The sequence below is a fragment of the Roseateles depolymerans genome (genome assembly GCF_003387155.1).
Classification (GTDB): Bacteria; Pseudomonadota; Gammaproteobacteria; order Burkholderiales; family Burkholderiaceae_C; genus Roseateles; species Roseateles depolymerans.
Genome location: NZ_QUMT01000006.1, coordinates 1 through 56,831, shown reverse-complemented (window position 1 = coordinate 56,831; position 56,831 = coordinate 1). Strand labels below are relative to the sequence as shown.

Sequence of the window (56,831 nt, the reverse complement as noted above, 5' to 3'; positions counted from 1 at the left end):
CCGGCGTCAGCCGGCCCGAGAGGTGATCCTCCAGCTTGCCCAGGTCTACACGGCTCTCTTCCGGACTGTGGAAGTCCGAGCCGCGTGACGCGAGCAGGTCAAATTCCAGCGCCGTCTCCGTGTACTGCAAGACATCCGCCGCCGTGTGGCTGCCCGTCACCACTTCGATGCCACGCCCGCCATGGCCGATGAATTCGGTGATGAGCGCATATTCCTCGGTCGGGGTGAAGCCATACCGGCCCGGATGGGCAATGACGGCCAGCCCGCCCGCCTCGCGGATCCAGCGCACCGTGTCCCCCAGCGTCGCCCACTTGTGAGGCACGAAGCCAGGTTTGCCTTCGGTGAGGTAGCGGCGGAAGACATCCGGCACATCGGTGCAATGCCCCGACTCGACCAGGAAGCGCGCAAAGTGGGTGCGGGAGATCAGCTCCGGATTGCCGGCGTACCTCAGCGCGCCTTCATAGGCACCCTTGATGCCGGCGCGGGCCAGGTCGTCGGACATGTCCTGCGCCCGAGCCCCCCGGCCGCCGCGCGTGGCACGCAGGCCGTTTTGCAGCTGTTCATTGGTGTGATCAAACCCCAGGCCCACGATGTGCACCACCTTGCCGGCGAAGGTCACCGAGACCTCCACACCGGTGATGTAGGGCAAGCCCTGCGCCCGGGCTGCCTCGATGGCGCGCTGCTGGCCGCCGATCTCGTCGTGGTCGGTCAGGGCCCAGAGTTCCACGCCGTTCGCCTGGGCACGGGCCGCCAGCAGTTCCGGCGTCAGCGTGCCGTCCGACACCACGGAGTGGCAATGCAGATCGGCGTTGGACAGGGCATGCAGAGGTGTGTTCACCCCACCGATTCTAGGAGCCCCATGAGGCTGGAGCGTCCCGCATCTCCGATACCCCGCCTGCGGTCCACGAAATAGCGGCTGGGACCGGTGCCACACTTGGCCACATGCTTGGGCTCGGCCAGTGCGGCCGAGAGGGCGCGTACGCCGTCGAACATGCCCGGCTGCACCTGGATCACGCCCGCGCTGAGGGTGGGCAGCGGGTTGAAGGACTCCTGGTTCTGGCGGTTGAGGGTGATGTAGCCCCCCAGGGCCAGATGCTCGGCAGAGAAGAAGGGCCGCACCTGACGGTCGAACTCGCGGCAGACCTGCTGCAGGCGGGCCTGCCAGTCGGCAGAACTCAGCACCATGACGAAGTCGTCGCCGCCGATGTGGCCGATGAAGTCCAGCTCCGGGTCGCCCGCGCTGACCAGGATCTGGGCGCAGAGCTTGATGATGTCGTCGCCCGCGGCATAGCCGTAGACGTCGTTGAAGGGCTTGAAGTGGTCGATGTCCCAGGCCACGGCCACGAAGTCGCCCCCTTCGTGGAGCAGGGCGTCGAGGTGCTGGTCGGTGGGCACGTTGCCGGGCAGCAAGGTGAGCGGATTGGCGTAACGGGCGCTGTGGACCTGCAGGTCGGAGACGGCCTTGAGGAGGTCGGTGCTGCGGCCGGTGCCGAAATACTCCCCGTCGCGGGTGACGATGAAGCCGTCCACCATGAGGCGGTCGTCCAGGCTGGCGATGGCTTCGCTCATGTCCCGCAGGGAGGTGCCGGCATCGAAGATGAGCGGTTGGGCATCCATCAGCGCGGTGCAGCTGCGTTTTTCATGGATGTCCATGAAGTAGCGCTCCGCGCTGCGTTTGAGGACCTGCAGCGATCGCAGCAGGCCGATGGGCCGGTTGGCGGCGTCCAGCACCGGCATGGAGAAGAGCTGTTCGTCGCGCTGGAACATGTCGACGACGGCCTGGCACGACAGCTTGGGCGTGACGGTGTGGCTGCGGCGCGCTAGCTGGGCGGCGGAGGTGATGGCGTCGGGCGGAAGCCGGCGCCAGTCGGTGCTGCGGCGGCGGTGTTCCGGGGTGAGCAGGGCGTCGACGTCGGTGTGCAGGACCGACCGTGGGTCGGCGCAGGGGCGGGCGAGCAGGTAGCCCTGGCAGACGGGAACGCCCAGGCGGCGCAGCACGGTCAGGTCGCCCAGTTGCTCCAGGCCTTCGGCAACGACGGTGCAGCCGCTGGTGGCCGCCATTTCCAAAATGGAGCGCACAAACTGCTGCTTGAGGGGGTCCAGGGCGATGCCGTCGATGAAGTGGCGGTCGATCTTGACGAAGTCGGGACGGATGTCCATCCAGCGTTTGAGGCTGGCAAAGCCCTCACCCAGGTCATCCAGGGCGACGACAAAGCCGAGCTCGCGCAGGCTGCGCATGCTGTCCTGCAGGCGTTCGGGCTCCAGGATGGGTCGGGTTTCGGTGAGTTCGATGACGACGCGGGAGGCGGGCAGGTCGAGCTGCGCGAATTCGCGGGCGATGAGGGTGCCTTGCTCGCCGGTGGCCAGCAGGGTGTCCGCGGTAAGGTTGAGGAAGAGCTGGCCGGGGAGGTTGAGTTCCTTGAACCGGCGGATGGCGCGGCGCACGACGAGGCGCTCGAGTTCGACGAGGCGGCCGAGGCGGGCAGCGGTTTCGAAGAGCGCCAGTGGGGCGTGGAGCGGGGTGCCGGCTGGGCCGCGGGTGAGGGCTTCGAAGCCGAGAATTCGGGCGCGGTCGACTTCAATCAGCGGTTGGAAGTGGATGTCGAGACGGGCGTCCCGGATGACGGCGGACAGGACCACGGCCAGAGGATCGGGCGGGAGAAGATGGGTGGGGGGCATGACGGTGGGGGCGAGGGGCTGTCCCCATTTTTGGGGCCTCCTGTGTCATGCTGTTGACAAGTTGTTACGCCAGGGGGTGGAGTGACATCGTCGTGTCGTTTTAAGGGGCCAACGCCTCCAGGGCGTTGGCCGCTCAGACCTCACGCCTTGCGTTGGCTGAAGTCGCGCTCCGGGAACAGGCGGGTGGTCAGCGCGCCCAGGCTTTCGTGGACGACGTCCACGTTGGTCTCGTCAATCACCAGCTTGCTGACGTTCGCACTCAGCGATTTGCGCAGCAAGCCCAGGAATCGGGGCGCCGCCACAATCCGCAGCTGGGTGAAGTCGCCGTTGTTGTAGCCATCATCCAGGGTGCGGGCGACACGGGTGGAGAAGTCCATCGCTTCCTTGTGAAGCTCATCCACGCCCGCCGACGAAGTGGTGCTGTTGCCACGACGGCCCTCAGCATCGCGGCGAAGGTCCGCCTTGTCGGCATGAGCGGCCGCATCGGTCAGGGTGGTGACGTCCTCCAGATCGCCACCTTCTTCCGGCAGTCTCAGCAGGCGTGCGACACCTTCGTCAGCAACCAGGACCCAGAGTTTTCCGTCGTCTTTGTAGTTCGGCATGGGGATGTCCTTTCAGGAGTGGAGGGGCGACTTGAGCGCGATCGCTTTGAAGCGAGACACACTCAAAAGCGCTGTTGAGTGCTTCGGCGGCAAGTTGCATTCCTGTCTGGGGGCGCGTTCTTTGCGGGCGCGCCGGAAACCGCCGACCCGGCACCCTTTTCCTCCATGTCATTCCTGTCCCGCTTCGCGGGCCATTCCCTTCTTAACTTCCGGAAAAGGGCACCGGGTCGGCGGTTTCCTCGAACCGAAGACTGTGTGGGAGGGGACGTGATCGGCGCCACCCCCTTCAGGACGCTTCCAAACGGGGGAGTCCAACCGGCAAAGTTTTGGGCATGATGCAGGGCATCTGATTTGCCGCAGGTGAGCATCCGCCTGACCCGCGCAAGGACTTCAACATGGACACCTCCACCCAAGCGCTCAGCCTTCACATCGTCTGCCCATCCTGCGGTGCCAAGAACCGCGTCCCTCGCGAACGGCTGGCCGATGCGCCAGACTGCGGCAAGTGCGGCACGCCTTTGATGGCCGCGCGTCCCGTGGATGTGTCCGCCGAAGTGTTTGACCGGTACGTGGCCGGCACAGAGCTGCCGGTCGTCGTGGATTGCTGGGCCGCGTGGTGCGGGCCCTGCCGCAGCATGGCGCCCCATTTCGAGAAGGCCGCAGAGATGCTGCCGGAGCTGCGCTTCATCAAGCTCGATACCGACCGCGCCCCTCAGCAAAGCGCGCAGTACGGCATTCGCAGCATTCCCACGCTGCTGCTGTTTCTTGATGGCAAGGAAGTGGCGCGTCAGGCCGGCGCCATGCCGGCCCAGGCCATCGTGGAGTGGGTGAGGCGCTCGCTGGGCGCGTGATGGTTCAGTCGGCCATCGCCTCCACCACCATCTGGACGTTCTGTTGGCCCTGGTATTCGTTCAGCGTGAGCCGGTAGGCCAGCGTGACCTGCTCCGGCAGCGACTCCGTGCGGCCAAACCAGATGGCATCACGCAGCAACGCACCCTGGCGCAGGCGAAGTTTGAGGTGGCGCTCGCCCACAATCCGTTGGTGGACGACCTGAACACTGTCGCAGAACAGGGGCGCTTCAAAGGCCTGGCCCCAGACTTGCGCTTCGAGTTCCTGCACCGTCTCGACGCAGAAGGCCTCCGCTGGCAGAGGGCCGTCGGTACGCAAGGTGCGGGTGAGGGCCGCTTCGTCCAGCCACTCACGCGCGACCTGCTCGAAGGCAGCGCCGAAGGCCTCGACGCCGCCAGGCGCCAGGGTGCAGCCCGCCGCCATGGCATGACCGCCGAATTTGCGCAGGAGGTCCGGGTGGCGTTTGGAGACGAGGTCCAGCGCGTCGCGCAAGTGAAAGCCCGGGATGGATCGGCCCGAGCCCTTGAGCTGGCCATCCGCGCCGCGTGCGAAGACGAAGACGGGTCGGTGCAGGCGGTCCTTGATGCGGGAGGCCACGATGCCCACCACGCCTTCGTGGAAGTCCTCATCAAAGAGCGCAAGTGCGGGCGGCGGCGCGCCGTTCAGGCGCGGGTCGTCCATGAGACGGTCCAGCAGCGCCAGCGCCTGTTCCTGCATGCCGGCTTCAATGTCCCGGCGCTCGCGGTTGATGCGGTCCAGCTCCTTGGCCAGTTCCAGAGCCTGCCCACTGTCATCCGTGGTGAGGCAGGTGATGCCCATCGTCATGTCGGCCAGGCGGCCCGCCGCATTGATGCGAGGCCCCAGCGCAAAACCCAGGTCGAAACTGTTGGCCCGCAAAGGGTCACGCGCCGCCGCCGTGAACAAGGCCGCCACACCCGGCTGCATGCGGCCGGCCCGCATGCGTCGCAGGCCCTGCGCCACCAGGCGCCGGTTGTTGGCATCGAGCTTGACGACGTCCGCCACCGTGCCCAGGGCGACGAGGTCCAGCAGGCCGTCCAGACGCGGTTGTGCACCATCGGCGTAAGCGCCGCGCCGGCGCATTTCGCCGCGCAGCGCCAGCAGAACATAGAAGGCCACACCGACACCCGCCATGTTCTTGCTGGGGAAGGTGCAGCCCGGCTGGTTCGGGTTGACCAGGGCATCCGCCTCCGGCACGGTGGCCACACCGTCCGCATCCACGGCCGGCAGGTGATGGTCCGTGACCAGCACCTTCAGGCCCAGCGCCCGCGCATGAGCCACACCCGCATGGCTGGCAATGCCGTTGTCCACAGTCACCAGCAGCTGCGGCTGGTGCTGCAGGGCCAGCTCGACAATCGTCGGCGTGAGGCCGTAGCCATGCACCGCGCGGTCCGGCACCACATAGCAGACGCTGCCCGGCCGCGCCCCCAGCATCGTCAGGCCGCGCAGCATGACCGCACAGGCCGTCGCACCGTCGCAGTCGTAGTCGGCAACGATGCAGATGCGGTCGCTCTGAGTCAGCGCGTCGGCCAGCAGCGTCGCCGCAGCCTGGATGCCCAGCAGACCGTCCGGTGGCAGCAAATGCTTGAGATCAGCGTCCAGTTCTTCGGCGGAGACCACCCCGCGCGCCGCCAGCAGTCGCGCCAGCAACGGCGACAGGCCGGCCTGCTGCAGCGCAAAGACCTGGTCCGGCGGCACGTCTCGCGTCAGGATGCGAGGGCCGCGAGGGCTCGAGGAGGTCGGGTTCGCGGCGGTCATGCTCACAGCCCCTCCATCGCATCGGCCACGCTCACCCGCGCCGGCGTGAAGCGCTCTTTCAGGCGCTGCCATCCACCCGCAGCCCGGCGCTCCCAGCGCCGGGCCGACCGTTCGCCGCACAGCGTGAGCTGCAAGGCGCCGCCGCCCTTCACATGCCGCAAGGCCTCCGACAGCAGGCCCGCATCCAGCGCCTTCCAGGCTTCGCCCCAGGCCTGCAGGTCGCCACTCATCATCGGGCCCCGCAGGCTGTGGTCCACCAGCAGATCCTCGGGCAGCGCCTGCCCACGGTCTCGGCCGCAGCCGCTGATCCAGGCCGCGTTCAGCGGACGCAGGCCTCTTGCATCGCGTTCCTCATTCAGCTTCAGGCCGTGCAGGACCATTTGCAGTTCATTCATCAAGGTGCGCAAGCGGCGCCCGCGCGGCATCCAGGTCTCCACCGCACGGTTGAGGATGCGGTCCGGGCTGGCCGCCTCCTGTCCCTCCAGCGAGGGGTGCGACACCGCCCAGGCATCCGCCGCCAGCCAGAACGTGCCCCATCCCTCATGGGCCGGGAACACCTGCGGCGTGAGCGCGTCGAGGTAAGCGCGGGACTCTTCGTCCGTCAGGCCCAGGGTGGCAGCGCCCAGTGCCGTCACCTGGTCGGTGCCGACCGCCAGATGCAGCGGCGTGACCAGCGCCCACACCGCCTCGCCCGGCGCCACACCGGCATCGCGCAGGCGCCAGGCCGCCGTCGGCGGCAGGTCGTCCGTCACCCCTCGCAGGCGCGCCAGGGCACGCTCGTGCGGGGGCAGGGGGGCATGGTCGTCATCGCCCAGCGTCTCGCTGGCCGTCAGCAGACCCAGCAAGGCGCTCAGGGCCGGCAGTTCCAGCTCCCGCAGGGCCGCCTCGACGTGCGGTTCCTGGGCGCTGGCATGGGGAATCAACAAGTGCATGGACGTGATTATCGGTCTCTGACGGTCATCAAGGTTTCACGCGACGTCCGCAAGCTATGGGGCCATGCTGACCGACACGCTCATGGCCGCCGCAGCGGCCACCGAACCGCCCTCCACCGAGGCGGAAGATGGCGGTTCCATCCGCGTGCGCACCGTCTGGATTTCCGACCTGCATCTGGGCACCCCCGGCTGCCAGGCCCGCGCGCTGCTGGATTTTCTCCGGGAGGTGGACTGCGAGCAGCTGTTCCTGGTCGGCGACATCGTGGACGGCTGGCAGCTGCGCCGCAGCTGGTATTGGCCGCAGGCCCACAACGACGTGGTGCAGAAACTGCTGCGCAAGGCCCGCAAAGGCTGCCGCGTGATCTACGTGCCGGGCAATCACGACGAGTTTGCCCGCAAGTACCTGAATCACAGCTTCGGCGGCATTGAAGTGGCCCATGAATGGATCCACGAAACCGCCGACGGCCGCAAGCTCTGGGTCACCCACGGCGATCTGTTTGATGGCGTGATCCAGTGTGCCAAATGGCTGGCCCATGTGGGGGATTCGGCCTATGAGTTCACCCTCAAGCTCAACCGCCACCTGAATTCGCTCCGGGCCCGCATGGGGCTGCCGTACTGGAGCCTGAGCAAGTATCTGAAGCTCAAGGTCAAGCGGGCGGTGTCCTACCTCAACGACTTCGAAGAGGCCCTGGCCAAGGAGGCGCGCAAGCGCGGCGTGCAGGGCGTCGTGTGCGGACACATCCACCATGCCGAGCTGCGGGACATCGACGGCATCCTCTACGCCAACGACGGCGACTGGGTGGAGAGCCTGACCGCACTCGTCGAGCATGCGGACGGTCATCTGGAAATCCTGGACTGGAGCGAGCGGCAGCGGGAGCGTGCCGAATCCGCAGTCAAGGTGGTCGAGGCACTGCGCACACCCGCTTGACTGAAGTCCCATGCGGGCCACCGCAGCGTACGCCTGCCGCCGCGCGTCACAGACAGGGGGCTCTTTCAGGTCATGGGTCTGTCACGATAGCTTCATAGAATCACTTCATGACCTCGTCTGCCGTTTCCCTGCTCAATCGCGAACAAGCCATCCTCGAGTTCAATCGTCGCGTCCTGGCCCAGGCCCAGCGCAGCGACGTCCCGCTGCTGGAGCGGCTGCGCTACATCTGCATCGTGTCGTCCAACCTCGACGAGTTCTTCGAGGTTCGTTTTGCCGACATGCTGGACGCGCAGCGCGACGGCAGCGGCTTGGTCACCTCCCGGGATGTGGAGCGCGTGGCCCGCGCCGCCCATGAACTGATCGACCAGCAATACGGCATCTTCAACGACCAGGTCATGCCCGCCCTGCGCGAGCACCGCATCCAGATCCTCAACCACGCCGACCGCACGCCCGAGCAGCGCGCCTGGGTGGCCCGCTTCTTCGAGCGGGAAGTGCGGCCGCTGCTGGTGCCCGTGGGCCTGGACCCGGCGCATCCCTTTCCGCAGGTGGCCAACAAGTCGCTGCATTTCGTGGCCCGCCTGTCCGGCAAGGATGCCCTGGGCCGCGACACCCGCATCGCCATCGTCAAGGTGCCTCGGGTCCTGCCGCGGGTGATCAAGCTGCCCCCCGAGGTCAGCAGCGGGGGCCAGAGTTTCGTGCTGCTCACCAGCGTCATCCGGGCCCATCTGGAAGAGCTGTTCCCGGGCCGGCAGGTGGAGGCCTTCTCCCAGTTCCGCGTGACCCGCGACTCCGACCTGGAAGTGGACGAGGAAGAAATCGCCAACCTGCGCCATGCGCTGCGCTCGGGCCTGACCACGCGTCATTTCGGCAAGGCGGTGCGGCTGGAGGTGGTGAACACCTGTCCCGAAGAGCTGTCGCGTTTCCTGCTGGAGCAGTTTGCGCTTCCCGAAGCGGCCCTGTACCGGGTGAACGGCCCGGTGAACCTGGTGCGGCTCAACGAGCTGATCGACCAGACCGACGCCGACGACCTGCGCTTTCAGCCCTATGAGCCGAGCTGGCCCACCCGCCGCCTGCCTCGCGGCAAGTCCATCCTGGACAAGCTGCGCAGCAAGGGGGACATCCTGCTGCACCATCCCTTCGAGAGCTTCGACCCGGTGGTGCAGTTGCTGCGCGAGGCGGTGGAAGACCCCGATGTGCTGGCCATCAAGCAGACCATCTACCGCACCGGCAGCCAGTCGGTGCTGGCCGACCTGCTGATCGAGGCGGCGCGGCGTGGCAAGGAAGTGCTGGCGGTGGTGGAGCTCAAGGCCCGCTTCGATGAAGAGGCCAACATCAATTGGGCGGAGCGGCTGGAAGCGGTTGGCGCGCAGGTGGTGTACGGCATCGTGGGCCTCAAGACCCATGCGAAGCTGATGCTGATCACCCGGCGCGAGGGCAGCCGGCTGCGGCGGTATGGCCACCTGTCCACCGGCAACTACAACCCCAAGACGGCCCGTTTCTACACCGACCTTGGCTACCTCACCGCGGACGCCGACCTGACCTCCGACATGGACCTGGTCTTCCGTCAGCTGGCGTCACTGTCCAAGTTCAAGGCGCCGCGCAAGCTGCTGCTGGCTCCGTTCAACCTGCATCGCACCATGTGCGAGACGCTGGCCCTGGTGGAGGCCGCCGCGCGGCGCGGCGAGCCGGCGCGGGTGGTGCTCAAGATCAATGCGCTGACCGATGCGGAGCTGATCCAGTCGCTGATCAGCGCTGGACAAGCGGGCGCGCGCATCGACCTGATCGTGCGTGGCGCCTGCATGCTGCCTCCCGGACTGCCCGGCATCACCGACAACATCCTGGTGCGGTCGGTCGTGGGCCGCTTCCTGGAGCATTCCCGGATCTTTTATTTCCGCTGGGGCAAGACCGAGGCGGAAGAATCGCTCTACCTGTCCAGCGCCGACTGGATGAGCCGCAACATGCTGCGTCGCATCGAGGTGGCCTGGCCGGTGACCGATCCCAAACTCCGCCAGCGGGTGATCGACGAGGGCCTGGTGCCCTACCTGCACGACACGCGCGACGCGTGGCAGCTGCGCTCCGACGGCACGTCGCAGCGTGTCAATGGCGTGGATGGCATCAGCGCCCAGCAGGCCCTGATGCGGCTGTTCCACGCGGAAGAGGAATAAGCGGAAACAGCGAAAAAAGCGGGCTGAGCGGTCCGATCGGCGGACCAGCCTGTGGGCCGTGGAGGCACAGCCCGTCTCGGATCAACCGATCAGTTCCAGCTGCACCCGGCCCAGCTTGGCCCACGCTTCCTGCTCCTCTCGAAGCAGGTAATGCGCCCGCGGATGCGCATCCGACCAGCCCTTGGCCATGCGGATGGTCACCTGCAGACCCTGTCGGCTCAGGTGCATGGCGGACGCGTCCACCTGCCCGCGCGCGTGGCACTTGATCGCCGCCAGCCGCAGCGCCAGCAACTGCCACGTCAGGCTCTCGTCCCGCAACTGGTCGTCCAGCTTGCGCAGGCCGCCGCGCTGGCCCAGGGCCAGGTCGCCCAGGCGCCGCAACTGGCTCTGCGAGAACCCCGGCGCATCCACATGCGACAGCAGATAGGCGCTGTGCCGGTGGAAGTCGTGGTGCGACACCATCATGCCGATTTCATGCAGCGCCGCGGCCCAGCCCAGCTCGCGACGCTGTTCTTCATCCGCCTTGGGCAGCAACTGCTGGTGCAGCTTCAGGGCGACGCTCTGCACTCGCTGCGCCTGGGCACGGTCCACCGCAAAACGGCGCTGCAGCTCAGCCACCGACTGCTCGCGCATGTCGCGCCCGGTGCCCAGCAGGGCCGGGTCCAGCCGGGCCGCCAGATCGAAGATCACGCCCTGGCGCAGCGCGCCCTTGGCGGGCACCAGGCGGTCAATGTCGAAGTGGGTCAGCAGGGTGTAGAGGATGCAAAGCCCCCCGGCCACCACCGCGCGGCGGTCTTCCTTCAGGCCGGCGAGCTTGAGCTGGTCCACATGGCCGGCTTCCAGGCACTGCTGGATGCACCAGCGCAGGCCGTCCAGCGTGATGGAGCCGTCCGACAGTTGATTGGCGGCCAGGATCTGCGCCACCGCCCCCACCGTGCCGGAAGAGCCCAGCGCCGCGCGCCAGCGGGGCTGGGCGGTGTGGCGGGCGAATTCGGTGAGGGCTTCTTCCAGCTCGGCGCCGGCTGCCACCTGGGCGGCGCGGAAGGCTTCGGCGGTGAAGCGTCCTTCCGGGAAAAAACGCATCGACAGGCTGACGCTGCCGACCTGGAACGACTCCGCCTTGAGCGGCTGCGTGCCCCGGCCCAGGATCATTTCCGTGGAGCGCCCGCCGATGTCGATCACCAGACGCGGATCTTCCGACGCCTGCAGCCGGCACACCCCCGCGTAGATCAGGCGCGCCTCTTCACGGCCGGAGATGACTTCGATGGGATAGCCCAGTACGTCCTGGGCACGCTCCAGGAAGGCATTGCGGTTGCGAGCCTCCCGCAGGGTCTGCGTGGCCACCGCCCGCACCTGGCGCGTCGGCACGCCTTCCAGCCGCGCCGCAAACCGGCGCAGGCAGGCCAATCCGCGTTCGCTGGCTTCGTCGGTGAGCATGCTCTGCGCATCCAGACCCGCGCCCAGGCGCACGGTTTCCTTCAGATAGTCCTGTCGCCGGTACTGGCCATGTTGCAGGTGGGCGATCTCCAGCCGGAAGCTGTTGGATCCCATGTCGATGGCGGCCAGGATGGGGGGGACTTGCGCTTGATTCATGCGGCGCATTGTCGCGGGGAAACTGGGTGTTTTCGTGTCGAGCGCGTTCAGACGCGTCCCCCTAGAATCGCCCGGCCTCTTGTCTTCCATGCTCAACAATGGGCCAGCGACGCCCTGCGCGTGTCGACCTGGCCCTCCACTGGTTCTTGAAGGAGACCTGCATGACGACCGAAGATTTCGACAGCCTGGTGCCCCAACGCTCGTTCAGCCGTCGCGACTTTGTCGGGACCGCGGTGGGCAGCGGCTTTGCCGCCGCCGTCTTGCCGGTGAGCGCCCAGACCATCACCACCGACACTCAGGGCCTGGACGCCGGCCCGGTGACCGTGCCGGTGGGCGACTTCAAGATGCCGGCCTATGCCGCGCGGCCCGCCGGCAAGAAGAATGCGCCGGTGGTGCTGGTCATCAGCGAGATCTTCGGTGTGCATGAGCACATTGCGGATGTCGCACGGCGCTTTGCCAAGCAGGGCTATCTGGCGGTGGCGCCCGACCTCTTCGTGCGCCAGGGGGATGCCAAGTCGGTCTCCGACATTGCCCGCCTGATGTCCGAGATCATCAGCAAGGTGCCCGATGAGCAGGTGCTGCGCGACCTGGACGCCACCGTCGCCTGGGCCAAGGCGCAAGGTGGCAACACCGGGCACCTGGGCATCACCGGCTTTTGCTGGGGCGGCCGCATCACCTGGCTGTACGCCGCCCACAACCCCTCGGTGAAGGCCGGTGTGGCCTGGTACGGGCGACTGCAAGGCAGCTCCACCCCGCTGACGCCCAAGCACCCCATCGACCTGGTGGGCCAGCTCAAGGCGCCGGTGCTGGGCCTGTATGGCGGGCAGGATGGCGGCATTCCCGTCTCCAGCGTGGCGGCCATGCAGGAAGCCCTGCAGCAGGGCAGCGCAGCGGCCAAGGCCAGCGAGTTCGTGGTCTACAAGGACGCCGGCCACGCCTTCCATGCCGACTACCGTCCCAGCTACCGCGCCGAGGCCGCCAAGGACGGCTGGGCCCGGTGCCTGGCCTGGTTCAAGCAGCACGGCGTTTGAGCATGGGCGATGCTCGCCCCTCCGCCACCGGGGAGGGGCTTGACGAGTCTGAGACAATTTTGAGATCCCATACCGGCGCACCCTCCGTGGTGCGCCTTTTTTGTCCATGACCCTGTTCTATATCCTGCTGGTCACGCTGGCCGGCGGCCTGGCGTCCGTCTCGATCGCAGCGATGCTGACGGTCGGGCTGCTGAGCCGCATCGTCAAGCATCTGGTGAGCCTGTCGACCGGGGTGCTGCTGTCCACCGCCCTGCTGCATGTGCTGCCGGAAGCGTTCGAGAGCGGCGCGGACCCCCACACCCTGTTCCTGGTGCTGCTGGGCGGCCTGATGTTCTTCTTCCTGCTGGAGAAGGCCGAGCTCTACCGCCATACCCACCACCATGAGGGGGACGGGCATCACCACCATCATCACTTCGACCGGGAACAGGCCGGGCGGGGCGGGCTGTCGGTGCTGGTGGGCGACAGCATCCACAACTTCTGCGACGGCATCATCATCGCCGCGGCCTTCCTGGCGGACCATCATCTCGGGTGGGTCACCGCCATGGCCATCGTGGCGCATGAAATTCCGCAGGAGGTGGGCGACTACATCGTGCTGCTCAATGCCGGTTTCTCGCGCCGCAAGGCCCTGCTGTTCAATGCGGTGTCCGGGCTGGCGGCCGTGGCGGGCGGGCTGCTGGGGTACTTCGTCGTTGGCCCCTGGCAGTCGATGTTTCCTTACCTGCTGGTGGCGGCGTCCAGCAGCTTCGTTTATGTGTCGGTAGCCGACCTGATTCCGCAGTTGCAGCGACGCCTGCCGGCCAAGGACACCGCCTTGCAACTGCTGTGGCTGGGCGTTGGCATCGTGTTTGTGATCATCGTGGTCGGGGGCAAGCACAGCCACTGAGGTGGCGGGGGAGGGCTGCCAGGGCCAGCCAGGGTGTGCCAGGGTCTGCGCGGTTGACATTCGTCAGCACGGGGGCACCATGACGGCGCCAGACTCCGGCTCGTGTCCACGACCTTTCCTGATCCAGGAGGCCCGCCATGTTCCAACGCATCCTCGTCCCGACCGATGGTTCCGACATCACCGCCAAGGCTGTCGAAACCGCTGTGAAACTGGCCCAGGTGCATGGGGCTCAGTTGTTTGCGGTCAGCGTGAAGGAGCCGTTTCCCTACAGCGCGGTGTCCGAAATGCAGCCCACGCCGCCGCAGGAGTTCTTCGACGCCCAGGAGCGCATCGCGCAGGAGCGGCTGAGCCATGTCGCGGAAGCGGCGAAGGCGGCGGGGCTGGCGGTGCAGACGCAGAGCATGGAGGCGCTGCACGCCTGGGAAGCCATCATCGAATACGCCGGCCAGGTCCAGGCGGACCTGCTGGTGATGGGCTCGCACGGGCGCAAAGGCTTCACCGCGCTGCTGCTGGGCAGTGAAACCCAGAAGGTGCTGAGCCACTGCCAGTTTCCGGTGCTGGTGGTGCGTTAAACGCGTTCACCCACGCGCAAGGGGCATGCGCGGGTCGGCGCTCCATTCGCTCCAGGAGCCGGGATACAAGCGGCTGCCCGGCAGCCCCGCATGGTGCATCGCCAGCAGGTTGTGGCAGGCGGTGACCCCGGACCCGCACTGATGCACCGTGTCGCTGGCGGAGAACTCGCCCAGCAACTGCTCGAATTCCGCTTTCAGCTCGGCGGCGGGACGGAAGCGCCCGTCGGCGCCCAGATTGGTCTTGAAGAAGCGGTGGCTCGCGCCAGGAATGTGGCCCGCCTGGCGGTCCAGCGGTTCCACCTCCCCACGGAAACGCTCGCCCGCACGGGCATCCACCAGCCGCACCCGGCCCAGCTGCGCGAGCAGGTCCTGCTTGGACCAAGGCTGCTCCAGGGCTGAGCCGGCTTCGAAGGTCCCTGGCTGGGGGATCGTCGGGGCCTGCGTGCTGATGGCCCCGCCCGCCGCCTGCCAGGCTGCGAAGCCGCCGTCCAGCACCGCGACCGCGTCATGACCCAGCCAGCGCAGCATCCACCAGAGCCGGGCCGCGTACATGCCGTCCGCAGCGTCGTAGGCCACGACCTGTTGGCCCGGCTGCAGGCCCAGGCGCCGCATCAGCGCGGCAAAGCGGTCCCGGTCCGGCAGCGGATGGCGACCGAAGAATTGATCGCCCTGCTGCCGCGGGCCGCTCAGGTCCCGATCCAGATGAAGGTAGTGCGCCCCGGGAATGTGACCCGCCGCATGCTGGGATTCCCCCAGGTCCGTGTTGGACAGGTCGAACCGGACGTCGATCACCAGCGGTGCCGGCTGAGCCGCCAACAGGGTCCGCAGGGTGGGGGCATCGATCAGGCTGGTCTGGCGGGGGGAAGCGGCGTCGGTCATGGTCGGGACAGTTCAGGCTTCAGGATTCACTCACCGAGTGTTGCTCATCCTGCGGCGTATTGCGAGCCCGCAGCAGGGTTGCCCCCAGGCCGGCCACCACGATCAGGCCGATGCCGACCCAGGCGGTCCAGGGCAGCAGGTCCTGGAAGATCAGCACGCTGTAGAGCGCGGAGAACACGATCCCCAGGTATTGCAGCGATGCATTCACCAGCGGTTTGCCGATGCTGTAGGCGCGGGTCATGAGCAACTGGGCGCCGGTGGCCAGCACCCCGACGGCCAGCAGCAGTGCTGCACCGGTCCAGGTATGGCCATGCCAGCCGCCGGCGGTGGCCAGGCTGACCAGCGCCCCTGCGACCGCACCGCCCATCGAGAAATAGAACACCACCCGGTATTCCGGCTCCCCGACCCGGCCCAGCGCGGTGACCTGCAGGTAGGCCATGGCGGACAACATCCCGGAGGCCAGGCCCGCCAGGCCGTGCCAGAACTGGTCTTCACTCATGCTGGGTCGCAGCACCAGGGCCACACCGACGAAGCCGATCAGCACCGTGGTGATCAGCCGCGGGTCCACCCGCGCCCCGCCCATCATCACCGCCCCGCCAATCAGGAACAGGGCCATCCAGATGGAGGACATGTAGTTGAGCGTCATGGCGGTGGCCAGCGGCAGCTTGCTGATGGCGTAGAACCACAGCGACAGGGCGATCACCCCCGAGAGACTGCGCCAGAAGTGCATGGCCGGCACCTTGGTCTTCAGACTCAGGCCCTGGGACCGGGCCAGGGTGAACAGCGCCAGCGTGCCAACGAGGCCGCGATACATCACGATCTCGCCAGCGGTGTAGCCGAAATGGAGCGAGGCCACTTTGACGCACAGGCCCATGGTGGCGAACAGCAGTGTCGCCAGCACCATCAGAAGAGGAGCAGACATGCCGCTGATTCTCTGCCCAAAAACAAACGCCCCGCGAGGGCGGGGCGTGGTGCGTCTGCCGAAGCGGGGCAGGGCGGGGCGGTCTGCGGATCAGGCGGGTGGGGGCAAGCGCCGGACCGCGGAGCGGGTTCAGCGCTTCATCAAGCCCCGGTACCACTCATGGAAGTGCTTCATGCCGTCTTCCATGGGCGACTGGTAGGGGCCGACCTCGTTGTCCCCACGCTCCATCAGGGCCTTGCGGCCGGCGTCCATGCGCAGCGCGATCTCGTCGTCTTCCACGCAGGTCTCCATGTAGGCCGCCTGCTGGGCGTCGACGAACTCGCGCTCGAACGCGACGATTTCCTCGGGGTAGTAGAACTCGACGATGTTGGTCGTCTTCTGCGGACCGCGCGGGAACAGCGTGGAGATCACCAGCACGTTCGGGTACCACTCCACCATGATGTTGGGGTAGTAGGTCAGCCAGATCGCGCCTTGCGCAGGGGCCTGGCCCTGGTTGAAGCCCAGCACCTGCTGATGCCACTTCTCGTACACGGCGGACCCGGGCTTGGTCAGCGCCTTGTTCACGCCGACCGTCTGGACGGAGTAGTCACGCGCAAATTCCCAGGCCAGGTCTTCACAGGTCACGAAATGCCCGAGGCCCGGGTGGAACGGACCGACGTGATAGTCCTCCAGATAGACCTCGATGAAGGTCTTCCAGTTGTAGTCGCACTCATGCACATGGATGCGGTCCAGCTGGTAGCCGGTGAAGTCCAGGGCGCCCCGCGGGCCCAGGTGGGCAAGGTCCGCGGCAATGTCGCGGCCGTTGTCCTCGAACAGGAGGCCGTTCCATTCCCGCACGCCGTAGCGGTTCAGGTGCAGACAGGGGTCCTGCTTGAAGTGGGGCGCGCCCACCAGCTCGCCCTTGAGGTCGTAGGTCCAGCGGTGCAGCGGGCAGACGATGTTGCTGCGGGTATTGCCGCGGCCTCGCAACATCACCGCCTGACGGTGGCGGCAGATGTTGGAGATGAGCTCCACCCCCTGCGGGCCGTCGGCGCGGCGCACCAGCGCGCGGCCTTCGCCTTCCTGGGGCAGGGCGTAGTAGTCGCCGACCTCGGGCACGGCAAGCGCGTGCCCCAGGTAGCGGGGACCATGCTGGAAGATCAGTTCCTGTTCCCGGCGGAACAGGTCCTCGTCGAAGTAGGAAGTGACTGGCAGCTGGGTGACAGAGGGGGCCGTGCTGCGTTCAAGGGCGCTGAGAGGGATGCTCAGGTCGGACATGATCCAAGAGGGTCTCCAAGAAACCAATGTCAACCGTGACCGGCCACCCCCCAGGATCGGGTAAGCCGGAATGTTGGACGTGAAGGACAAAATGCAGCGTGCCACCCGCCATCCCAAACGACTTGTGGTTCAACGAAAAGTCAAACCAGGGCCAGCCGCGGACCCGCAGGACCGTGGGCGACAAGGGGTGGGCGACAAAGGGGCGATGCGCCGCAAAGGGGAACCGGGAATTGTACCCGCGCCGGCTCGGCCCGTCCCGCGCAGGCGGTACCTGCGATGCGGCCACGCTGCGGGCGCGCTTCTTGCCCCCTTCGCGCCCACCTCGCCCCCACCTTGCCTGCGCCACAATGGGGCGATCCCGGCACGATCCGGGGCGCGGTTCAGGGGCGATGGGCGCCCTTGTCACCACCCCGCCACCGGTCGAAATATCGGCTGTGGTGTCCATGCATATCCCCCAGAGGTCTGACCTGAGACCCCGTGGGTGGGATGCTTACAATCAGTTTTTTCGCGTTTTGAAATGAGCAAGCCTTCCGCAAGCGACCAGACCCGTGCCAGTTCGGCATCGCAGCCTGACGACGGCCTTCCGGTCGGGCCGGAGCCTGCCAGTTATGAACTGGCCGTGGAGGAGCTCGAGCGGCTGATCCAGTCCATGGAGGCCGGCCAACTGCCCCTGGATCAACTGCTGGCCAGTTACCAGCGGGGGGCGGAATTGCTGAAGTTCTGCCGGGCGCGTCTGCAAGTCGTTGAACAACAAGTACAAGCGCTGGACGGTGGCGAAATGCGGCCTTGGGGAGAAGCATAAGTGGATGCAGGTGTGTTCGATCATTGGATGAAGCGAGCGTTGCTCGACGTTGAGACCGCGCTGGAGACCTGGGTGCCCGAGAGCGCCCCGGCGGGGCTCGGTGAGGCCATGCGTTATGCGGTGCTGGGCGCAGGCAAGCGTCTGCGCCCGCTGCTGGTGCTGGCCGCCGCCGAGGCGGTGGGCGGCGAACGCGAGGCCGCCATGCGCGCCGCCTGCGCGGTGGAGCTGATCCATGCCTACTCGCTGGCCCATGACGACATGCCGTGCATGGACAACGACGTGCTGCGCCGGGGCAAGCCCACGCTGCATGTGAAATTCGGCGAGGCGCAGGCCATGCTGGCCGGCGACGCCATGCAGGCGCTGGCCTTCGACGTGCTGACGCCCGACACTGGCGTGGCCCCGGCCCTGCAGGCGCGCCTGTGCCGCCTGCTCGCCCGCGCGAGCGGCTACGACGGCATGGCCGGCGGCCAGGCCATCGACCTGGCCAGTGTTGGCAAGCCGTTGGATGAGGCGCAACTGCGCGACATGCACCGCCGCAAGACCGGCGTGCTGCTGCAGGCCAGCGTGCTGATGGGCGCCGCCTGTGGCGACATCAGCGAGCAGGCCTGGTCCTCCCTCAGCGCTTACGGCGCCGCCATCGGCCTGGCTTTCCAGGTGGTGGACGACATCCTTGACGTCACCCAGGACTCGGAAGTGCTGGGCAAGACCGCCGGCAAGGATCAGGATTGCAACAAACCCACCTATGTGAGTGTGCTCGGCCTGGAGGCCGCCCGCGCTTACGCGCTCCAGCTGCGCGACCAGGCCCACAAGGCCCTGGCCGCAAGCGGACTGGCCGACACCGCCTGGCTCAGCCTGCTGGCTGACAAGGTCGTTGAACGAGACAACTGAAAAGGTCCGGTCATGAGTGACACCCCTGTGAACCCGCTGCCGCTGCTCAGCACGATCGACAGCCCGGCCGACGTGCGCCGTCTCTCCCGCAGCCAGCTGCCGCAACTGGCCGACGAAGTGCGCAGCCATGTGCTGGACAGCGTGTCCAAGACGGGCGGCCATCTGTCGTCGAATCTGGGCACGGTCGAGCTGACGATTGCCCTGCACTACGTCTACGACACCCCGCGAGACCGCCTGGTGTGGGACGTGGGTCACCAGACCTATCCGCACAAGATCCTGACCGGCCGGCGCGACGCGATGTCCACGCTGCGCCAGCAGGGCGGCATCTCGGGCTTCCCGCGTCGCGACGAGAGCGAATACGACACCTTCGGCACTGCCCACTCCAGCACCTCCATCTCCGCCGCCCATGGCATGGCGATGGCGGCCCGGATCAAGGGCGAGAGCCGCCGTGCCGTGGCCATCATCGGCGACGGTGCCATGACCGCCGGCATGGCCTTCGAGGCGCTGAACAACGCCGGTGTGGCCCATGGCGGGCTGCTGGGCGATGTGCTGGTGATCCTGAACGACAACGACATGTCGATCAGCCCGCCCGTGGGCGCGCTGAACAAGTATTTCACCCGCTTGATGAGCGGCAAGTTCTACGCGGCGGCCCGCGAAGGCGCCAAGTCGGTCCTCAAGCACACGCCGCTGTATGAATTCGCGCGGCGCTTCGAGGAGCACACCAAGGGCATGTTCGTGCCCGGCACGATCTTCGAAGAGTTCGGCTTCAACTATGTCGGCCCGATCGACGGGCATGACCTGGACTCGCTGATTCCCACGCTGGAGAACCTGCGTGACAAGAAGGGGCCGCAGTTCCTGCACGTGGTCACCCGCAAGGGCCAGGGCTACAAGCTGGCGGAAGCGGACCCGGTGAAGTATCACGGGCCGACCCCCTTCAACCCGGCCGAGGGCATCAAGCCGGCGACCACCCCGCCCAAAAAGACCTTCACCCAGGTCTTTGGCGACTGGTTGTGCGATATGGCCGAGGCCGATCCGAAGCTGGTGGGCATCACGCCGGCCATGCGGGAAGGCTCGGGCATGGTGGAGTTCCACAAGCGCTTCCCGACCCGCTATTACGATGTGGGCATTGCCGAGCAGCATGCGGTGACCTTCGCCGCCGGCCTGGCCTGCGAGGGGCTCAAGCCTGTGGTGGCGATTTATTCGACCTTCCTGCAGCGCGGCTACGACCAGCTGATCCATGACGTGGCCCTGCAGAACCTGCCGGTGCTGTTCGCCCTGGACCGTGCCGGCCTGGTGGGCGCGGACGGCGCCACCCATGCCGGCAACTACGACATCGCCTTCACCCGCTGCATTCCCAACATGAGCGTGCTGACGCCGTCGGACGAGAATGAATGCCGCCGTGCGCTCTACACCGGGCACCTGCACAACGGACCGGTGACGGTGCGTTATCCGCGTGGAGCCGGGGTGGGCGAGCCGATCGCCAAGGAAATGGTGGCGCTGCCGTGGGGCAAGGGCGAAATGCGCCGCCACTCGGCGCAGCCGCAGACCCATGGCGATGGGGCTCCGCGCATTGCCATCCTGGCCTTTGGCACGCTGCTGTATCCGGCGCTGAAGGCAGCGGAAGCGCTGGACGCCAGCGTGGCCAACATGCGTTTTGCCAAGCCGCTGGACACGGAGCTGGTGGCCGAGCTGGCCCGCACCCACGACGCACTGGTGACGATCGAGGACGGCTGCATCATGGGGGGCGCTGGCAGCGCCGTCATGGAAAGCCTGCAGGCGCAGGGCTTCAGCCTGCCGGTGTTGCAGCTGGGCTTGCCGGACCTTTACGTCGAGCACGGGGAACCCGGCAAGCTGATGTCGCAGATCGGTCTGGATGCTGCGGGCATCGAGCGCTCGGTGCGTCAGCGCTTCCTGAATGTGGCGGAAGTGCGGGCAGTCGCGAACAAGTAAGGGCCTGGTAGTCAAGACTTGGCCGGGCGGTGCTGCTCGGTGCTGCCGGTGGTCCGGGACGGCCGCCGGCTTGCGGCCCTCACGGGTTCCCACGATCAGAACGCTTTCGCGAGGGTCAGGGAGCGGGTGCAGGAGGCTGCGCCACTTCGATGAGCACCTCCCTGACGGCTGCGATGAAGTCCTCCGCCAGCGCCTGCGTCGGGCGGTGCAGCGGACGCAGCACCTGGATGCGAAAGGGCACCGAGACGGAAAACCGCCGCACCACCAGGCCCGCTCCCCCGGTAAGGGCGGCTGCCGGTGTCATGACGGCAGGTGATGCGGAGGCTGCGCCCTTGCCTGGGTCGATCTGCCGCCGCGGCGGTCGCTGCGCAGCCGCGCCCGGCACCTGGGTAGCGCAGGCCCAGGCCGTCAACGGATTGACCAGCGCAATGCCCAGCCCTTGCTGGACCAGCGCGCACACCGCCATGGCACTGTGGGTCTCGATCTGCATGCGCCGCTGCACCTGGGCCGCCTGGAAGATGGCATCGAACTGACGGCGGTAGGGATCGTCAGCGGACAGGCTCACGAAGGGCTGGCCCTCGAAGTCACGAGGCTCCAGCACCGCTTTGGAGGCGAGGGGATGATCCACCGGCAGTACGCACACTTCGTCCAGTTCCGCAAGCGTCTCCACCTGGGTTCCCGGCACGCCGACACCCGCATCGCGTGGGGACCGGACGCCCGCCTGACCGTGCCCTGATCCTTCCCCCAGTCCCAAATCAAACCGCTGCGCACTCATCCATTCTTCCAGCAGCGGGGAGTCCTGCGGCGTCAGCGACAGCGAGGCATGGGGATGCCGCGCCAGCCAGCGGGCACTCGCCGCCGGCAGCAGCGCCTGGGCCAGTGCAGGCAAGGTCAGCACTTCCAGCCGCTCCGTCTCCGCTCGCCCAAGCGCCTGAGCGCGAGCGACCACCTGGTCCAGCCCCTGATAGACCCGCTGCACTTCCTCAAACAGCGCCAGCGCGCGAGCCGTGGGCCGCACGCGCCCGGGACCCCGCTCGAACAGCGGGTAACCCAGCAGGCTTTCCATGCGGGCCAGCTCCCGGCTGATGGTGGGCTGGGAGGTGAACAACAAGGACGCGGCCCCGGTGACGCTGCCTGCGGTCATGACGGCGCGGAAGATTTCGATGTGGCGGTGGGACAGCGGCATCCCGTCAGCATATCAAGCATGAATGATGCGGTGAAGATAAAGCATTTGAATGAATGCCGGCGTTGCGCCATGCTTTGCCAATCGTCCCCCTCTCCATCCCCCGCCTCTCAGCCTCATCGACCATGCCGCAAGCCCTCACTCCCGACCGCGCCCGTTTCCTCCAGGCGCTGACCCAGCGCTTCGGCACCCCGCTGTGGGTCTATGACGCCGAAGTCATCCGCGACCGGGCAGCCGCCCTCCAGCCATTCGACGTGGTGCGCTTCGCCCAGAAAGCCTGCTCCAACACCCACGTGCTGCGCCTGATGCGCAGCCTGGGCGTGAAGGTAGACGCCGTTTCGCGCGGCGAAGTCCTGCGGGCCCTGACGGCGGGCTACACCGTGGGCACGGGCGCGGACGCGGTCCACTCGGACATCGTCTTCACCGCCGACCTGCTGGACCGCGACACCCTGCGCCTGGTGGCCGAGCACCAGGTGCCGGTCAATGCGGGCTCCATCGACATGCTGGGCCAACTGGGCGCGGTCTCCCCCGGTCATCCCGTCTGGCTGCGGCTGAACCCCGGCTTCGGCCACGGCCACAGCAACAAGACCAACACCGGCGGCGAGCACAGCAAGCACGGCATCTGGCACGAGCAGTTGCCGCAGGCGCTGGCGGCCATCCGCACCCATGGGCTGCGCCTCATCGGCCTGCACATGCACATTGGCTCGGGCGTGGACTACGGGCATCTGGCGCAGGTCTGCGGCGCGATGGTGTCGCTGGTCGGGCAGGTGCGGGACGCCGGCATGGACCTCAGCGCCATTTCGGCGGGCGGCGGCCTGTCGATTCCCTACAAGGCGGGCGAGGACCGGATCGACCCGGCCCACTATTTCAGCCTCTGGGACACCGCCCGGCAGCAAGCGCAGGCGGTGATCGGCCACGCGCTGTCGCTGGAAATCGAGCCGGGCCGGTACCTGGTGGCGGAATCCGGCATGCTGCTGGCGGAGGTCCGTGCCGTCAAGCAGCAGGGGACGCAGCATTTCCTGCTGGTGGATGCCGGCTTCAACGAACTGATGCGGCCCGCCATGTATGGCAGCTTCCATGCGATGGACCTGATTCCCGCCGACGGCGCCACTCGCCCGACGCAGCCGACGGTCGTCGCCGGCCCGCTGTGCGAAAGCGGCGACGTGTTCACCCAGGGCGACGGCGGCGTGGTGCTCACGCGCGAACTGCCGCAGGCGCAGGTGGGCGACCTGCTGGTGATCCATGACACGGGCGCCTATGGCGCGTCCATGTCCAGCAACTACAACAGCCGCCCGCTGATCGCCGAGGTGATGGTGGAGGGCGGCGAGGCCCGCCTGATCCGCCGGCGCCAAACGGTGGAGGAGTTGCTGGCGCTGGAAGAGATCTGAGGCTGAGGGGGCGGGCGAGGCTCAGCGGATCAGTAGCGCTGCGCGCCCGCGCGGCGCACGGTACTCGGTGCGCGAACGGCTTGAACTTCCGCCGCTCCTGGCCTATCAATGATGACTATGAGATGACGCAAATCAATGGTCTTCGTCAATAGCCTGGGACAATAGGCCTCATTGGGGAATTCAACTCCGCCAATAGGGATGCGCCCCTATGATCTCTCCATCCCATCAACCCAACAGCGAGACGAGAGATGTCCCTGATCAATACCCAAGTGCAACCCTTCAAGGCACAAGCCTTCCACAACGGCAAGTTCATTGAAGTGACGGAAGAGTCGCTCAAGGGCAAGTGGTCTGTGCTGATCTTCATGCCGGCCGCCTTCACCTTCAACTGCCCGACCGAAGTCGAAGACGCCGCTGACAACTACGCCGAGTTCCAGAAGCTGGGCGCCGAGGTCTACATCGTCACCACCGACACCCACTTCTCGCACAAGGTGTGGCACGAAACCTCGCCGGCCGTCGGCAAGGCCAAGTTCCCCCTGATCGGTGACCCGACCCACGCCCTGACCAACGCCTTCGGCGTGCACATCCCGGAAGAAGGCCTGGCCCTGCGCGGCACGTTCGTGATCAACCCGGAAGGCGTGATCAAGACCGCTGAAGTGCACGACAACGCCATCGCCCGTGACGTCAAGGAAACCCTGCGCAAGGTCAAGGCTGCCAAGTACGTGGCCGAGCACCCGGGCCAGGTCTGCCCCGCCAAGTGGAACGACGGCGAGAAGACCCTGACCCCGTCGCTGGATCTGGTCGGCAAGATCTAACGCCTGCCCCCGCCGGATTCGGTTGAGGATGCTCCTCACCCAATCTTTGCCAATGCAACACTCGCGGGCCCTCGGGGCTTGCGGGTGGGATGCTGGCCGCCCCGTGATCATTCAAAAGGATCGGAATGATCCGGGGAGGCCGGTTCTCAAAGTCGCTTAGCGCTTGAACAAGACAAGCAAGAAAGGAAGTAACGATGTTGGACGACAACCTGAAGGCGCAGCTCAAGGCCTACCTGGAGCGGGTGACGCTTCCGTTCGAGATCGAGGCCTCGCTGAACGACTCTGAGAGCTCGGCGCAGCTCAAGCAGCTGCTGCAGGACATCGACGCGATGTCCGACAAGATCACCCTGAAGCTGGACGGCAACGATGCCCGCCGCCCGTCGTTCAGCCTCAAGCGCACCGGCACCGAGCAAAGCCTGCGCTTTGCCGGCATCCCGCTGGGCCACGAGTTCACCTCCCTGGTGCTGGCCCTGCTGTGGACCGGCGGCCATCCGCCCAAGGTGGAGCAGTCCACCATCGACCAGGTCAAGGGCCTGGACGGCGACTACGCCTTCGAGGTGTACATGTCCCTGTCCTGCCACAACTGCCCGGACGTGGTGCAGGCCCTGTCGCTCATGGCGGTGCTGAACCCCCGCGTCAAGACCGTGATCATCGACGGCGGCCTGTTCCAGGACGAGGTCAATGCCCGCGAAATCATGGCGGTGCCGGCGGTCTACCTGAACGGCTCGCACTTCGGCTCGGGCCGCATGACGGTGGAAGAGATCGTCGCCAAGCTGGACACCAACGCCGGTGCCAAGGACGCAGCCAAGCTGTCGTCCAAGGAAGCCTTTGACGTGCTGGTGGTGGGTGGTGGCCCGGCCGGTGCTGCGGCCGCGGTGTATGCCGCTCGCAAGGGCATCCGCACCGGTGTGGCGGCCGAGCGCTTCGGCGGTCAGGTCAACGACACGCTGGCCATCGAGAACTACATCTCGGTGCTGTCCACCGACGGTCCCAAGTTCGCCATGGCGCTGGAGTCCCATGTGAAGGACTACGGCGTGGACGTGATGAACCTGCAGCGCGCCGACAAGCTGATCCCGTCGGCGACGCCGGGCGGCCTGATCGAGGTGCAACTGGCCAACGGGGCCTCGCTCAAGAGCAAGACCGTGATCCTGTCGACCGGCGCCCGCTGGCGCAATGTGAATGTGCCGGGCGAAGAGGAATACAAGAACAAGGGTGTGGCCTACTGCCCGCACTGCGACGGCCCGCTGTTCAAGGGCAAGCGCGTGGCGGTGATCGGCGGCGGCAACTCCGGCGTGGAAGCCGCCATCGACCTGGCCGGTCTGGTGGCCCATGTGACGCTGCTGGAGTTCGGTGACCAGTTGCGTGCCGATGCGGTGCTGGTGAAGAAGCTGGAGAGCCTGTCCAACGTCACCATCATCAAGCAGGCGCAGACCACCGAGTTCACCGGCGCAGGCGGCAAGCTCAACGGCCTGAACTACACCGACCGCGCGACCGGCGAAGCCCGCCGCATTGAACTGGAAGGCGTGTTTGTGCAGATCGGCCTGGTGCCCAACACCGAGTGGCTGCGCGGTGTGGTGGAACTGTCCAAGCACGGCGAGATCATCGTGGATGCCAAGGGCCAGACTTCGGTGCCCGGTGTGTTCGCCGCCGGGGATGCGACCACCGTGCCCTACAAGCAGATCATCATCGCGGCCGGTGATGGTGCGAAGGCGGCCCTGTCGGCCTTTGATCACCTCATCCGAAACTGATCCGCCACTGATCTGCAACGGATCCGCTGTTGTCCTTTGGGATGACCTTGGCGCCGCCGCCTTCGGGCCGCGGCGCTTTTTTACGTCTGCAGCGAGCCGCCCGGCAGGACGTCGGTCGCGCGCAACGCTGACGCTGGGACATCCCGCGCTGCGCTCAGCATGCTGCGGATATTGCGCTTCCAAAACGCCGCGATCGTGCCCCCAGGCCTTTCCAACGCCCACCCACTCGCCATGATCGAGCCACGCCGATGGTGGCGCAGTGGCGGGAGTCGGGAATGTCGCGCATGAGTGTGGGCGTGCTGCTGGTGCTGGCCGCCGTGTGGTGGCTGTGGGAGGGACGGCTGGAGCAGGTGATGCCGCCGGCCCAGGTGGTGATCCAGGCAGGACCGGTGGGCGGCTCCTTCGACACGCATGCGCGGGCCTACGCCGGCATGATGCAGGCCCGCGGTTTTCGGGTGGAGGTGCGCAACCAGGAGGACAGCCTGCACATCATCGACCGGCTGGAAGCGCCGGACGCGCAGGTGCAGATCGGCTTCACCGCGCAGCGGCTCAGGGCGGCGGATCATCCCGAGGTGTTTTCGGTCGGTGCGGTCGAGATGCAGCCGCTGTTTCTCTTCATGCGGCGCAGCCTGCCGCCGCCGACCTCGCTGGCGCAGCTCGCGGGCCTTCGCCTGGTGCTGCCCCAGCGCAGCAGCGCCACTGCGCAGGCGACGGCCGATGTGCTGCAGCGTTATGGCGTCACACCGGACAACACCAGCTTCACCCACAGCTCGCTGAGGCAGGCCGCCGAGGCCTTGCTCATGGGGCAATACGACGCTGGTTTCTTTATGGTGGCGCCCAACAACCCGCTGGTGGCGCGGCTGGCGGCGCATCCGGACCTGCGCATGGTGAGCTTTGCTGATCACCTGAGCATTGCCCGCAACCTGGACTACCTGAAACCGGCGACCCTGATCCGTGGGGCCCTGGACCTGCGTGCGCCGGTGCCGCCCTCGGATGTGGCGCTGGTGGCCGCCACCGTGAACGTGGTGGTGCGCAAGGACATCCATCCGGCGGTGCTCTATGCCCTGCTGCAGGCCATGGAGGAGATCCACAAGGGCCAGACGCTGGTGTCCGATGCGGGGGACTTTCCGCGACGCAGCGGGACCGACCTGCCGGTGCACACGCTCGCGGTGGAGTGGAGCAAGAGCGGCACGCCCTGGCTCTACGCCCATCTGCCCGCCACGCTGGCCGGCATCGTCGATGCCTATTGGGCGCCGGCGCTGTTCGTGCTGGCCTCCGTCTCGGCGGTCGGCACGCTGCAGTCACTGACCGGCTTCATCGACGGACTGGTGATGGGCCTGGCGCTGCACTGGCTGGGCTGGCTGGAGCTGGGCGTGGCGCGCGGACGCAAGCCCGGCTGGCTGGGGCGGCATCTGTTCCGTCTGGTGGAGTCGGTGTTCAACCGCAAGGGGCGAGACCAGATTGCCCGGGACCGATTGGAGCATCTGAGGCCGCATATGTAGCCTGCACAGGGCAGTGGGGCTTGAGAAGTGCCGCGAGACTCAGGGTCGCGGGCGAGGCGCACGCGCCGGGATCCAGCGGCGCAGCGCGGCCATGCCGGCCTGGACCGCCTGTCGCAGTGCGATGAACACCAGCACCACGCAGGCCATCAGGCCCAGCCGGTCGGCGGTGGTGGGCAACTGCTCGAGCGCACGGAGCGTGACGGCGGTGGCTTCCACCACCCCCACGGCAGCGCCGAAGCCGCTGGACAGCACCATCACGAAGAAACAGCGCACGAGCCCGGTGAGAAAGAGCTGCGCCCCGGCGGTGCCGCCGATGCGCCAGTCCTGGACGGCCGGCTGCAGGGTGTCGGCCACATAAGCGGCCGCATAAAACGCCAGGGCCAGCGCAACGGCCGCCTCGGGACCGATGCCCCATTGGGGCGGCATGGCGTGCAGCAGCACGTACATCACAACAAACGCGGGGGCGGCGCGCAGCAGCGCGGTCAAGACGCGGGCCAAGCCCGCGCCGACCCGCAGCAGCGATGCCGCTACTGCTCCACGCGCCTCATGCGCCTCATGTGTTTCATGCGCCCCATGCGCCGCTTTTGCCCGATGCGCGCCATGCGCCACGCGTGCCACGTGCCCGCCCTGCGCCTGCGCCGTCCCTGCCTTGCTCGCTCCACCCGTCCGTTCATCCAGAGTCGTGCTCATGGATGTTTGCATCGGCAACTGGGCCACGCCCAGGGCCACACCAACGGGGAACCCCACGCTCATCGCATGCGCCGCGACCGTCAGGTTGACCCCCAGAGCCTGCAGGAAGTGGGGGGCGAAGTCCGGCAGGAACCGGATCAGCGTCATCGACATGTCTTCCTCCTTGAATCACTTCAGGCCTGTCTTGGCGTCGTTGCAGGCGCGTGAGCGGGTTGCATCCCTGCCGCGGTCCAGCCACCGTCTGGACACAGCCCCGCACGGTCACGCCACCGGTTGCAAACGCGCCTGCAGCCGGTTGAGCAGCATCACCACCAGCGACACCAGTGCCATGTAGAACACCAGCAGCAGTCCAAACGTGGTGGTCGATTCGGCGGAGAAGGACGCAATGTCCGTCTGCGCCGCCAGCAGTTCCGGCACGCCGATCAGCGACGCCACCGGGCTGCCCCGCGTGGCATTCGCCGCGAAGGACGCCAACTGCGCCCGCGCCTGCAAAGCCGCCGCCATCAGGCCGCTGGGCCGGCCGCTCTCGCGCAGGTCGCGCCGGGCTTCGGCCACCGCTTGTCCGGCATTGCTGCCATTGAACAGGCCCAGCACCACGACGGCGACTGCCCAGGCCTTCATCGGCGTGACCATGCCCAGGCTGCTCAGCAGCATGCCGGCGGCGGACATGAACAGCACCATGGGCGTGGACTGCATCACCAGCAGCGCGCAGGACAGCGGCCATCGCAGCACGGCCCTCCGCGCCGACAGCCCCGCTCCGAAGCCCATGGCGATCAACACCGTTGCCAAAACCGCCCCTGCCACCAGTGCCAGCGAATAGCCGACGCCGTCCAGGAACAGCTGCAGGGCGATCTGGGTCTTGAGCATGGCCAGGGTGACCTCCACGTCCAGATGCGTCTGCAGCCAGCGCTCCACGGCCTGGGCCGCGCCAGCGATGCGTGTCGGGGCCAGCCGGTTGTCCCGCGGTGGATCCAGGCAGGCGGCGACATCCGGCGCCGAGGCCGCGCTGCAAGGCGGCGCCGACCATCGCACCTGCTGCGCTGCCAGCCAGGGCGTCACCACGCCATACGTCCGGGCGAGTCGCATCAGCGTGCCGTCCCGATGCAGCCAGCGTAGCTCAGTGGCCAGCCACCGCGCCAGCGTGTCGCTGCGCCGGTTCACCACAATGCCCCAGGGCAGTGGCGCGAATGAAAGCTTGACCTCGTGGCCGGGCGGCAGCACCGGCAGCAGCAGGCTGTCGTCATGCGCTGCCAGCGGGCAGGTGCCATTGCGGATCTTCTCCACCAGGCGCCCCGCGCTGCCGAACAGCATCAGGCGTGCGCCGTGGACCGCCAGTTCCGCATTCGTCGAATTGCCGATGGTCACGCACACGGTGCGGCCGGCCAGGGCATCGAGGCTGCGCAGCGCATGCAGGTCGGACTGCCTGGGGCCCACCACCACGGTGGAGGATTCGTAGTAATGCGGGCGTACAAACAGGGCCTGCTCGTCCCGCTGCAGCGTGTGGCCGGTGGTGGCGATCAGCGCGTCCACACGGTCCTCGCCAAGCACCACCATGCGGTCTGCGGCGCTGACCTCCACGAAGCGGACGTCCACGCCCATGCGCTCTGCCAGCAGCCGGGCCAGCGCGGGTTCGAAGCCCTGTGGCCCGTCAGGCGTGGAGCGGCCGAACGGGGGATAGTCCGACCGCACACCAATGCGGATTTCCTTTCGGCAGCGGATGCGATCGAGGATGTCGAGGTCAGGATCGCAGGGATCGCCGGGGTCCTGGACGCGCACGCCCGCCAGCGGGGCGGTTCGGTCGAGGGCGGCTGCGCTCCAGGCCGGGCAGGGCAGCAGGGCCAGCGTGGCCATCAGCAGCGAGGCCACCAGCAGGCCAGCGCGGCGCGACCCGCCGTTCCTTCGGGGCCGCAGCGGGTGCGCACCTTGGGCCATCGGATCACCCGGCCGCTGCGTGGCGGATCTCCAGCACATCGAAATCCGAGAAGAGATAGGGTCCGAGCCTTCGCAGCCCGCGGCCTTCGTGATGATCCGCCCATCCCGGCGGCAGCACCTCGAGTTTGCAGGGCGGCATCAGCACCGTCACGGTCTGGCAGACCTGGGCCTGGAGTCCGCAGCGGTCCAGATGGACGCGCGTGCGGTCCGCATCGAGAAAGCTGCTGTGGGTGATCAGGGCACGTCCCTCGCGCGTGAGCCGCAGCGGAAGTCCTTCCAGGAAACGGTCCAGCACGCGGCGTCCCTGCGGGCCGCCATCGCTCCAGCTGCGCAGCCGCGGCGACGGCGGCGCGTCACCCTGCACCGGCAGCTGAGGGGGATTGAAGACGATCAGGTCAAACGGCTGCGTGCCGACCGGATCCCACAGATCGCCTTGCAGTACCGAGGCCGACGAGAGGCCCAGCGACTGCAGCAGTTCGCGTGTGCGCTGCACCGCGTCGTTTTCGATGTCCACGCCCACCACCTCGCGAGCGCCCGCCTGCGCCAGCGCAGTGAGCACCACGCCACTGCCGGTGCCCAGCTCCAGCACGCGGCCGGTGCAGGGCGGTCGTGTCCACAACTGCCGCAGCAATGCGGCGGTGTACTCCGAGGGGCGGAAATGGTCGTCGTGGCACATGGATGGCAGCTCCGGCATGGGCTGCCATGCTGGCGCCCATCGGGTGGGTCAGCCATCGGCAATTCGCTGAGAATGCGAGTCGCAGCGCCTGACTTGATGCATCAGGCTCCGTCGCGAAGCATCGGTATGCCGGTATGCCGGTATGCCGGTATGCCGGTGTGCCTGTCTGCCGGCCAGGCGTGCACCGGCGTCTGCCCGTCAGGGCATGTGGGGCAGCACGCTGAGGTAGTCCACGGCACGCGTCGGCTGGAAGCGGGCCGACGCCATGGAACTGCCGCGCAGGCCGCATTCCACCAGCAGGATCAGCAGGCCTAGTCCGGGAACCAGGGCGACCAGCAGCCACCACGCCGAATGACCGCGGTCATGCAGGCGCCGGCCCCAACTGGAGACGAGCAGCACCAGGGCCACGAGCAGGGCGGGCCATGCCATCACCGTCTTGAGCCCCGTCATCACGATCCACGCGACGAAGGGGATGAGCACGCACTGGCGCGCCCAGAAGCCGGCACGCGTCAGGGTGCCGGTGGTCTTGATTTCACTGCACGCCGCATCGATCAGGCGCATGTCACTTCCTCCCGGCGCGCATCATGCCTGAAGGAGGGGGTGGTGCCCGGATGCCCCCAGTGGCGCATTGCAACCAGCTGTTGGCATCGTGGGCCCGATGACACAGAGGGGCGATCAAAGAAAAAGCGCGGCCAGGCCGCGCTTGTCCTTGTTCAAGGGCTCAGGGAGAGAAAGCCGCTCCCCGGCTCAAGCGCTCAGCGCTTGTTGGCGTCCTTGACCACTTCCTTGGCGTCGCCGAAGGACTTTTGCACCTTGCCTTCAGCCTGCTTGGCCAGGCCCTTGGCTTGCTGCTCTTCGCTACCGATGACTTCACCGGTCTTCTGTTGCACCTTGCCGGCGGCGTCCTTCACAGCGCCCTTCACTTGGTCCTTGTTCATGGCTTGACTCCTTAGGTTGGTTGCTAGCCCGCTGCTCTGGCCGATGTGGCTGGATTTGCGGGAGACAGAGTCATGGTAGGCAGGGGCGGGCGTGCGCGGTGCAGGTCTTGCAGTGGTTCTCGTGTCAGCGCGCGCCTACGTCGTCACCGATGCAGCCGCACCTGTCATCACCGATGGCGTCACCGATGCCATCATCAAAGCGCCCGATATCCGAACGTTTACAACTTGGGCTGGCGCGAGCGCCACAGCCCTTCCAGCGAATACACCGCCAGTGCTGCCCAGATAAAAGCGAAACCCGCCAGCCGCGCGGTGCTCAAAGGCTCGTGATAGAGCCACACGCCCAGCGCGAACTGCAGCGTGGGCGCGATGTATTGCATGAGGCCCAGCAAGGTCATGGTGATGCGGCGTGCGCCGGCGGCGAACAGCAGCAGCGGCACCGCCGTCATCGGTCCGGCCAGCAGCAGCCAGCCCAGTTGCGAGCCGGTGCCGGTCACCAGCGCGCTGCTGCCCTGCCAGGTCCACACGGCCAGTGCCACGGCGGCGACGGGCGCCAGCAGAAGGGTCTCCAGCGTGAGACCTTCCAGCGCGCCCAGCGGCGCGGTCTTTCGCATCAGGCCGTAGAAGCCGAAGCTCACCGCCAGCACCAGGGCAATCCAGGGGAGTTGACCGGCGCTGACGGTGAGCCAAAGCACGCCCGCTGCAGCCAGCGACACGGCGAACCACTGGCCGGGACGCAGACGCTCGCGCAGCACCAGAAAGCCCAGCGCCACATTCACCAGCGGGTTGATGAAGTAGCCCAGGCTCGCATCCACCACATGGCCGTGCTGCACCGCCCAGACGTAAGTGAGCCAGTTGACCGACAGCAGCAGCGCGGACAACGCAAAGGTGCCGATCAGACGCGGCGAGCGCAGCACCGGCCCCAGCCAGCCCCAGCGCCTGAGCACGGTCAGCACGACGGCGACAAACACCAGCGACCAGACCGTGCGGTGGGCCACCACCTCCATGGCATTCACACCCACCAGCTGCTTGAAGTAGAGCGGGAACAGACCCCAGGCCGTGTAGGCCAGCGCGGCGCAGATCATGCCGCTGCGGATGTCGCGGGCGGTGGGGGCAGCAGGAGCGGTAGGGCTGGCAGAGACGGAAGACGGGGAGGCGCTCGAAGCGGGCGACCCAGTCGTCGCAGGGCTGGAAGAAGAAGTGGCAGTCACGGTAGGAGGCGTCCGGATGCTTGCAAAGGCATCAGAAGGAAGCAGAAGAGGAGGCGGGAATAAAACCGCGGATGGAAGCGGCGGTGGAATCGCGGATGAAAGCAGGCATGCAAGCAGCGTCACAGCGTCCGGTTGCGCCCATTGTCCCCAAGAACACGGACGGCCGGTGCTCCGGCCGAAGGAAGCCCTGGAGTCCGGGGGGAGCACCGTCTTTTCACCGACCTGCAAACGGCGCAGGATTCCCGCCCATGGCGCACCTCGAATTCACCGCCCAGCTTCATCGCTACGTGGACACCCCGGTCCTGGACTGCGACGCCGACCGCCTTGGCGACGCGCTGGCCCGCGCCTTCGAGGTGAACCCGCGGCTGCGTGGCTACATCCTGGATGAACAGGGGCATCTGCGGACTCACGTGGCGGTGTTCATCGACGGACAGAAGGCCCGCGACCGGCAAGGCTTGAGCGACCCGCTGGGACCGCGCTCCCAGGTCTACGTGCTGCAGGCGCTGTCCGGCGGCTGACGTGGATGAAGGCACCCGCACAGGAGACATCATGACGACCACAGCCTGGATCGGCACCCGCAAGGGACTGTTTGAGCTGCAGCAGCGGGACGGGGACGCTTGGTCCATCGCCCGACATCATTTCGTGGGCGATCCAGTCACCATGGTGCTGCCGCCGACCGCCTCCGGCGGGCGCTTGATCGCCGCGCTGAACCTGGGCCACTTCGGCTGCAAGGTCCATGCGTCTGAAGACGGCGGTGCCCACTGGCAGGAACTGCCCGCACCGGCCTTTCCCACCCAGCCGGAAGGCGCGCCGGGACCGGCCTGGAAGCTGCAGCAGATCTGGTCGCTGGAGCGCGGCAGCGATGGGCGCCTCTGGGCGGGCACCATTCCTGGCGGCGTGTTTGTCAGCGAGGACGAGGGCGACAGCTGGTCGCTGATCGAGTCGATGTGGCACCGGCCGGAGCGGCTGGGCTGGTTCGGCGGCGGGTATGACGCGCCGGGCGTCCACTCCATCTGCATCGACCCGAAAGCGCCGCAAGAGGTGCTGCTGGGCATTTCATGCGGCGGTGCCTGGCGCAGCCGGGACGGCGGCGCGAGCTGGCACATCAGCGCCAAGGGCATGCGGGCGGACTTCATGCCGCCGGACCAGGCCGGTGAGGAAAACACCCAGGACCCGCACCGCATCGTCGCCTGCGAGGCGGACCCGAAGGTGCTCTGGTGCCAGCATCACAACGGGGTCTGGCGCAGCGAGGACGGCGGCGCCTTCTGGCAGGAGATCAAGCCGCCGGTGTCCGGCTTCGGCTTTGCGGTGGCCGCCCATGCGTCCGACCCGCTGACCGCCTGGCTGGTGCCGGCGGTCAAGGACGAGCGACGGCTGCCGGTGGAAGGCGCGCTGGTGGTGAACCGCACCCGCGACGGCGGCAAGACCTTCGACACGCTGCGCGCCGGGCTGCCGCAGCAGCATTGTTATGACCTGATCTACCGTCACGGCCTGGCGGCCCATGGGGACGGCCGGCGTCTCTTGATGGGCAGCACCACCGGCAATGTCTGGGCCAGTGGCGACGCGGGCGACCACTGGCGGGCGGTCTCCCACACCATGCCGCCGGTGTACTGCGTGCGCTTCGGCTGAGGTCAGCGCGCGGCGGCGGGCGGCAGCCACCGCGCCCACTCGGGCCCCGGGGGCGCTTCCAGGGTCAGGGGCGCGCCGGTCACCGGATGCTGCAGGCGCAGGGTCAGCGCATGCAGCCACATCCGCTGCACGCCGAGGTGGGCAGCCAGGGTGCGGTTGAGCGGCCCCTTGCCGTGGTTGGCATCCCCGACGATCGGGTGGGCCAGGTGCTTGAGATGTCGCCGGATCTGATGACGACGGCCCTGCACCGGCTCGCAGGCGAGCAGGCTCAGCCGGGTGTCCGGGAACTGCGGATGGGTGGACACCGGCACGGTGAAACGCTGCAGGCATTCCCAGTGGGTCTGTGCGTCCAGCATCGGTTGCCCGGCCGATGGCAGCTCGGGATCCCGGGCCAGCGGATGGTCGACCGTGCCGCGGTCCTGGGCGGGCCAGCCGCGCACCAGCGCCAGGTAGCGCTTGTGGGTCAGGCGCTCGGACAGCGCCACGCCGAGCTGGCTGGCCACCTCCGCTTGCAGCGCAAACACCAGCACGCCGGAGGTACCCCGGTCGAGGCGGTGCACCGGCCAGACCGGTCGGCCGAGCTGATCCCGCAGGCGCTGCAGGGCGGCGTCGTCCTCGTGGGCATCCAGCGTGGTGCGGTGCACCAGCAGACCGGCCGGCTTGTCGATGACGGCCAGGTGGTCGTCCAGGTGCAGCAGGGTCAGGGGCACCCGTGGCGCGGGCGCCTCCGGCGAACCGCCTGGAAGCGAAACGTCGGGAAGCGAAGCGTCGGGAAGTGAAGGCGGACGCGATGTCATGGCGGGTGGGGACGGCAATCGTGGCGCCGATGCGCCATTTCATCGGGGAAGTGACTGGTTTTTGGTTCGTCTCCCCGTTTCGGGGGTGAGACGAAGAAGGGGGCTTTTCGCCAAAATTCTGTCATCGGAGCGGCTCATCATCATCGCAGCGGATGGACGTTCCATGTTTGGCAGTTCGGAAAGCTCAAGCAGGTGCTTTCCTCAGGAGTCGGTCATGCCCCAGGAGTTGCGCGTCGGTCATCGTTCCAGTCTGGTCTCTCTCTTGGGGCTGGGCCTGATGGTGTTGGGTCTGCTCGGAGGGCTGTTGGCCGTCTGGCGGATGGAGCCGTGGCTGGGCGCGTCGCTGGGCCTGTGGGGTGCCTTGGCGCTGGTGACCGGGCATGCGCTGTGGCGTCGGCTGGAATGGGCGCTGCGGGCCAGCAGCTGGGTGCTGGTGAGCCTGGTGCCGGTGGCCCTGGTGGCCGTGGCCGTGATGGCCGATGAAGTGCCGATGCTGGCACTGGTACCGCTGGGCGGCGTGATGGCGCTGGGGCTGTCCTGGGCCGTGCGCCGACTGCACTCGCGCGGTGTGCGGCAGGAATTTGCCTGATCGCCCCCCAGGGGTGCTGAGAGCCTGAGGCTCCGACGGCAAGCCGTTGAGCGGCGGGCCCTTCCGGTCACTTCAGGTCGCCGTCCTTGTAGAGCCACACGCCGTCGATGCGTTCAAACCGGCTGATCTCATGCAGCCGGTAGGCGCGCCCGCCGAGCTTGCTGCGCGCCACGAATTCCACCGTGGCATGGGTGTCGTCCTGCACCGCATGGCGCTTGACCTCCAGCCCCAGCCAGCGCAGGCCGGCTTCATTGGGGGCCACCGTGTCCGGGCGGGTCTGGGGATGCCAGGTCGCGCGCAGGTAGTCGGTCAGGTCCAGCACGAAGGCGCTGTAGCGCGAGCGCATGAGCGCCTGCGCATCCGGCGCGGTCAAGGCGCCGGACTGTTCGAACGCCGCATGCAGCCGTCCGCAGCAGCGGCTGTAGGGGGCGGCTTGGCCACAGGGGCAGGGGGCGTCGGGACTGAAATGCAGGGTCTTCATGGGGCCGGCATCATGCCATCCTAGAATGGCTGGATGAATTCCCAGGATTTCGGCGCGGCCGGCGCCCATGATGCCCGCAACGGCCAGGATGCTCAGGACGAAGAGGGTCAGTCCGACCTGTTTCGGCCTCGTGCGCCCCGTGGCCTGCTGGACAACCTCAACCCCGAGCAATACGCCGCGGTGACGCTGGGCCAGGAGCCTGCGCTGATCCTGGCCGGGGCCGGTTCCGGCAAGACGCGGGTGCTGACCACCCGCATCGCCTGGCTGATGAGCCAGGGCCTGGCCACGCCTGCCGGCGTGATGGCCGTGACCTTCACCAACAAGGCGGCCAAGGAGATGGTCACCCGGCTGTCCGCCATGCTGCCGGTGAATGTGCGCGGCATGTGGATCGGCACCTTCCACGGCCTGTGCAACCGCTTCCTGCGCGCCCACTGGAAGCTGGCCGGACTGCCGCAGGGCTTCCAGATCCTGGATGCCGGAGACACGGTGTCCGCCGTCAAGCGGGTCATCAAGGCCATGAAGCTGGACGAGGAACGCTTCGTTCCCAAGCAGGTGTCGTGGTTCATCGCCGGGGCGAAGGAAGACGGCCTGCGTCCCAAGGACATCGACCTGCGGGACGAGCAGACCCGCAAGCTGGTCGAGATCTACCAGAACTACGAAGACCAGTGCGCCCGGGAAGGCGTGGTGGACTTCGCCGAGCTGATGCTGCGCTCCTACGAGTTGATGCGGGACAACGCCGCCATCCGCGAGCACTACCAGCGCCGCTTCCAGTACGTGCTGGTGGACGAGTTCCAGGACACCAACAAGCTGCAATATGCCTGGCTGAAGATGTTTGCGCCGCCCGGTCGCGGCCAGGGCGTCTTTGCGGTGGGCGACGATGACCAGAGCATCTACGCCTTCCGCGGTGCTCGCGTGGGCAACATGAGCGACTTCGAGCGGGAATACCGGGTGCGCCATGTCGTCAAGCTGGAGCAGAACTACCGCAGCTTCGGCAACATCCTGGACGCGGCCAATGCGCTGATCAGCAACAACACCCGCCGCCTGGGCAAGAACCTGCGCACCGACGCGGGCGCCGGCGAGCCGGTGCGCATCAATGAGGCCAGTAGCGACTTCGCCGAAGCGCAGTGGCTGCTGGAAGAAGCGCAGGCCCTGCATCGGCAGGGGCTGCCGCGCAGCGAGATCGCGGTGCTCTATCGCAGCAATGCGCAGTCACGGGTCATCGAATCGGCGCTGTTCAATGCCGGCATTCCTTATCGCGTCTATGGGGGCCTGCGCTTCTTCGAGCGCGCGGAAATCAAACACGCGCTGGCCTATCTGCGGCTGATCGAGAACCCCAACGACGACACCAGCTTCCTGCGGGTGGTGAACTTCCCGGCGCGCGGCATTGGCGCTCGCACGGTGGAACTGCTCCAGGATGCCGCGCGCCAGAGCGGCCGCTCGCTGTATCAGAGCGTGGCGGCGGTGGCCGGCCGTGGCGGCGCCAGCCTGGGCAACTTCGTGGGCATGGTGGACGCCATGCGCGAGGCCACCACCGGGCTGACGCTGCGCGAGATCATCGAGCACGTCATCGAATCGTCCGGGCTGGCCGACTTCTACCGTGCCGAGAAGGAAGGCGAGGAGCGGCTGGAAAACCTGGGCGAACTGGTCAACGCCGCCGAGGCGTTTGTCACCCAGGAAGGCTTTGGCAAGGACGCGGTGGCCTTGCCGGTGGACGAGCATTCCCCCGGCCAGATCGCCGACGGTTTTCCGTCTGCGGTGGCGCCTGCGGCACCCGCCACGCCGGATGCGGAGACGGGGGAGATCATGTCGCCGCTGGCGGCCTTCCTCACCCATGCATCGCTGGAGGCCGGGGACAACCAGGCCCAGGCCGGGCAGGACGCCATCCAGCTGATGACGGTGCATTCGGCCAAGGGCCTGGAATTCGATGCGGTCTTCATCACCGGCCTGGAAGAGGGGCTGTTCCCGCATGAGAACTCGATGTCCGATGCGGACGGCCTGGAAGAAGAGCGCCGGCTGATGTATGTGGCCATCACCCGGGCGCGGCAGCGGCTGTACATCAGCTTCTGCCAGACCCGCATGCTGCACGGGCAGACCCGCTACAACATCAAGAGCCGCTTCCTGGAAGAGTTGCCGGAAGAAACGCTCAAGTGGCTGACGCCTCGCAACCAGGGCTTTGGCTCCGGCTTTGCAAAAGATTACCAACAGGCCTGGCAGCGGGGCTCGGGGCTGAAGTCCATGGTGGGCGCGGGCCGTGTGGAGCCGCCGAGTTTCGCGTCGGCGCCGGTGCCGGCCTCGATGAAGCAGTCGGCGGCCCAGAAGACGGGCGACGAGCACGGCGGCCTGCGGGTGGGCAAGGGCGTGTTCCACAACAAGTTTGGCGAAGGCGTGCTGGTGACGCTGGAAGGCACCGGGCCGGATGCGCGAGCGCAGGTCAACTTTGGTCGTCACGGCATCAAGTGGCTGGCGCTGGGTGTGGCCAAGCTGACCCCCATCGATTGACGGGGGCCAAGACGCGTTAGAGTCGGGGCGGGGCGCCAGAGAGTCCGGACATCCGGACCGACCGAGCGGGGAGGGAGGGGTGAAACTTTCTCTGCAGTCTGGAGACCCATGCGTACCGTTGTTCCTCTTGATCCGCCTCACGATCCCACCGTGCTGGACGCTGCCTCGCTGGGTGCGGCCATCCGTTCGGCCCGCACACGGTCCCGCATTCCTCTGGTTGAAGCCGCCGATGCCATCGGGGTGTCCCGGCAGACCATGATCAATATCGAGAAGGGCGGGGCGGGTGTGGGCTTGCCCACCGTGCTCAAGGCCGCGCGCGAACTGGGCGTCACCCTGTTTGCCGTGCCCGCTACCGAACGCGAGGTGGTGCGCCGCGCCATCCTGGCCACTCGCGACGAGGCTTGAGGCCGTGCCCGTGCAGGTGTGGCTGGGAGACCAGCCCGCCGGGGAGCTGGCGCCACTGCGGTATGCGCCGGAGTGGCTGGCCCAGTGGCGGGCGTTTCCGCTCAGCCCTCGACTGCCGCTGAACGCAGTGGCGACACCGTCTCTTCTGAAGACCTCGCTCCTGAATGCAGGGCCCCGCTATCTAGGCGCCCGCGATGCAGGTGCCCGCGATGCAGGCGGCCGCGAGCGACTCGCTGAAGAGGCCAACGACGAGTTGGCGACCTATCTAAGGCTCTTGCTGCCGCAAGGACTCGCACAGGACGGCTTGCTGCGGGCGCTGCGCTCACCGGCTGAGGCGGCCAAGACGGCCAAGACGGCCGAGGCGGCCGCAGCCGGTCTTCCGTCCACCCAGGGCATGAGCACCGAAGAGATCGTGGCGATGCTGAGCGCGGCCGGCGACGATCTGCCCGGCGCCCTGAGCCTGCGCGACACCCGCGCGAACGCTCGCCCCCGGAGCCATGGAATGCCGCTGCGGGCTTTGTCAGTCGAGGCGATGAGCGAGCGGCTCCAAGGACCTCCCGAGGCGCGGCTGCTGCTGGATCCTGGCGCTGCGCCGCCGGTGCTGCCATGGTGGCCGGCTTCGTCGGGCGAGCCGCTGATCGGCGTCTACCTGGACCAGGAGCGATGGTGGTGGACCTGCACGCCGCAACTGGCGTCCACTCATCTGCTTGAAGCGCCGGGAGAGGCGGGTGAGCGGCGACTATGGAACAAGCTGTTCTGTCTGCGTCTGGCCGCACGGTTGGGCCTGGACGTGGCGCCGGTGGAACTGCTGCGGTGCCCGATGCCGGTGCTTCAGTTTCAGCGCTGGGATCGGCAGCGTCTGGAGGATGGGCGCGTGCGTCGGCTGCATGCGGTGTCGGTGGCGCAGGTTTTCGGGGGCGCGGTGACGCGCTCGGCCGGGATGAGCCCTGCGGCCATTCCCATCGAAGCTCCCTTGTGGATGCAACTGGGCGCCTTGCTGGAACACAGCCCGCAGCCGTTGGTGGACCGACGTGCCCTGATCCGATGGTGGATCTTCCAGGGGCTGACCGGCCACTTCACGGCCAGTTCGTTGGATCTGTGGTGTTATCTGGATGCGACCGGTCTGCGTCTGGCACCGGTGATGAATCTCTGGTGCCCGGCTGCGGAGCCTGCCGCGGAGCCTGCCGCGGAGCTTGCGGCGGAGCATGCGGCGGAGAGCGGCGTGGCTCCCAGCTCGATGGTGCCCATGTGCCTGCAGGCCAGCGACTGGGCGCTGGTGGCCCGGGCTTGCGGCGCGAACCCGCGCAGCCTCGCCCATGAGTTGCGGCGCATGAGCGAAGCGGCGCCCCTGGAGGCGCGCGCAGTGGCCCAGCAGCTCAACGGGACCGTGCCTGAAGATCTGATGCAGGCGGTGGTGGACGCCATCACGGCGGCGGCTACTGTGCAGCTGGACTGCGTGGACGACCTGCTGCACACCGACCATCGCGACTGAGGGCCGGACATGACCGAACCCCCAAGCCCTTCAGCGAGGGCGACTGTCGTCGGTGTTCTGATGTTGCGGCTGTGAGGGCTGTGCGGGCTGTGAGGGCTCTGCGGGCTGTTCGGGCTGTTGGGACGGCTGGGCCTGCGGAGCCTGCGAAGGTGCCGCCGGCGCTGCCCCCTGATCTGCTGAGGCCTGCGGCCGATCGGTCTGCCCCACTGTGCCGAAGTCACTCGACGGGGCGGATCCGTTCACCGGCCCCGACGGCTCCTGCAGCTTGTGCGGTTCGGATGAGCCGGCGTCGCTGGGCGCGGGCGCCACCGGTTCAATCGGCTTAACCGGCTCATGTGTCTGCCCGCCAGACGGGGTGCCGACGCTGCTGCCGGTCGTCCCGATGCCGCTGCTGAGGGTGTTGTTGCCACCGTCAGGCGTGCCGGCCTTGCGGGCGGGGGGCACGGGCAGGTCCCTGGGGGCGCCAAACATGAAGCAGTCGATGAAGGTGAAATACAGCGAGCAGAGGAATGCGGTGAACAGCACGAAGAACACCGGCACCTGCAGCAACGTCGCCAGCATGGGCGAGCCCAGCAGGGCGGCCACCAGGCTCACTGCGATGGAGCACACGAAGGTCAGCACGACCCAGGCGAGCCCCGACACGAAGAAGGCGCCTCTGTTCTTCCAAACGCCCAGCGTGCTGGAGAACAGCGACTGGATCACGCCCTGTCCGCCCCAGTGGATCAGCGCCGGCGCATGCCACAGCGGGATGCTGACGAGGGTCAGCAGGCCGAAGAAGGTCATGGTCGCCTGCACCATACGGGGGTCGGTCATGACCGCGACCACGGCAGCGGGGTCTGGCTGCGTGCCGGCCTTGGCCATATCGGCGAGTTGGTCCATGGCGCCGCCGGCCACCCAGATGGAAATCTGGCTGATCACCACGCTCAGCACGACGCTCAGCAGGCCCAGCAGCAGTTGGGCCTTGCGACGTTCCGGGGTGAGCTGAAGCGGCTGCGTGAACACGGCCACGGTGGGCGTATGGGACTGCAGCACCTGATGGGAGGCCAGCATGAAGCCCAGGCAGACCAGCGGCACTGAGGCCACGGTCACCAGGGAGCCGACCACGGTCAGGCTCAGCAGCGTCCAGACCAGCATCGTCAGCGAAAACAGGCCGATCAGCGCGAACGGCTGGCGTTGCACCACTTTCAGGCCATGCCGAACCCAGATCAGCCCATTGCGGGCGGGAACGGTCTGCAGGTGCAACATCATGGCAGGGACTCCAGCGCATGCCACGGACGGGCGATACGCTCGCGCAGCACGCGCTCGAAATGGGTGGGATCGTGGGGCTTGAGCAAACTGGCTTCCCGGGGCAGGTGAAAGTCCCACAGCCGGGAGATCCAGAAGCGCAAGGCGGCGGCCCGCAGCAGGCCGGGCAGCAGACGGTGTTCGGCGCCGGTCAGCGGCCGCACCGTCTCGTAGGCGCTGACGAAGGCGCTGGCGCGCTGCTCATCGAGCCGGCCGCTGGCCAGGTCGATGCACCAGTCGTTCAGGCACACGCACAGGTCGAACAAAAACGTGTCCACCCCGGCGAAATAGAAATCGAAGAAACCGCTCAACCGCTCCCGGCCGGGCAGGCCTTCGAACATCACGTTGTCGCGGAACAGGTCCGCATGCACGGGCCCGCGAGGCAACTGCGCGGTGCCTGGCGCCAGCTGTTCCTGGAAGGCCAGCTCGTCCTTCAGCAGCGTGGCCTGTTCCGACGACAGGTAGGGCAGCACCACGGGAACGGTCTCGCGCCACCAGGGCAGGCCGCGCAGGTTGTCCTGATGCATGGGGAAATCCGTGCCGGCCAGATGCATCCGGGCCAGGCCGGCGCCGACCTGCTCGCAATGGAACTGATCGGGCGCCAGCTGATGGCTGCCGCGCAGCTTCTCCACCACGGCGGCGGGTTTGCCGGCGAGGGTGTGCAGGATGCGGTCCTGGGCGTCGGGCTGGGGGGCGGGCACCGGGATGCCGCGCCGGGCCAGATGGCGCATCAATTCCAGATAGAAGGGCAGCTGCTCGAAGCTCAGGCGTTCGAACAGCGTGAGCACGAACTCGCCTTTGTCGCTGGTCAGAAAGTAGTTGGTGTTCTCGATCCCGGCGGAGATGCCTTTGAGCGACTGGAGGGTGCCCAGGTTCAGGGTGTCGAGGAGCGTCTGCGCCTCTTGGGGCGTGACGTCGGTGAATACGGCCATGAAGCGGATGGGTGGTGATCGGAGCGGGGCGTTCGCGGGGTGGGCTGGACGCGTTGGGCAGCGTGTGGGTGACAGGCTGGCGGGGCGTTCAGCGGGCCGTGTGCGAGCGGGCCGGCGTCGGATCAGAAGCTGAGCACGCGCCAGACGCGTTGACCGGCGTTACCGCGATCAGCGCCCTGGCGGACGGGGATATCTTTGCCGGAATCGCCGAGCAGGATCTCGTACTCGGGCGTTCCGTCCTTGCGCTTGACCACGACCTTTTGGGTCAGGCCTCTCACCCGCGTCTCCTCGATGCGAACCTTGTCGTCTTCCTGGACGATCTGTTCCACCTTGGCGTCCGGCACCTCGCGGACCTCGCGTGCGCTGGCATCGCTGCTGGCGGTGCGTGCGGTGGACGCAGCCGGCGCCGAAGCGGCCGGTGTGATGGAGACGGGAGCCTGGGCGGACGCTGCGGTCGCAGTCGCTGCTCCTGCGGGCGTCTCCGCCGCATGGGCCGAGGCGCCGATGCCGAGGGCGGCAGCGCAAGCGACGGCCAGCAGCGCACGGCTGGGCGAGGAGGCGAAGCGGATGCTCATCATGATCCCCCCATTCTAGATGTGTTTGGCCCCCCAGTCGCTTCGCTCCTGCCCCCAGGGGGCGCCGCCCAGCGGCCTGGCAGAGCCAGATCCGCGGGCGTGGCTTGATGAGCCCCCCAGTCGCTTCGCTCCTGCCCCCAAGGGGCGCCACCCAGCGGCCTGGCAAAGCCAGTTCCGCGGGTGTGGCTGGAGGGGGGCAAGGCGCGGGGCGCCTTGCCCGTTCGGGGAGGGAGGGGGCGCAGCGTCGTGAGGGGTGATGGGGGAGGGCTGGGGCGGTGGAATGGGTGTGTTGATGGTGGGGGAGCTCGGTGGTGTGCGGCGAAGGCCAGGGGTGCCCTGTTTCCGTAAGTATTAGGAGGAGCCCGCGGAGCGGGCGGGGGACTGAGCCCGGACACAAACAGTCCGGTGGACTGTTTGTGCCTGGCGAAGGCCAGGGCCTCTGGCCCTGGCATGGAGGAAACAGGGTGCCCCTGGTCTTCGCTGCTCGCTCGGTCCCAGCACGCTGGCCGCTCGTCACCCGCACTCTACTTCCCACCCGCTGCTCAGACGGTGACTGCTGTATTCCCCACCCACCAAAGGCATCGCCCCCGACGCCCCCGCTGCCCCCCAAGTTGAGCGCACACCCTGGAAGGCGGCGGAAGCCCACCCCCCACCGGGGCACAATACGCCCCATGAATAAGCCTTTGATGTTGCTGGTGGACGGCTCCAGCTATCTGTATCGCGCCTATCACGCGATGCCTGACCTCCGCGGCCCTGACGGCCGCCCCACTGGCGCCATTCATGGCATGGTGGCCATGCTCAAGCGACTCCGCGATGATGCCGGCGCTGAGCATGCAGCCTGTGTCTTCGACGCTTCCGGCCCCACCTTCCGCGACGAGTGGTACCCCGAGTACAAGGCCCAGCGTTCCCCCATGCCCGACGCGCTGCGCGAACAGATCGAGCCCATCCACGAGGTGGTGCGCCTGCTCGGCTGGCCCGTCCTCACCGTCCCTGGCATCGAGGCGGATGACGCCATCGGCACCCTGTCCCGCGTCGCGGCCCAGGCCGGCCACCAGGTCCTGATCTCCACCGGCGACAAGGACCTGGCCCAACTCGTCACCCCCGACGTCCAGCTGATCAACACCATGTCCAACGAACGCCTGGACGAAGCCGGCGTGCTGGCCAAGTTCGGCGTCCCACCCGACAGAATCATCGACTACCTCACCCTCATGGGCGACACCGTGGACAACGTCCCCGGCGTCGAAAAGGTCGGCCCCAAGACCGCTGCCAAGTGGATCGCCGAACACGGATCGCTCGACGGCGTCATCGCCGCCGCCGACAAGATCAAGGGCGTGGCCGGCGACAACCTGCGCAAGGCGCTCGACTGGCTGCCCATGGGCCGCAAGCTGGTCACCGTCAAACTCGACTGCGACCTCTGCGAGCATGTCCCCGGCTGGCCCGCCCTCGAAGCCCTGGCCTTCAAGCCGGTCGACGAGGCCGGCCTGCTGGAGTTCTACAACCGCAACGGCTTCAAAACCTGGCGTCGCGAACTCGAAACCCGCCTGGGCGGCAGCTCCCCCAGCCACGGCGCCACCGTCGCCCCCAACCTGCAAGCCGGCCAGACCACGGGCCCAACCACTGGCCAGAGCGACCTCTTCGCCGACCCTCCCGTCGCCCCCACCCCGGCCGAAAAGCACTACGAGACCATCACCGACTGGCCCCGCCTGGACGACTGGCTCTCCCGCCTGCAACAAGCCCCGCTGGCCGCCCTCGACACCGAAACCGACTCCCTCGACGCGATGCAGGCCCGCATCGTCGGCATCAGCTTCAGCGTCAAGCCCGGCGAAGCCGCCTACGTCCCGCTGCGCCATGAAGGCCCGGACGCCCCGGTGCAACTGCCCCTGGACGAGGTCCTCGCACGCCTGAAACCCTGGCTGGAGGACGCGACCCGTCCCAAGGTCGGCCAGAACATCAAATACGACACTCACGTCCTGGCCAACCACGGCATCCAGGTCGCCGGCTACGTCTTCGACACCATGCTGGAGAGCTACGTGCTCGAAGCCCACCGCAGCCACAGCCTGGAAGCGCTCGCCGACCGCGTCCTCGGCCGCAAGGGCCTGAGCTACGAAGACCTCTGCGGCAAGGGAGCCCACCAGATTCCGTTCGCCCAGGTCGAAGTGGCCAAGGCCGCGGAATACTCCTGCGAAGACTCCGACATGTGCCTGCAGGTGCACCTGGCGCTCATGCCGCGCCTGGAAGCCGAGGCCAAGCTCAAGTTTGTTTACGAACAGCTGGAGATGCCGGTGTCCCAGCTGCTGGCGCGCATCGAGCGCACCGGCGTGCTCATCGATGCCGCCCGCCTGCAGGCCCAGAGCGCCGAGCTCGGCCAGCGCATGGTCGCTGCCGAACAGGCCGCCCATGAGATGGCCGGCCAGCCCTTCAACATGGGCTCGCCCAAGCAGATCGGCGAAATCCTCTTCAACCGCCTGGGCCTGCCCGTCGTCAAGCGCACCGCCACCGGCGCGCCGTCCACCGATGAGGAAGTGCTCGAGAAGCTGTCCGCCGACTTCCCGCTGCCGGCCAAGATCCTCGAATACCGGGCCCTGTCCAAACTCAAGAGCACGTACACCGACAAGCTCCCGCTGATGGTCAACCCCCAGACCGGCCGGGTGCACACCACCTATGCCCAGGCCGTGGCGGTGACCGGACGGCTGTCCAGCAACGAGCCCAACCTGCAGAACATCCCCATCCGCACGGCCGAGGGCCGCCGGGTGCGCGAGGCCTTCATCGCCCCGCCGGGTCACCGCATCGTGAGTGCCGACTATTCGCAGATCGAGCTGCGCATCATGGCCCACATCAGCGAAGACCCCGGCCTGCTGCGCGCCTTCCAGGAAGGCCAGGACGTGCACCGCGCCACCGCGGCCGAAGTGTTCGGTGGCGACGTGGGCAGTGTCACGCCGGAGCAGCGTCGCTATGCCAAGACCATCAACTTCGGGCTGATCTACGGCATGGGCGCCTTTGGCCTGGCCCAGTCGCTGGGCATCGAGCAGAAGGCAGCCAAGGACTACATCGACCGCTACTTCACCCGCTTCGCCGGTGTGCGCACCTACATGGACGACACCAAGCAGTTTGCCAAGGCCAAAGGCTATGTCGAAACCGTCTTTGGCCGCCGCCTCTGGTTGCCCGAGATCAACTCCGGCAACGGACCGCGCCGCAGCGGGGCCGAGCGTCAGGCCATCAACGCGCCGATGCAGGGCACGGCGGCCGACCTGATCAAGCTGGCGATGATCGCCGTCCAGCAGGCCCTGGACGAACAGAACAAACGCACCCGCATCGTCATGCAGGTGCACGACGAACTCGTCTTCGAAGTCCCGGAGGACGAGCTGGACTGGGTCCGCGCCGAAGTGCCGACGCTGATGGCCGGGGTCGCTGCGCTGAAGGTGCCGCTGCTGGCGGAAGTCGGCGTCGGCAGCAACTGGGATGAAGCGCACTGACCCACTGTTAGCATCCACGCCCTATGAATTGGCCTTATGAATTGCAGGTCGGCTGGCGCTACACGCGCGCCGGCCGCGGGGGGCGGCGCAATCGCTTCATCTCCTTCATCTCCGGGGTGTCGATGTTCGGCATCGCCTTGGGGGTGGCGGCGCTGATCATCGTGCTGTCGGTGATGAACGGCTTCCAGAAGGAAGTGCGCGACCGCATGCTGTCGGTGGTGGCGCATGTGGAGCTGCTCAACTACACCGGCGAGGCGCTGCCGGACTGGCAGGCCGTCGCGGCCAAGGCCAAGGAGAATCCGCAGGTGGTGGGGGCAGCGCCGTTCGTCAGCTCCCAGGCACTGATTGCCCGGGGCGAGGACATGCGCGGCGCCATCGTGCGCGGCATCGATCCGGCGCTGGAGCCGGCGGTGACCCCGGTGGCCGCCTCGCTGGCCAAGGAAGGCCTGCTGCAACGTCTGCAGGCCGGGCAGTGGAACATGATCCTGGGCGTGGAACTGGCTCGCCAGCTCGGTGTGCAGGCCGGCGACAAGATCACCATCGTTGCGCCCAGCGGCCAGCTCACCCCGGCGGGTGTGGTGCCGCGCTACAAGCAGTTCAACGTGGTGGGGGTGTTTTCCGCGGGTCACTATGAATACGACAGCGGCCTGGCCCTGGTGCATGTGGACGATGCGGCCAAGCTCTTCCGCACCGGCGGACCGAGCGGCGTGCAACTGCGGCTGACCGATGTGCAGCAGGCCCGGGCCGTGGGCCAGGACCTGCAGCAGCGCTTCTCCCGCGACATCCTGGTGCGCGACTGGACCCGCACCAATGCCAACTGGTTCGATGCCGTGCAGGTGGAAAAGCGCCTGATGGGCATCATCCTGACGCTGATCGTGGCGGTGGCCGCCTTCAACCTGGTCTCCACCCTGGTGATGACGGTGACCGACAAGCAGGCCGACATCGCCATCCTGCGCACCCTGGGCGCCAGCCCGCGTTCGGTGATGGGCGTCTTCATCATCCAGGGCGCGCTGGCCGGGGTGATGGGCACCTTGTCCGGCCTGGGCCTGGGCCTGCTGGTGGCGCACAACCTGGATGTGATCGTGCCCTTCATCGAACGGGTGCTGCACACCACCTTCCTGCCGGCGAGCATCTACCTGATCAGCCACATGCCCAGCGATCCGCAGTGGGGCGACATCATTCCCGTGACCGTGACCTCCCTGATCCTGTCCTTCGTGGCCACTCTCTATCCGAGCTGGCGTGCCAGCCGCGTGCAACCGGCGGAGGCGCTGCGGTATGAATGAGGCAGTGAGAAATGAGGCGCTCAGGAATGAGGCACTGAGGAACCCCATAGCCGTGCTCCAGGGCCTGGGGCTGGGTAAGCGCTTCGTGGAAGGCCCGCTGGATGTGCAGGTCTTCCAGAATGTGGACCTGACGGTGCTGCCCGGTGAGACCATGGCCGTGCTGGGCGCGTCCGGCTCCGGCAAGAGTACCTTGCTGCATCTGCTGGGCGGACTGGACAAACCCAGCGCCGGGCAGGTGATGTTGATGGGGCAGGAACTCTCGGACCTGGGGGAAGCGGCCCGGGGGCAGTGGCGCAATCAGCATCTGGGCTTCATCTACCAGTTCCACCACCTGCTGCCGGAATTCAGCGCGCTGGACAACGTGGCCATGCCGCTGCGCATCCGCCGAGTGCCGGTGGAGCAGGCGCGGTCGCAGGCGGCGGCGGTGCTGTCCCGCGTCGGGCTGGCCGCACGGGCGCAGCACCGGCCGGGCGAGCTGTCCGGCGGGGAGCGGCAGCGGGTGGCGATCGCCCGCGCGCTGGTGACCCGTCCCGCCTGTGTGCTGGCCGACGAGCCGACCGGCAACCTGGACCGCACCACGGCCGGCACGGTGTTCGACCTGATGCTGGAGCTGGCTCGGGAGCAGGGCACGGCCTTTGTGATGGTCACTCACGACCAGGACCTGGCGGCGCGGTGCCAGCATCAGCGGCGGCTGGTGGGCGGCACTTTGCAGATCGTCGGCTGACGCTGGCGGTGCGGCCGACGCCGCGCTGTTGGTTGACGCCGACGCTACCGGTGAGCTGCCTGGGATCCGGTGGCGCCGCTGACCGGGGCGATGGCCCCAAGCCGGCCACCTTCGTTCACCATCCCGCCAGTCTCGCTTCACCAATGGCGAGGCAGGCGAGAGGCCGTCCGGCCTTCGGTGGGCCGAGCCGGCCCGGCCCGTGAATTACCATGGGTGCATCATGACGATCCCCACTGCCTCCCTGTCCGCAGGCGTCTCCGCCGCACCCGGTACCTCGCCGGCTGGCGACGCCGGCTCCCGCCGCTTCATCCTCAAGCTCAGTTGCCCCGACCAGGCCGGCATCGTCCATGCGGTGACCGGTGAGCTGCTCGCGCAGGGCGGCAACATCCTGACCTCGGCCCAGCATGGGGATGCGGACCACCAACGCTTTTTCATGCGCATCGAATTCGAATGCGCCGAGCCCCGGCCGGTGCAGGCGCTGCGCGCCGCCTTTGCGCCGCTGGCGCAGCGGCTGTCCATGGACTGGGAACTGGTGGACGCCCAGCGCAAGACCCGCGTGCTGCTGCTGGTCTCCCGCCTGGGGCATTGCCTGAACGACCTGCTGTTCCGGGTCCAGACCGGGCATCTGGCCATCGAGATTCCGGCCATCGTGTCCAACCACCGGGATTTCTATCAGCTGGCCGCCTCCCACGACATCCCGTTCCACCACTTCCCGCTGCTGCACGCGACCGAGGCGCAGAAGCTGGCCCAGGAGCGCCGCATCCAGGAGCTGATCGAGGAGCAGCAGATCGACCTCGTCGTGCTGGCGCGCTACATGCAGATCCTGTCGCCGCAGATGTGCCGCTACCTGGAAGGCCGCGCCATCAACATCCACCACAGCTTCCTGCCCAGCTTCAAGGGCGCCCGTCCTTATCACCAGGCGCATGAGCGCGGGGTGAAGCTGATCGGGGCGACCGCGCACTACGTGACCTCCGACCTGGACGAAGGACCGATCATCGAGCAGGACGTGGCTCGCATCGACCACAGCATGACGCCGGACCAACTGGTGGCCATCGGCCGGGACGTGGAATGCGTCACCCTGGCCCGGGCCATCCAGTGGCATGCCGAGCATCGGGTGCTGCTCAACGGCCATCGCACGGTGGTGTTCCGCTGATGCGCCGCTGAGTCATGTGGATCGACACCCACTGCCATCTTGACGCCGGAGAGTTCGACGCCGACCGGGCGGAGGTGGTGGCGCGCGCCCGCGCGGCGGGGGTGCAGCAGATCGTGATTCCAGCGGTCTCGGTGGACAACTTCGAGACGGTGCGTCATCTGGCCCATCAGCATGGGTATGCGTATGCGCTGGGCATCCACCCGCTCTATGTGATGGGCGCGGCGGAGGAAGACCTCGCCACCCTGGATCGTGCGCTGACCGCGCATCGGGATGATCCCCATCTGGTCGCAATCGGCGAGATCGGACTGGACTTCTTCGTGAAGTCGCTGGATGTGCAGCGGCAGCAATGGTTCTACCTGGAGCAGCTCAAGCTCGCGCGGCGGCACGGCCTGCCGGTGATCCTGCATGTGCGGCGAAGTGCGGACCAGCTGCTGGGCGGCCTGCGCCGGATCGGGGTGACGACCGGCGGCATCGGCCACGCCTTCAATGGCAGCCGGCAGCAGGCGGAGGCCTTCCTGGCGCTGGGCTTCAAGCTGGGGTTCGGGGGAACGCTGACCTTCGACCGCTCGCTGCAGATCCGCCGCCTGGCCGCTGAACTGCCTGCCGACGCCCTGGTCACCGAGACGGACGCCCCGGACATCCCGCCGCAATGGCTCTACCGCACCTTCGAGGAGCGGGCCGCCGGCGCCTCCATGCGCAACGAACCGGGCGAACTGCCCCGCATCGGCAGTGATCTGGCGGCGCTGCGCGGCTGGACGGTGGAGGAGGCCGCTTGCATCACCCGGAACAATGCGCTGCAGGCGCTGCCAAAGCTGGCGGGATTGCAGGCTCAGCCGGCTCCCCGCGCCTGATGCGCTGGCAGGGCCTGGCGCCGGTGATGCGCCCAGACGCGCAATGGCTGCTGCTGGGCAGCTTCCCTGGCCTCGCGTCCCTGAAGGCGCAGCAGTACTACGGCCACCCCCGCAACCAGTTCTGGCGCCTGGTGGGTGACGTACGCGGCGTCGATCTGGTCTCGCTGCCCTATGAAGCACGCCTGGCCGCCCTGCAGGACCTGCGCATCGCCCTGTGGGACGTCATCTCCGAAACCGAACGGGAAGGCAGCCTGGACAGCGCCATCCGCCGCCCGGACGTCAGCGACCTGGCCCGGCTGCTGCGCGAACTGCCGGCGCTGCGGGTCATCGGCTTCAACGGCGGCACCGCCGGCCGCCTGGGGCAACGGCTACTCGGGGACCTTGCAAAGGTTTACCGGGTTCTGGTGCTTCCTTCCTCCAGCCCCGCCCACACGATGCCCTACGATGACAAGTTGCGGGCCTGGCGGGCGCTGAATACGGTCAGCGGGCCCCCGATTCGTCAGGAGTGACACGCCGATGCGGTCCCCCTGGCCTTCTTCACTTCAGGACGACGCAGTGGGCAACAAGCGGGACAAGAACAAGACAGACTGGGTCGAGGCCACACTGAGCGAGTTCGACGGTGTGCGCTACCTGCATCTGGATTCCATCTGGGTGCAGGGCGCCATGCGGGTGAAGAAGCCCGACCGGCTCGAGCTGGAGTATGTGCAGCGCATGATGGCCTGGATGCTGTGGCGCGACGCCGCCGACATGACCAGCGGCCGGGCGGTGCAACTGGGCCTGGGGGCCGGGGCGCTGAGCCGCTTCACCCGCCGGCAGCTGAAGATGAAGACCACGGCGGTGGAGATCAACCCGACGGTGATCAGCGCCTGCCGTCATTGGTTCCACCTGCCGGAGGACGACGACCGCTTCCAGGTGCTCAACCAGGATGCCGGTGCCTGGGTGGCCGACGCGGCGCACTGGGGCACGGCGGCGGTGCTGAATGTGGACCTGTATGACCACGAAGCCGCTGCCCCGGTGCTGGACGACCAGCAGTTCTACAGCGACTGCCGCGCCGTGCTGGCCGACGGCGGGCTGATGACCGTCAACCTCTTTGGCCGCAGCGCCAGCTTCGCCCGCAGCGCCGCCCGCATCGCCACCGCCTTCGGCTCCGACCAGGTCTGGCATCTCACCCCCACCCGCGAGGGCAACACCATCGTGGTGGCCGCCCGCGGTGTGCAGGTGCCCGACCGGGAGGAGCTGGAGCGCCGCGCCGCCTTCATCGAGGAGCGTTTCGACCTGCCGGCCCGCAAATGGCTGAAACTGGTGCGCCCGCTGCCGATGAACATCATCAACCAGATCCGCGATTAAGCCATGAAGACCTCAAGCCCCGTGAAGGCCCCGGCGACCACCGCCGCCGCTGCTGCCCCCCCCGCCACGGGCAAGCTGGAATGGCGCAGCTTGCTGAAATGGCTGGTGGAGGATGGTGTGATCGAGGCCGAGGCAGCTCGCCAGACCGAAGCCCGCTTTGCCGCCGGCAACAGTGCGCTGCATCCGCTGGTGCGGCTGGGCAATGCCGGACTGACGCGCGCGGACACCGGCCGGGTGATGGATGTGGAGGCCATGACCGAGTGGCTGGCTGCGCGGCTGAAGATGCCCTACCTGCGCATCGATCCGCTGAAGGTGGATGTGGGCCGGGTGGCGGACGTGATGTCGGCCAACTATGCGGAAGCCCGTCGATGCCTGCCCATCCAGGTGGGGATGACCGAAGTGACGGTCGCCACCGCTGAGCCGCTGGATGCCGGCTGGGTCTCGCAGATCGAGTCGCACACCCGCAAGCGGGTGAAGTTGGTGCTGGCCAATCCGCAGGAGATCAGCCGCTTCACGACTGAATTCTTCACGCTGGCCCGGTCGGTGCGGGCCGCGTCCAAGAGCGGGGAGGTCAGCCAGACCGCCAGCTTCGAGCAACTGGTGGAGCTGGGCCGCAGCAATAAGCAGCTGGATGCCAACGACCAGGGCGTGGTGCAGGTGGTGGACTGGCTCTGGCAGTACGCTTTCGACCAGCGCGCCTCGGACATCCATCTGGAGCCGCGCCGGGACATGGGGGCCATTCGCTTTCGCATCGACGGTGTGCTGCACACCGTCTACCAGCTGCCCCCCTCGGTGATGGCGGCGATGACCGCCCGCATCAAGCTGCTGGGGCGGATGGACGTGGTGGAAAAGCGCCGGCCGCTGGACGGCCGCATCAAGACCCGCAATCCCGCCGGGGAAGAGGTGGAAATGCGTCTGTCGACGCTGCCGACCGCCTTCGGCGAGAAGATGGTGATGCGGATCTTCGACCCGGACACCGCCGTCAAGGACCTCTCGCAGCTGGGCTTCTCCACCCATGATGCGGAGCGCTGGACCCGTCTGACCGCCAAGCCGCACGGCATCATCCTGGTGACCGGGCCCACCGGTTCGGGCAAGACGTCCACCCTTTATTCCACCCTCAAGCGCCTGGCGACGGACGAGGTGAATGTCTGCACGGTGGAGGACCCGATCGAAATGATCGAGCCGTCGTTCAACCAGTCGCAGGTGCTCGCGTCCATCGACTTCGGCTTCGCCGACGGACTCCGGGCCCTGATGCGTCAGGATCCCGACATCATCATGGTGGGGGAAATCCGCGACCTGGAAACCGCCGAGATGGCCATCCAGGCCTCGCTGACCGGCCACCTGGTGTTCTCCACGCTGCACACCAACGATTCGGTCTCCGCCATCACCCGCCTGACCGACCTGGGCGTGCCCAACTATTTGATCGACGCCACCGTGATCGGCGTGCTGGCGCAGCGGCTGGTGCGAACCCTGTGCCCGAGCTGCAAGGTGCCGGATCCGGAGGTGACGCTGGACACGCTCAATGAGACGCTCAAGCCCTGGCGCCTGAGCGGCGGCGTCAAGCCCTACAAGCCGGTCGGCTGCCTGGACTGCCGCAATACCGGCTTCCGCGGCCGGGCAGGGCTGTATGAGCTGCTGATGCTGTCCGACACGGTCCGCCGCCACCTGCATCCCCACACGGACATGACCGCACTGCGCCGGCAGGCGGTGCAGGAAGGCCTGCGGCCGCTGCGCCTGGGGGGGGCGATGAAGGTGGCCGAAGGCCTGACCACCATGGAGGAGGTGCTGCGCAGCACGCCGACCTGGGAAAACCAGACCTGAACTGGTGTTGTCCCAGGGGCCGCAGCCGCGCTGTTTTACGTGGAAACCACAGACGGCGGGGCGCGGCCGCTCCCTAGAATCGCGCCCATTCAAGCCTCTAGAGGGTCCCTCGATGAAGATCAAGAGTCAGCGCGACTTCTGGTCAGGGCTGTTGTTTGTGATCGTTGGTGTCGCGTTTGCGAGCGGTTCCCTGATCCACTACAGCTTTGGCAGTTCGGCCCGCCCCGGGCCCGGTTACTTCCCGTTCGGCCTGGGCGTGCTGCTGGCACTGCTGGGCGCTGCAGTGCTGTTCAAGGCCCTGACGATCGAATCGGACGGCGGCCAGCCCATTGGCGCCATCGCATGGCGCCCGCTGCTGGTCGTGGTCGGCGCCATCGCGATGTTCGGCTTCGCGCTGCCGCGCCTGGGCCTGGCCATCACGCTGCCGCTGCTGATCATCGTGTCGTCCTTTGCCAGCGATGAGTTCCGCTGGCGCGATGCCATCCTGAGCAGCGTGGTGCTGACGGTGGGCAGCTGGGCGATTTTTGTCTGGGGATTGAGTCTCGTGATCCCTGTGTGGCCAACCTTCCTCGGCGGATGAGGAGTCGCGCATGGATCTGATCAACAACCTCCTGCTGGGCTTTCAGACAGCCCTGACCCTCCAGAACCTGCTGTATGCCTTCGGCGGCGCGGTGCTGGGGACCCTGATCGGTGTGCTGCCGGGCCTGGGGCCAGTGGCCACCATCGCCATGCTGCTGCCGTCCATCTATTCGCTGGATGCGACGCCGGCGCTGATCATGCTGGCCGGCATCTATTACGGCGCGCAGTATGGGGGCTCGACCACCGCCATCCTGATCAACGTGCCTGGGGAATCGTCGTCGGTGGTGACCGCCATCGACGGCTACCAGATGGCCCGTCAAGGCCGCGCCGGGTCGGCGCTGGCGGCGGCAGGGCTGGGCTCGTTCTTTGCGGGCTGCGTCGGCACCATCATCATTGCGGCCTTTGCGCCGCCGCTGACGGAGCTGGCCTTCAAGTTCGGCCCGGCGGAGTATTTCTCGCTGATGGTGCTGGGCCTGATCGGTGCCGTGGTGCTGGCGTCCGGGTCGCTGCTCAAGGCGATCGCGATGATCGTGCTGGGGCTGCTGCTGGGGCAGATCAACACGGACGTGATTTCGGGTACGCCCCGTTTCTCGTTCGACATCCCGGAACTGACCGACGGCATCAACTTCGTGGTGATCGCCATGGGCATCTTCGGGTTTGGCGAAATCATCGCCAACCTGGGGCAGCCGGCGGAACATCGTGAGGTCTTCACCAAGAGCGTGAAGGGCCTGTGGCCGACCAAGCAGGACTTCCACGACGCCTGGCCGGCGGTGCTGCGCGGCACGGCGCTGGGCTCGGTGCTGGGCGTGCTGCCTGGCGGCGGGGCGCTGCTGGCCTCGTTTGCCGCCTACACGCTGGAGAAGAAGGTGGCGAAGGATCCGAGCCGCTTCGGCAAGGGCGCCATCCAGGGCGTGGCGGGTCCGGAGTCGGCCAACAACGCCGGCGCACAGACCTCCTTCATTCCGATGCTGACGCTGGGCATCCCGCCCAATGCGGTGATGGCACTGATGGTGGGGGCGATGACCATCAAGGGCATCCAGCCCGGCCCACAGGTGATGACAAGCAACCCGGAGCTGTTCTGGGGGCTGATTGCGTCGATGTGGATCGGCAACCTGATGCTGGTGATCCTGAACCTGCCCCTGATCGGGATCTGGATCAAGCTGCTGACGGTGCCTTACCGCTTCCTGTTCCCGGCGATCGTGGTGTTCTGCTGTATCGGCACCTACACGCTGAACAACAACAACTTCGATGTGTTCATGACCGCAGGCTTTGCGGTGGTGGGTTACCTCTTCTACAAGTTGAGCTGTGAACCGGCGCCGCTGCTGCTGGGCTTCATCCTCGGACCCATGATGGAAGAGAACCTGCGCCGGGCGCTGCTGCTGTCGCGCGGCGACTGGAGCACCTTCATGACCCGCCCGCTGTCGGCAGGGCTGCTGATTGCAGCGGCGCTGATGGTGGTGGTGGTGATGTTGCCGTCCATCAAGAACAAGCGCGAAGAAGCCTTCCAGGAGGACTGACGCTGCTGGACACTGGGGGTAGCGAGGCTGCCGCAGTGAACGTGAAGTGACGAAAAGGGCCCGCTGTGCGGGCCCTTTCTCGTTGGTGGGCTGTGAAGTGGCGGGGGTCTGCGCAGTACGGGTTCCGTCGCAAAGGGCGAATATCGCCACTATCTCACTGCCTCTGTTGTCTTGCTGGAAAGTGCTGTGCTACAGTCGCGGTCTTCGCTGATCAGCAAGACGTTCTGAACAAGGTTCTGAACAGACGGCCGGCAGCGACATCAGTAGTTAAGAAGTGACGGTTCGCAGTATGCGGGCCAGACGCAGATAACTACCGGTGGCGAGTGATTGATCTTGATGATGAATCTTTCGCAGTCAGCGTAAAAAATAATTTGCACTGACTGCTTGACGAAATCAAAAAGAATAGTTCATAATCTCGCTTCTTCGCTGCTGATGACGTCAACGACGACACGGCAGCAAACGAAACAGCCTGGCTGCTTCGATGATCTTTAAAAATTTACAGCCAATAAGCGTGGGCGTCTGAATAGAGGCAACCTGAGAAGGTTAAATCTTTAGACGCTCACGGAAATGAATGAAGCTATGAAAGTAGTCTTTGTTCGATTCCGTTGAGTTATTCAA

At 67.2% G+C, this 56,831-nt stretch carries 50 protein-coding genes (1 of these 50 running past the window's edge); 29 read left to right on the top strand and 21 right to left on the bottom strand.

The window, feature by feature from the left end; translation table 11 throughout:
* The 3 genes from DES44_RS22215 to DES44_RS22205 all read right to left on the bottom strand — a co-directional run.
* Window positions 1-847, bottom strand: the 5' portion of a protein-coding gene (locus tag DES44_RS22215; RefSeq protein ID WP_375137572.1) for a 3',5'-nucleoside bisphosphate phosphatase. The gene continues 47 nt to the left of window position 1, outside the view; the window shows 847 of its 894 coding nt (coding positions 1-847); its start codon is at window positions 845-847; the stop codon falls past the left edge of the window.
* Window positions 835-2,679 carry a GGDEF domain-containing protein gene (locus DES44_RS22210; RefSeq protein ID WP_083525454.1) on the bottom strand — a complete coding sequence of 615 codons (1,845 nt, stop codon included), beginning with the start codon at window positions 2,677-2,679 and terminating at the stop codon, window positions 835-837. Before DES44_RS22210 ends, DES44_RS22215 begins: the two co-directional genes overlap by 13 nt.
* Window positions 2,680-2,819: 140 nt before the next feature.
* The gene (locus DES44_RS22205) at window positions 2,820-3,281 is read right to left on the bottom strand and encodes a host attachment protein (RefSeq protein WP_058934460.1); all 462 of its coding nucleotides are present in this window, start codon (window positions 3,279-3,281) and stop codon (window positions 2,820-2,822) included.
* Window positions 3,282-3,676: 395 nt separating this feature from the next.
* Here DES44_RS22205 and trxC point away from each other — a divergent pair, with 395 nt between their 5' ends.
* On the top strand, window positions 3,677-4,129 hold the full coding sequence (gene trxC / locus DES44_RS22200) for a thioredoxin TrxC (RefSeq protein WP_058934461.1): 453 nt from the start codon (window positions 3,677-3,679) through the stop codon (window positions 4,127-4,129).
* Window positions 4,130-4,133: 4 nt separating this feature from the next.
* Here trxC and recJ read toward each other — a convergent pair whose 3' ends face one another.
* Both recJ and DES44_RS22190 read right to left on the bottom strand, forming a co-directional pair.
* A complete protein-coding gene (recJ, locus tag DES44_RS22195) occupies window positions 4,134-5,903 on the bottom strand; it encodes a single-stranded-DNA-specific exonuclease RecJ (protein WP_058934462.1) in 1,770 nt (589 codons plus the stop codon).
* A 2-nt stretch (window positions 5,904-5,905) separates the two neighbouring features.
* Complete coding sequence (locus DES44_RS22190) at window positions 5,906-6,835, bottom strand: hypothetical protein (RefSeq protein WP_058934463.1); 930 nt, start codon at window positions 6,833-6,835, stop codon at window positions 5,906-5,908.
* Window positions 6,836-6,917: 82 nt separating this feature from the next.
* Between DES44_RS22190 and DES44_RS22185 the strand changes: the two genes are divergently transcribed.
* Complete coding sequence (locus tag DES44_RS22185) at window positions 6,918-7,763, top strand: UDP-2,3-diacylglucosamine diphosphatase (protein WP_058937291.1); 846 nt, start codon at window positions 6,918-6,920, stop codon at window positions 7,761-7,763.
* A gap of 107 nt (window positions 7,764-7,870) precedes the next feature.
* On the top strand, window positions 7,871-9,928 hold the full coding sequence (ppk1, locus tag DES44_RS22180) for a polyphosphate kinase 1 (protein ID WP_058934464.1): 2,058 nt from the start codon (window positions 7,871-7,873) through the stop codon (window positions 9,926-9,928).
* 81 nt (window positions 9,929-10,009) lie between these two features.
* Here the strand turns inward: ppk1 and DES44_RS22175 are convergent, their stop codons facing one another.
* Window positions 10,010-11,521, bottom strand: a complete 1,512-nt coding sequence (locus DES44_RS22175) for a Ppx/GppA phosphatase family protein (protein WP_232309965.1) — start codon at window positions 11,519-11,521, stop codon at window positions 10,010-10,012.
* 161 nt (window positions 11,522-11,682) lie between these two features.
* Here DES44_RS22175 and DES44_RS22170 point away from each other — a divergent pair, with 161 nt between their 5' ends.
* From DES44_RS22170 to DES44_RS22160, 3 genes are all read left to right on the top strand, one after another.
* Window positions 11,683-12,552 (top strand): dienelactone hydrolase family protein, encoded by an 870-nt coding sequence (locus DES44_RS22170; protein WP_058937292.1) that lies wholly within the window; start codon window positions 11,683-11,685, stop codon window positions 12,550-12,552.
* Between the two features lie 106 nt (window positions 12,553-12,658).
* Window positions 12,659-13,435, top strand: coding sequence for a ZIP family metal transporter (locus tag DES44_RS22165; RefSeq protein ID WP_058934466.1), 777 nt, complete (start codon window positions 12,659-12,661; stop codon window positions 13,433-13,435).
* A gap of 137 nt (window positions 13,436-13,572) precedes the next feature.
* Window positions 13,573-14,007, top strand: a complete 435-nt coding sequence (locus DES44_RS22160; protein WP_058934467.1) for a universal stress protein — start codon at window positions 13,573-13,575, stop codon at window positions 14,005-14,007.
* A gap of 6 nt (window positions 14,008-14,013) precedes the next feature.
* Here the strand turns inward: DES44_RS22160 and DES44_RS22155 are convergent, their stop codons facing one another.
* The 3 genes from DES44_RS22155 to DES44_RS22145 form a co-directional block, all read right to left on the bottom strand.
* The gene (locus DES44_RS22155) at window positions 14,014-14,886 is read right to left on the bottom strand and encodes a sulfurtransferase (protein WP_058934468.1); all 873 of its coding nucleotides are present in this window, start codon (window positions 14,884-14,886) and stop codon (window positions 14,014-14,016) included.
* A 19-nt stretch (window positions 14,887-14,905) separates the two neighbouring features.
* Entirely contained in the window at window positions 14,906-15,808 is a 903-nt protein-coding gene (locus DES44_RS22150; RefSeq protein ID WP_058934469.1) for a DMT family transporter, read from the bottom strand.
* A 129-nt stretch (window positions 15,809-15,937) separates the two neighbouring features.
* On the bottom strand, window positions 15,938-17,065 hold the full coding sequence (locus DES44_RS22145; RefSeq protein WP_058934470.1) for an aromatic ring-hydroxylating oxygenase subunit alpha: 1,128 nt from the start codon (window positions 17,063-17,065) through the stop codon (window positions 15,938-15,940).
* A gap of 517 nt (window positions 17,066-17,582) precedes the next feature.
* Between DES44_RS22145 and xseB the strand changes: the two genes are divergently transcribed.
* From xseB to dxs, 3 genes are read left to right on the top strand one after another with little or no spacing between them, the layout of a single operon-like run.
* Window positions 17,583-17,867, top strand: a complete 285-nt coding sequence (gene xseB, locus DES44_RS22140) for an exodeoxyribonuclease VII small subunit (RefSeq protein ID WP_083525457.1) — start codon at window positions 17,583-17,585, stop codon at window positions 17,865-17,867.
* A gap of 27 nt (window positions 17,868-17,894) precedes the next feature.
* A complete protein-coding gene (locus DES44_RS22135) occupies window positions 17,895-18,755 on the top strand; it encodes a polyprenyl synthetase family protein (RefSeq protein ID WP_058937294.1) in 861 nt (286 codons plus the stop codon).
* Window positions 18,756-18,767: 12 nt separating this feature from the next.
* Window positions 18,768-20,705, top strand: a complete 1,938-nt coding sequence (gene dxs / locus DES44_RS22130) for a 1-deoxy-D-xylulose-5-phosphate synthase (RefSeq protein ID WP_058934471.1) — start codon at window positions 18,768-18,770, stop codon at window positions 20,703-20,705.
* Window positions 20,706-20,820: 115 nt separating this feature from the next.
* On the opposite strand, the gene DES44_RS22125 is transcribed toward dxs, so the two are convergent.
* Window positions 20,821-21,891: a LysR family transcriptional regulator gene (locus tag DES44_RS22125; RefSeq protein WP_058934472.1), complete on the bottom strand. Its 1,071-nt coding sequence runs from the start codon at window positions 21,889-21,891 to the stop codon at window positions 20,821-20,823.
* A 122-nt stretch (window positions 21,892-22,013) separates the two neighbouring features.
* Here DES44_RS22125 and lysA point away from each other — a divergent pair, with 122 nt between their 5' ends.
* From lysA to DES44_RS22105, 4 genes are all read left to right on the top strand, one after another.
* Entirely contained in the window at window positions 22,014-23,276 is a 1,263-nt protein-coding gene (lysA, locus tag DES44_RS22120) for a diaminopimelate decarboxylase (RefSeq protein WP_058934473.1), read from the top strand.
* A gap of 248 nt (window positions 23,277-23,524) precedes the next feature.
* Window positions 23,525-24,088, top strand: a complete 564-nt coding sequence (ahpC, locus tag DES44_RS22115; RefSeq protein ID WP_058934474.1) for an alkyl hydroperoxide reductase subunit C — start codon at window positions 23,525-23,527, stop codon at window positions 24,086-24,088.
* Window positions 24,089-24,282: 194 nt separating this feature from the next.
* Window positions 24,283-25,836 (top strand): alkyl hydroperoxide reductase subunit F, encoded by a 1,554-nt coding sequence (gene ahpF, locus DES44_RS22110; RefSeq protein ID WP_058934475.1) that lies wholly within the window; start codon window positions 24,283-24,285, stop codon window positions 25,834-25,836.
* 275 nt (window positions 25,837-26,111) lie between these two features.
* Window positions 26,112-27,338, top strand: coding sequence for a TAXI family TRAP transporter solute-binding subunit (locus DES44_RS22105; RefSeq protein WP_170156727.1), 1,227 nt, complete (start codon window positions 26,112-26,114; stop codon window positions 27,336-27,338).
* Between the two features lie 39 nt (window positions 27,339-27,377).
* Here DES44_RS22105 and DES44_RS22100 read toward each other — a convergent pair whose 3' ends face one another.
* The 6 genes from DES44_RS22100 to rarD form a co-directional block, all read right to left on the bottom strand.
* Window positions 27,378-28,181 (bottom strand): hypothetical protein, encoded by an 804-nt coding sequence (locus DES44_RS22100; protein ID WP_058934477.1) that lies wholly within the window; start codon window positions 28,179-28,181, stop codon window positions 27,378-27,380.
* 108 nt (window positions 28,182-28,289) lie between these two features.
* Complete coding sequence (locus DES44_RS22095) at window positions 28,290-29,960, bottom strand: transporter substrate-binding domain-containing protein (protein ID WP_058934478.1); 1,671 nt, start codon at window positions 29,958-29,960, stop codon at window positions 28,290-28,292.
* A gap of 4 nt (window positions 29,961-29,964) precedes the next feature.
* Window positions 29,965-30,636: a HemK2/MTQ2 family protein methyltransferase gene (locus DES44_RS22090; protein WP_211326949.1), complete on the bottom strand. Its 672-nt coding sequence runs from the start codon at window positions 30,634-30,636 to the stop codon at window positions 29,965-29,967.
* A 198-nt stretch (window positions 30,637-30,834) separates the two neighbouring features.
* On the bottom strand, window positions 30,835-31,197 hold the full coding sequence (locus DES44_RS22085; protein WP_058934480.1) for a DUF805 domain-containing protein: 363 nt from the start codon (window positions 31,195-31,197) through the stop codon (window positions 30,835-30,837).
* A gap of 194 nt (window positions 31,198-31,391) precedes the next feature.
* Entirely contained in the window at window positions 31,392-31,574 is a 183-nt protein-coding gene (locus DES44_RS22080) for a CsbD family protein (protein ID WP_058934481.1), read from the bottom strand.
* 218 nt (window positions 31,575-31,792) lie between these two features.
* Window positions 31,793-32,668, bottom strand: a complete 876-nt coding sequence (rarD, locus tag DES44_RS22075; RefSeq protein WP_058937295.1) for an EamA family transporter RarD — start codon at window positions 32,666-32,668, stop codon at window positions 31,793-31,795.
* A gap of 362 nt (window positions 32,669-33,030) precedes the next feature.
* Here rarD and DES44_RS22070 point away from each other — a divergent pair, with 362 nt between their 5' ends.
* Window positions 33,031-33,300 carry a ubiquitin family protein gene (locus tag DES44_RS22070; RefSeq protein ID WP_058934482.1) on the top strand — a complete coding sequence of 90 codons (270 nt, stop codon included), beginning with the start codon at window positions 33,031-33,033 and terminating at the stop codon, window positions 33,298-33,300.
* A 31-nt stretch (window positions 33,301-33,331) separates the two neighbouring features.
* Window positions 33,332-34,411 (top strand): WD40/YVTN/BNR-like repeat-containing protein, encoded by a 1,080-nt coding sequence (locus tag DES44_RS22065; protein ID WP_058937296.1) that lies wholly within the window; start codon window positions 33,332-33,334, stop codon window positions 34,409-34,411.
* A gap of 2 nt (window positions 34,412-34,413) precedes the next feature.
* On the opposite strand, the gene DES44_RS22060 is transcribed toward DES44_RS22065, so the two are convergent.
* Entirely contained in the window at window positions 34,414-35,121 is a 708-nt protein-coding gene (locus DES44_RS22060) for a pseudouridine synthase (RefSeq protein ID WP_058934483.1), read from the bottom strand.
* A 301-nt stretch (window positions 35,122-35,422) separates the two neighbouring features.
* On the opposite strand from DES44_RS22060, the gene DES44_RS22055 reads away from it, so the two are divergent.
* Window positions 35,423-35,797 carry a hypothetical protein gene (locus tag DES44_RS22055; RefSeq protein ID WP_058934484.1) on the top strand — a complete coding sequence of 125 codons (375 nt, stop codon included), beginning with the start codon at window positions 35,423-35,425 and terminating at the stop codon, window positions 35,795-35,797.
* A 67-nt stretch (window positions 35,798-35,864) separates the two neighbouring features.
* Here the strand turns inward: DES44_RS22055 and DES44_RS22050 are convergent, their stop codons facing one another.
* Window positions 35,865-36,278, bottom strand: a complete 414-nt coding sequence (locus DES44_RS22050) for a YchJ family protein (RefSeq protein WP_058934485.1) — start codon at window positions 36,276-36,278, stop codon at window positions 35,865-35,867.
* A gap of 33 nt (window positions 36,279-36,311) precedes the next feature.
* Between DES44_RS22050 and DES44_RS22045 the strand changes: the two genes are divergently transcribed.
* From DES44_RS22045 to DES44_RS22035, 3 genes are all read left to right on the top strand, one after another.
* Window positions 36,312-38,777, top strand: a complete 2,466-nt coding sequence (locus DES44_RS22045) for a UvrD-helicase domain-containing protein (RefSeq protein ID WP_083525460.1) — start codon at window positions 36,312-36,314, stop codon at window positions 38,775-38,777.
* A 108-nt stretch (window positions 38,778-38,885) separates the two neighbouring features.
* Window positions 38,886-39,182 carry a helix-turn-helix transcriptional regulator gene (locus DES44_RS22040; protein WP_083525461.1) on the top strand — a complete coding sequence of 99 codons (297 nt, stop codon included), beginning with the start codon at window positions 38,886-38,888 and terminating at the stop codon, window positions 39,180-39,182.
* A 4-nt stretch (window positions 39,183-39,186) separates the two neighbouring features.
* On the top strand, window positions 39,187-40,674 hold the full coding sequence (locus DES44_RS22035) for a HipA domain-containing protein (protein WP_147307185.1): 1,488 nt from the start codon (window positions 39,187-39,189) through the stop codon (window positions 40,672-40,674).
* Between the two features lie 30 nt (window positions 40,675-40,704).
* Here DES44_RS22035 and DES44_RS22030 read toward each other — a convergent pair whose 3' ends face one another.
* The 3 genes from DES44_RS22030 to DES44_RS22020 all read right to left on the bottom strand — a co-directional run bounded on the left by DES44_RS22030 (window position 40,705) and on the right by DES44_RS22020 (window position 43,468).
* Complete coding sequence (locus tag DES44_RS22030; RefSeq protein WP_058934488.1) at window positions 40,705-41,922, bottom strand: BPSS1780 family membrane protein; 1,218 nt, start codon at window positions 41,920-41,922, stop codon at window positions 40,705-40,707.
* Window positions 41,919-42,890 carry a homoserine kinase gene (locus DES44_RS22025; protein WP_058934489.1) on the bottom strand — a complete coding sequence of 324 codons (972 nt, stop codon included), beginning with the start codon at window positions 42,888-42,890 and terminating at the stop codon, window positions 41,919-41,921. Before DES44_RS22025 ends, DES44_RS22030 begins: the two co-directional genes overlap by 4 nt.
* Before the next feature lie 122 nt (window positions 42,891-43,012).
* Window positions 43,013-43,468, bottom strand: a complete 456-nt coding sequence (locus DES44_RS22020; protein ID WP_058934490.1) for a hypothetical protein — start codon at window positions 43,466-43,468, stop codon at window positions 43,013-43,015.
* Between the two features lie 668 nt (window positions 43,469-44,136).
* On the opposite strand from DES44_RS22020, the gene polA reads away from it, so the two are divergent.
* From polA to DES44_RS21970, 10 genes are all read left to right on the top strand, one after another.
* The gene (polA, locus tag DES44_RS22015) at window positions 44,137-46,938 is read left to right on the top strand and encodes a DNA polymerase I (protein ID WP_058934491.1); all 2,802 of its coding nucleotides are present in this window, start codon (window positions 44,137-44,139) and stop codon (window positions 46,936-46,938) included.
* A gap of 23 nt (window positions 46,939-46,961) precedes the next feature.
* Window positions 46,962-48,221: a lipoprotein-releasing ABC transporter permease subunit gene (locus tag DES44_RS22010; RefSeq protein WP_058934492.1), complete on the top strand. Its 1,260-nt coding sequence runs from the start codon at window positions 46,962-46,964 to the stop codon at window positions 48,219-48,221.
* Window positions 48,214-48,945 (top strand): ABC transporter ATP-binding protein, encoded by a 732-nt coding sequence (locus DES44_RS22005; protein ID WP_058934493.1) that lies wholly within the window; start codon window positions 48,214-48,216, stop codon window positions 48,943-48,945. The genes DES44_RS22010 and DES44_RS22005 overlap by 8 nt, the downstream gene beginning before the upstream one ends.
* A gap of 220 nt (window positions 48,946-49,165) precedes the next feature.
* The gene (purU, locus tag DES44_RS22000; protein WP_083525462.1) at window positions 49,166-50,098 is read left to right on the top strand and encodes a formyltetrahydrofolate deformylase; all 933 of its coding nucleotides are present in this window, start codon (window positions 49,166-49,168) and stop codon (window positions 50,096-50,098) included.
* Between the two features lie 14 nt (window positions 50,099-50,112).
* Window positions 50,113-50,949 (top strand): TatD family hydrolase, encoded by an 837-nt coding sequence (locus DES44_RS21995; protein ID WP_058934494.1) that lies wholly within the window; start codon window positions 50,113-50,115, stop codon window positions 50,947-50,949.
* Complete coding sequence (locus DES44_RS21990) at window positions 50,949-51,458, top strand: DNA-deoxyinosine glycosylase (protein WP_058934495.1); 510 nt, start codon at window positions 50,949-50,951, stop codon at window positions 51,456-51,458. Before DES44_RS21995 ends, DES44_RS21990 begins: the two co-directional genes overlap by 1 nt.
* 7 nt (window positions 51,459-51,465) lie before the next feature.
* Window positions 51,466-52,296, top strand: a complete 831-nt coding sequence (locus DES44_RS21985; RefSeq protein ID WP_058934496.1) for a spermine/spermidine synthase domain-containing protein — start codon at window positions 51,466-51,468, stop codon at window positions 52,294-52,296.
* 3 nt (window positions 52,297-52,299) lie between these two features.
* Window positions 52,300-54,117, top strand: coding sequence for a type IV pilus assembly ATPase TfpB (tfpB, locus tag DES44_RS21980; protein ID WP_083525463.1), 1,818 nt, complete (start codon window positions 52,300-52,302; stop codon window positions 54,115-54,117).
* 112 nt (window positions 54,118-54,229) lie between these two features.
* Window positions 54,230-54,697: a tripartite tricarboxylate transporter TctB family protein gene (locus DES44_RS21975; protein WP_058934497.1), complete on the top strand. Its 468-nt coding sequence runs from the start codon at window positions 54,230-54,232 to the stop codon at window positions 54,695-54,697.
* A 10-nt stretch (window positions 54,698-54,707) separates the two neighbouring features.
* Window positions 54,708-56,213, top strand: a complete 1,506-nt coding sequence (locus DES44_RS21970; protein ID WP_058934498.1) for a tripartite tricarboxylate transporter permease — start codon at window positions 54,708-54,710, stop codon at window positions 56,211-56,213.
* Window positions 56,214-56,831 lie beyond the last annotated feature (618 nt).

Coding starts and splice junctions, on each gene's coding strand:
- purU (WP_083525462.1), top strand. CDS start 49,166: ATGACGATCCCCACTGCCTCCCTGTCCGCAGGCGTCTCCGCCGCACCC.
- ppk1 (WP_058934464.1), top strand. CDS start 7,871: ATGACCTCGTCTGCCGTTTCCCTGCTCAATCGCGAACAAGCCATCCTC.
- lysA (WP_058934473.1), top strand. CDS start 22,014: ATGCCGCAAGCCCTCACTCCCGACCGCGCCCGTTTCCTCCAGGCGCTG.
- DES44_RS22055 (WP_058934484.1), top strand. CDS start 35,423: ATGCCCCAGGAGTTGCGCGTCGGTCATCGTTCCAGTCTGGTCTCTCTC.
- DES44_RS21970 (WP_058934498.1), top strand. CDS start 54,708: ATGGATCTGATCAACAACCTCCTGCTGGGCTTTCAGACAGCCCTGACC.
- DES44_RS22080 (WP_058934481.1), bottom strand. CDS start 31,574: ATGAACAAGGACCAAGTGAAGGGCGCTGTGAAGGACGCCGCCGGCAAG.
- DES44_RS22100 (WP_058934477.1), bottom strand. CDS start 28,181: ATGTCGATGACGCTGATCCGGTTCCTGCCGGACTTCGCCCCCCACTTC.
- DES44_RS22125 (WP_058934472.1), bottom strand. CDS start 21,891: ATGCCGCTGTCCCACCGCCACATCGAAATCTTCCGCGCCGTCATGACC.
- DES44_RS22005 (WP_058934493.1), top strand. CDS start 48,214: ATGAATGAGGCAGTGAGAAATGAGGCGCTCAGGAATGAGGCACTGAGG.
- DES44_RS22185 (WP_058937291.1), top strand. CDS start 6,918: ATGGCCGCCGCAGCGGCCACCGAACCGCCCTCCACCGAGGCGGAAGAT.
- DES44_RS22210 (WP_083525454.1), bottom strand. CDS start 2,679: ATGCCCCCCACCCATCTTCTCCCGCCCGATCCTCTGGCCGTGGTCCTG.
- DES44_RS22045 (WP_083525460.1), top strand. CDS start 36,312: ATGAATTCCCAGGATTTCGGCGCGGCCGGCGCCCATGATGCCCGCAAC.
- DES44_RS22090 (WP_211326949.1), bottom strand. CDS start 30,636: ATGTGCCACGACGACCATTTCCGCCCCTCGGAGTACACCGCCGCATTG.
- DES44_RS21995 (WP_058934494.1), top strand. CDS start 50,113: ATGTGGATCGACACCCACTGCCATCTTGACGCCGGAGAGTTCGACGCC.
- DES44_RS22025 (WP_058934489.1), bottom strand. CDS start 42,890: ATGGCCGTATTCACCGACGTCACGCCCCAAGAGGCGCAGACGCTCCTC.
- DES44_RS22020 (WP_058934490.1), bottom strand. CDS start 43,468: ATGATGAGCATCCGCTTCGCCTCCTCGCCCAGCCGTGCGCTGCTGGCC.
- DES44_RS22145 (WP_058934470.1), bottom strand. CDS start 17,065: ATGTCCGACCTGAGCATCCCTCTCAGCGCCCTTGAACGCAGCACGGCC.
- tfpB (WP_083525463.1), top strand. CDS start 52,300: ATGAAGACCTCAAGCCCCGTGAAGGCCCCGGCGACCACCGCCGCCGCT.
- polA (WP_058934491.1), top strand. CDS start 44,137: ATGAATAAGCCTTTGATGTTGCTGGTGGACGGCTCCAGCTATCTGTAT.
- xseB (WP_083525457.1), top strand. CDS start 17,583: ATGAGCAAGCCTTCCGCAAGCGACCAGACCCGTGCCAGTTCGGCATCG.
- DES44_RS22095 (WP_058934478.1), bottom strand. CDS start 29,960: ATGGCCCAAGGTGCGCACCCGCTGCGGCCCCGAAGGAACGGCGGGTCG.
- trxC (WP_058934461.1), top strand. CDS start 3,677: ATGGACACCTCCACCCAAGCGCTCAGCCTTCACATCGTCTGCCCATCC.
- DES44_RS21985 (WP_058934496.1), top strand. CDS start 51,466: ATGCGGTCCCCCTGGCCTTCTTCACTTCAGGACGACGCAGTGGGCAAC.
- DES44_RS22040 (WP_083525461.1), top strand. CDS start 38,886: ATGCGTACCGTTGTTCCTCTTGATCCGCCTCACGATCCCACCGTGCTG.
- DES44_RS22175 (WP_232309965.1), bottom strand. CDS start 11,521: ATGAATCAAGCGCAAGTCCCCCCCATCCTGGCCGCCATCGACATGGGA.
- DES44_RS22155 (WP_058934468.1), bottom strand. CDS start 14,886: ATGACCGACGCCGCTTCCCCCCGCCAGACCAGCCTGATCGATGCCCCC.
- DES44_RS22070 (WP_058934482.1), top strand. CDS start 33,031: ATGGCGCACCTCGAATTCACCGCCCAGCTTCATCGCTACGTGGACACC.
- DES44_RS22135 (WP_058937294.1), top strand. CDS start 17,895: ATGAAGCGAGCGTTGCTCGACGTTGAGACCGCGCTGGAGACCTGGGTG.
- DES44_RS22165 (WP_058934466.1), top strand. CDS start 12,659: ATGACCCTGTTCTATATCCTGCTGGTCACGCTGGCCGGCGGCCTGGCG.
- ahpC (WP_058934474.1), top strand. CDS start 23,525: ATGTCCCTGATCAATACCCAAGTGCAACCCTTCAAGGCACAAGCCTTC.
- DES44_RS21990 (WP_058934495.1), top strand. CDS start 50,949: ATGCGCTGGCAGGGCCTGGCGCCGGTGATGCGCCCAGACGCGCAATGG.
- DES44_RS22030 (WP_058934488.1), bottom strand. CDS start 41,922: ATGATGTTGCACCTGCAGACCGTTCCCGCCCGCAATGGGCTGATCTGG.
- recJ (WP_058934462.1), bottom strand. CDS start 5,903: ATGACCGCCGCGAACCCGACCTCCTCGAGCCCTCGCGGCCCTCGCATC.
- DES44_RS22050 (WP_058934485.1), bottom strand. CDS start 36,278: ATGAAGACCCTGCATTTCAGTCCCGACGCCCCCTGCCCCTGTGGCCAA.
- dxs (WP_058934471.1), top strand. CDS start 18,768: ATGAGTGACACCCCTGTGAACCCGCTGCCGCTGCTCAGCACGATCGAC.
- DES44_RS22150 (WP_058934469.1), bottom strand. CDS start 15,808: ATGTCTGCTCCTCTTCTGATGGTGCTGGCGACACTGCTGTTCGCCACC.
- DES44_RS22205 (WP_058934460.1), bottom strand. CDS start 3,281: ATGCCGAACTACAAAGACGACGGAAAACTCTGGGTCCTGGTTGCTGAC.
- DES44_RS22010 (WP_058934492.1), top strand. CDS start 46,962: ATGAATTGGCCTTATGAATTGCAGGTCGGCTGGCGCTACACGCGCGCC.
- DES44_RS22065 (WP_058937296.1), top strand. CDS start 33,332: ATGACGACCACAGCCTGGATCGGCACCCGCAAGGGACTGTTTGAGCTG.
- DES44_RS21975 (WP_058934497.1), top strand. CDS start 54,230: ATGAAGATCAAGAGTCAGCGCGACTTCTGGTCAGGGCTGTTGTTTGTG.
- DES44_RS22170 (WP_058937292.1), top strand. CDS start 11,683: ATGACGACCGAAGATTTCGACAGCCTGGTGCCCCAACGCTCGTTCAGC.
- DES44_RS22190 (WP_058934463.1), bottom strand. CDS start 6,835: ATGCACTTGTTGATTCCCCATGCCAGCGCCCAGGAACCGCACGTCGAG.
- ahpF (WP_058934475.1), top strand. CDS start 24,283: ATGTTGGACGACAACCTGAAGGCGCAGCTCAAGGCCTACCTGGAGCGG.
- DES44_RS22160 (WP_058934467.1), top strand. CDS start 13,573: ATGTTCCAACGCATCCTCGTCCCGACCGATGGTTCCGACATCACCGCC.
- DES44_RS22085 (WP_058934480.1), bottom strand. CDS start 31,197: ATGCGCCTGATCGATGCGGCGTGCAGTGAAATCAAGACCACCGGCACC.
- DES44_RS22105 (WP_170156727.1), top strand. CDS start 26,112: ATGTCGCGCATGAGTGTGGGCGTGCTGCTGGTGCTGGCCGCCGTGTGG.